The sequence below is a fragment of the Pseudomonas sp. T1.Ur genome, assembly GCF_023516725.1.
GTDB classification, from domain to species: domain Bacteria; phylum Pseudomonadota; class Gammaproteobacteria; order Pseudomonadales; family Pseudomonadaceae; genus Aquipseudomonas; species Aquipseudomonas alvandae.
The window spans coordinates 4,277,957-4,335,627 of sequence record NZ_JAMGSN010000001.1 but is presented as its reverse complement, the minus strand read 5'-3'; the positions used below and the strand labels follow the sequence as shown (position 1 = coordinate 4,335,627).

The 57,671-nt window shown below is 61.1% G+C and carries 35 protein-coding genes (2 of these 35 running past the window's edge); 13 read left to right on the top strand and 22 right to left on the bottom strand.

Features of this window, described 5'->3' with window-relative positions; translation table 11 throughout:
- The 7 genes from nagE to M8Q45_RS19245 form a co-directional block, all read right to left on the bottom strand.
- Positions 1-1,187 carry the 5' portion of an N-acetylglucosamine-specific PTS transporter subunit IIBC gene (gene nagE / locus M8Q45_RS19275; RefSeq protein WP_249876004.1) on the bottom strand. It extends 529 nt beyond the left edge of the window, so only the first 1,187 of its 1,716 coding nucleotides appear in the window; it begins with the start codon at positions 1,185-1,187; its stop codon lies off the left edge, out of view.
- A gap of 33 nt (positions 1,188-1,220) precedes the next feature.
- Positions 1,221-3,734 carry a phosphoenolpyruvate--protein phosphotransferase gene (ptsP, locus tag M8Q45_RS19270; protein WP_249876003.1) on the bottom strand — a complete coding sequence of 838 codons (2,514 nt, stop codon included), beginning with the start codon at positions 3,732-3,734 and terminating at the stop codon, positions 1,221-1,223.
- A 52-nt stretch (positions 3,735-3,786) separates the two neighbouring features.
- The gene (locus tag M8Q45_RS19265) at positions 3,787-4,809 is read right to left on the bottom strand and encodes an SIS domain-containing protein (protein ID WP_249876002.1); all 1,023 of its coding nucleotides are present in this window, start codon (positions 4,807-4,809) and stop codon (positions 3,787-3,789) included.
- Positions 4,790-5,896, bottom strand: coding sequence for an N-acetylglucosamine-6-phosphate deacetylase (nagA, locus tag M8Q45_RS19260; RefSeq protein WP_249876001.1), 1,107 nt, complete (start codon positions 5,894-5,896; stop codon positions 4,790-4,792). Before nagA ends, M8Q45_RS19265 begins: the two co-directional genes overlap by 20 nt.
- Positions 5,897-5,913: 17 nt before the next feature.
- A complete protein-coding gene (locus M8Q45_RS19255; RefSeq protein WP_030139601.1) occupies positions 5,914-6,645 on the bottom strand; it encodes a GntR family transcriptional regulator in 732 nt (243 codons plus the stop codon).
- A gap of 514 nt (positions 6,646-7,159) precedes the next feature.
- Positions 7,160-7,666, bottom strand: coding sequence for a L,D-transpeptidase family protein (locus M8Q45_RS19250; protein ID WP_039591469.1), 507 nt, complete (start codon positions 7,664-7,666; stop codon positions 7,160-7,162).
- A 40-nt stretch (positions 7,667-7,706) separates the two neighbouring features.
- Positions 7,707-8,258, bottom strand: coding sequence for an NUDIX hydrolase (locus tag M8Q45_RS19245; RefSeq protein ID WP_249876000.1), 552 nt, complete (start codon positions 8,256-8,258; stop codon positions 7,707-7,709).
- Between the two features lie 147 nt (positions 8,259-8,405).
- On the opposite strand from M8Q45_RS19245, the gene M8Q45_RS19240 reads away from it, so the two are divergent.
- From M8Q45_RS19240 to M8Q45_RS19230, 3 genes are read left to right on the top strand one after another with little or no spacing between them, the layout of a single operon-like run.
- Positions 8,406-9,005: a CoA pyrophosphatase gene (locus M8Q45_RS19240; protein ID WP_249875999.1), complete on the top strand. Its 600-nt coding sequence runs from the start codon at positions 8,406-8,408 to the stop codon at positions 9,003-9,005.
- Positions 9,006-9,021: 16 nt separating this feature from the next.
- Positions 9,022-9,546 carry a gamma carbonic anhydrase family protein gene (locus M8Q45_RS19235; RefSeq protein ID WP_249875998.1) on the top strand — a complete coding sequence of 175 codons (525 nt, stop codon included), beginning with the start codon at positions 9,022-9,024 and terminating at the stop codon, positions 9,544-9,546.
- Positions 9,543-9,752: a DUF1289 domain-containing protein gene (locus M8Q45_RS19230; RefSeq protein WP_207966780.1), complete on the top strand. Its 210-nt coding sequence runs from the start codon at positions 9,543-9,545 to the stop codon at positions 9,750-9,752. The genes M8Q45_RS19235 and M8Q45_RS19230 overlap by 4 nt, the downstream gene beginning before the upstream one ends.
- Positions 9,753-10,034: 282 nt before the next feature.
- Here M8Q45_RS19230 and M8Q45_RS19225 read toward each other — a convergent pair whose 3' ends face one another.
- Together M8Q45_RS19225 and M8Q45_RS19220 are read right to left on the bottom strand one after the other, a co-directional pair.
- Positions 10,035-10,673 (bottom strand): Pr6Pr family membrane protein, encoded by a 639-nt coding sequence (locus tag M8Q45_RS19225; protein ID WP_249875997.1) that lies wholly within the window; start codon positions 10,671-10,673, stop codon positions 10,035-10,037.
- Between the two features lie 9 nt (positions 10,674-10,682).
- The gene (locus M8Q45_RS19220; RefSeq protein WP_030138550.1) at positions 10,683-10,913 is read right to left on the bottom strand and encodes a VF530 family protein; all 231 of its coding nucleotides are present in this window, start codon (positions 10,911-10,913) and stop codon (positions 10,683-10,685) included.
- Positions 10,914-11,410: 497 nt separating this feature from the next.
- Here M8Q45_RS19220 and M8Q45_RS19215 point away from each other — a divergent pair, with 497 nt between their 5' ends.
- Positions 11,411-13,825: a glucose/quinate/shikimate family membrane-bound PQQ-dependent dehydrogenase gene (locus M8Q45_RS19215; protein ID WP_249875996.1), complete on the top strand. Its 2,415-nt coding sequence runs from the start codon at positions 11,411-11,413 to the stop codon at positions 13,823-13,825.
- Between the two features lie 231 nt (positions 13,826-14,056).
- On the opposite strand, the gene purT is transcribed toward M8Q45_RS19215, so the two are convergent.
- From purT to M8Q45_RS19200, 3 genes are all read right to left on the bottom strand, one after another.
- Entirely contained in the window at positions 14,057-15,238 is a 1,182-nt protein-coding gene (gene purT / locus M8Q45_RS19210; RefSeq protein WP_249875995.1) for a formate-dependent phosphoribosylglycinamide formyltransferase, read from the bottom strand.
- A gap of 91 nt (positions 15,239-15,329) precedes the next feature.
- The gene (locus M8Q45_RS19205) at positions 15,330-15,797 is read right to left on the bottom strand and encodes a VUT family protein (protein WP_249875994.1); all 468 of its coding nucleotides are present in this window, start codon (positions 15,795-15,797) and stop codon (positions 15,330-15,332) included.
- A 202-nt stretch (positions 15,798-15,999) separates the two neighbouring features.
- Positions 16,000-16,785 (bottom strand): siderophore-interacting protein, encoded by a 786-nt coding sequence (locus M8Q45_RS19200; RefSeq protein WP_249875993.1) that lies wholly within the window; start codon positions 16,783-16,785, stop codon positions 16,000-16,002.
- Positions 16,786-16,969: 184 nt separating this feature from the next.
- Here M8Q45_RS19200 and M8Q45_RS19195 point away from each other — a divergent pair, with 184 nt between their 5' ends.
- A complete protein-coding gene (locus tag M8Q45_RS19195; protein WP_249875992.1) occupies positions 16,970-19,936 on the top strand; it encodes an RHS repeat-associated core domain-containing protein in 2,967 nt (988 codons plus the stop codon).
- Between the two features lie 61 nt (positions 19,937-19,997).
- Here M8Q45_RS19195 and M8Q45_RS19190 read toward each other — a convergent pair whose 3' ends face one another.
- The 4 genes from M8Q45_RS19190 to M8Q45_RS19175 form a co-directional block, all read right to left on the bottom strand.
- Entirely contained in the window at positions 19,998-24,578 is a 4,581-nt protein-coding gene (locus tag M8Q45_RS19190) for a SpvB/TcaC N-terminal domain-containing protein (protein ID WP_249875991.1), read from the bottom strand.
- Complete coding sequence (locus M8Q45_RS19185) at positions 24,575-29,239, bottom strand: Tc toxin subunit A-related protein (protein ID WP_249875990.1); 4,665 nt, start codon at positions 29,237-29,239, stop codon at positions 24,575-24,577. Before M8Q45_RS19185 ends, M8Q45_RS19190 begins: the two co-directional genes overlap by 4 nt.
- Positions 29,240-29,287: 48 nt before the next feature.
- Positions 29,288-31,831 carry a Tc toxin subunit A gene (locus M8Q45_RS19180; protein ID WP_249875989.1) on the bottom strand — a complete coding sequence of 848 codons (2,544 nt, stop codon included), beginning with the start codon at positions 31,829-31,831 and terminating at the stop codon, positions 29,288-29,290.
- Between the two features lie 141 nt (positions 31,832-31,972).
- A complete protein-coding gene (locus M8Q45_RS19175; RefSeq protein WP_249875988.1) occupies positions 31,973-32,521 on the bottom strand; it encodes a PadR family transcriptional regulator in 549 nt (182 codons plus the stop codon).
- Between the two features lie 390 nt (positions 32,522-32,911).
- Between M8Q45_RS19175 and M8Q45_RS19170 the strand changes: the two genes are divergently transcribed.
- On the top strand, positions 32,912-33,403 hold the full coding sequence (locus M8Q45_RS19170) for a CS1 type fimbrial major subunit (RefSeq protein WP_249875987.1): 492 nt from the start codon (positions 32,912-32,914) through the stop codon (positions 33,401-33,403).
- Between the two features lie 121 nt (positions 33,404-33,524).
- On the top strand, positions 33,525-36,059 hold the full coding sequence (locus M8Q45_RS19165) for a TcfC E-set like domain-containing protein (RefSeq protein WP_249875986.1): 2,535 nt from the start codon (positions 33,525-33,527) through the stop codon (positions 36,057-36,059).
- A 3-nt stretch (positions 36,060-36,062) separates the two neighbouring features.
- Here the strand turns inward: M8Q45_RS19165 and M8Q45_RS19160 are convergent, their stop codons facing one another.
- Positions 36,063-36,206: a hypothetical protein gene (locus tag M8Q45_RS19160; RefSeq protein ID WP_249875985.1), complete on the bottom strand. Its 144-nt coding sequence runs from the start codon at positions 36,204-36,206 to the stop codon at positions 36,063-36,065.
- Between the two features lie 171 nt (positions 36,207-36,377).
- On the opposite strand from M8Q45_RS19160, the gene M8Q45_RS19155 reads away from it, so the two are divergent.
- Genes M8Q45_RS19155 through M8Q45_RS19145 form a run of 3 tightly spaced genes read left to right on the top strand, consistent with a single transcriptional unit; the run spans position 36,378 to position 38,991 of the window.
- Entirely contained in the window at positions 36,378-37,661 is a 1,284-nt protein-coding gene (locus M8Q45_RS19155) for a hypothetical protein (protein ID WP_349654630.1), read from the top strand.
- 59 nt (positions 37,662-37,720) lie between these two features.
- Positions 37,721-38,464, top strand: a complete 744-nt coding sequence (locus M8Q45_RS19150) for a molecular chaperone (RefSeq protein ID WP_249875984.1) — start codon at positions 37,721-37,723, stop codon at positions 38,462-38,464.
- Between the two features lie 44 nt (positions 38,465-38,508).
- Positions 38,509-38,991 (top strand): CS1 type fimbrial major subunit, encoded by a 483-nt coding sequence (locus tag M8Q45_RS19145; protein ID WP_249875983.1) that lies wholly within the window; start codon positions 38,509-38,511, stop codon positions 38,989-38,991.
- 140 nt (positions 38,992-39,131) lie between these two features.
- Here M8Q45_RS19145 and M8Q45_RS19140 read toward each other — a convergent pair whose 3' ends face one another.
- The 5 genes from M8Q45_RS19140 to M8Q45_RS19120 form a co-directional block, all read right to left on the bottom strand.
- Positions 39,132-44,171: an OTU domain-containing protein gene (locus tag M8Q45_RS19140; RefSeq protein ID WP_249875982.1), complete on the bottom strand. Its 5,040-nt coding sequence runs from the start codon at positions 44,169-44,171 to the stop codon at positions 39,132-39,134.
- 167 nt (positions 44,172-44,338) lie between these two features.
- Positions 44,339-49,216, bottom strand: coding sequence for a dermonecrotic toxin domain-containing protein (locus M8Q45_RS19135; protein WP_249875981.1), 4,878 nt, complete (start codon positions 49,214-49,216; stop codon positions 44,339-44,341).
- Between the two features lie 114 nt (positions 49,217-49,330).
- A complete protein-coding gene (locus tag M8Q45_RS19130) occupies positions 49,331-52,438 on the bottom strand; it encodes a transglycosylase domain-containing protein (protein WP_249875980.1) in 3,108 nt (1,035 codons plus the stop codon).
- Between the two features lie 229 nt (positions 52,439-52,667).
- Complete coding sequence (locus M8Q45_RS19125) at positions 52,668-53,129, bottom strand: REP-associated tyrosine transposase (protein WP_249875979.1); 462 nt, start codon at positions 53,127-53,129, stop codon at positions 52,668-52,670.
- A gap of 232 nt (positions 53,130-53,361) precedes the next feature.
- The gene (locus M8Q45_RS19120; RefSeq protein WP_249875978.1) at positions 53,362-53,823 is read right to left on the bottom strand and encodes an REP-associated tyrosine transposase; all 462 of its coding nucleotides are present in this window, start codon (positions 53,821-53,823) and stop codon (positions 53,362-53,364) included.
- 575 nt (positions 53,824-54,398) lie between these two features.
- On the opposite strand from M8Q45_RS19120, the gene M8Q45_RS19115 reads away from it, so the two are divergent.
- The 3 genes from M8Q45_RS19115 to M8Q45_RS19105 form a co-directional block, all read left to right on the top strand.
- Entirely contained in the window at positions 54,399-55,820 is a 1,422-nt protein-coding gene (locus M8Q45_RS19115; RefSeq protein ID WP_249875977.1) for an amino acid permease, read from the top strand.
- A gap of 173 nt (positions 55,821-55,993) precedes the next feature.
- On the top strand, positions 55,994-56,359 hold the full coding sequence (locus M8Q45_RS19110) for a GtrA family protein (RefSeq protein WP_249875976.1): 366 nt from the start codon (positions 55,994-55,996) through the stop codon (positions 56,357-56,359).
- Positions 56,356-57,671: the 5' portion of a UbiA family prenyltransferase gene (locus M8Q45_RS19105; RefSeq protein WP_249875975.1), read on the top strand. Its footprint extends 154 nt past the window's final position; only the first 1,316 of its 1,470 coding nucleotides appear in the window; the start codon lies at positions 56,356-56,358; its stop codon lies beyond the right edge, outside the window. Before M8Q45_RS19110 ends, M8Q45_RS19105 begins: the two co-directional genes overlap by 4 nt.

The window sequence follows — 57,671 nt, the reverse complement described above, 5'->3', positions numbered from 1 at the left end:
GCGCCGCCCAAGGCCTGGATATAAGCCGCGGCCCGTTGGTTTTCGGCGATGACCGGCTTGTCGCCCGCCGGCACGTCTTCACGTCCTGGCGTCTTCAGGTCGAAGCGGCGGATGCAGAAGTCGAACACCAGGTAATAAATCGCTGCGTAGACCAGGCCCACCGGAACGACCCGCCAGCCGTTGGTGGATTCACCCCAGCCCAGGACCATGTCGATGAAACCGCCGGAGAAGGTAAAGCCCAGGTGGATATCCAGCAGGTTGGTCACCGCCATCGACAGGCCGGTGAGCAGCGCGTGGACCAGGTACAGCAGCGGCGCGAGGAACATGAAGGCAAATTCGATCGGCTCGGTGACACCGGTCAGGAACGAAGTCAGCGCCATCGACAACAGGATCCCGCCCATGACTTTGCGCCGCTGGGGCAGGGCGTTGCGGTACATCGCCAGGCACGCGGCGGGCAGGCCGAAGAGCATCACCGGGAACATGCCGGTCATGAACTGGCCACCCTTGGGGTCGCCGGCGAAATAACGGGTCAGGTCGCCGGTGACCACCGCACCGGTGGCGGGATCGGTGAAGCTGCCGAAGATGAACCAGGCCATGTTGTTGAGGATGTGGTGCAGGCCGGTGACGATCAGCAATCGATTGAATACACCGAAGACGAACGCACCGAAGCTGCCGCTGGCCATCAGCAATTCGCCGAAACTGTTGATGCCGTGCTGGATCGGCGGCCAGACCAGGCCGAACACCAGGCCCAGGCCGACGGCGCTGAAGCCGGTGACGATCGGCACGAAGCGTCGGCCGCCGAAGAACGCCAGGTACTCCGGCAGCTTGATGTCCTTGAAGCGGTTGTACAGCGCGCCGGCCAGCAAGCCGCTGATGATCCCGGCGAGCATGCCCATGTTGATGGTCGCGTCGAGCACCTTCAGCGTCGCTATCATGACCAGGTAACCAATGGCCCCGGCCAGTCCGGCGGTGCCGTTGTTGTCCCGGGCGAACCCCACCGCGATGCCGATGGCGAAGATCATCGGCAGGTTGGCGAAAATCGCTTCGCCAGCGTCGTGGATGATCGCGATATTCAACAGGTCCGTGTCACCCAGGCGCAGGAGCAGGCCGGCGATCGGCAGGATCGCGATCGGCAGCATCAGCGCCCGGCCGAGGCGTTGCAGCCCTTCGATGAAATGCTGGTACATGGCGTCTCTCCTTTTATTGTTCTTCGACGGGCTTCAGCCCAGGGGCCAATGTTGATGACAGGCCTGGCGCACGGCGGCGGCGCTGGGCAGGTTCAGCAAGTCGGTACTGATGCGATGGCACTGGGCGGCATCGAGGTGCCGCACGCGGTCCTTGATCTCGCCGATCTGCGTCGGGCTGACCGACAGCTCTCGTACACCCAGCCCGATCAGCACGGGCGTTGCCAGCGGATCGGAGGCCAGTGCCCCGCACACCCCGACCCAACGCCCATGCTTGGCCGCGCCGGCGCAGGTCTGGGCGATCAGCCGCAACAGCGCCGGGTGCAAGGCATCGACCCGGGCGGCGAGGCCGGCGTGGTCGCGGTCCATGGCGAGGGTGTACTGGGACAGGTCGTTGGTGCCGATGGACAGGAAGTCGGCGTGCTCGGCCAGTTGTTCGGCGAGCAGGGCGGCCGCTGGCACTTCGATCATCACCCCAAGCTGCGGGCGTTTCTCCAGGCCGAGTTCGGCACCCAAGGCATCGAGGCGCTGGCGGATGTGCAGCAGTTCGTCAACCTCGGTGACCATCGGCAACAGAATGCGGCAGCGGTGCAGTGGACGGGTTTGCAGCAGCGCCCGCAATTGCTGATCCAACAGTTCCGGTCGCACCTGGGCCAGGCGAATGCCTCGCAGGCCGAGCACCGGGTTGGCTTCGGCCGGCAGCGGCAGGTAGTCCAATTGCTTGTCGCCGCCGACATCGATGGTGCGAATGATCACCGGCCTGTCGCCCATGGCATCGAGCACCGCTTGATAGGCCTGGCGTTGTTCCTCTTCGTCGGGGGCGGTGTGGCGGTCGACGAAGAGAAATTCGGTGCGCAGCAAACCAACGCCATCGGCACCGTTGGCGTTGGCCTCGCCCGCTTCGACGCTGGAGGCGACGTTGGCGGCGACTTCAATTCCTATCCCGTCAACCGATCGCGCGGGCGTATGGGCGAGGGTCTGTTGCTGGGCGCGCAAGGCGACGCGTTGGCTGTGTACTTGCTGGACTTGTGTCAGGCGCTCGGCGCTTGGCGTGAGTTCGAGGCGGCCACCGTCTGCGTCCAGCACCACCGATTGGCCCGGCGCCTGTGCGAGCAAGGCCTCGCCCAACGCCACCAGGCAGGGCAAGCCTTTGCCCCGGGCCAGGATCGCCACATGGGAGGTCGCGCCGCCCTCGGCCATGCACACGCCGGCCACGCCTTGGGCGCTGAGTTGCAACAGCTCCGATGGGGTCAGCTCTCGCGCGGCGACAATCGCGCCTGCCGGTACGTCGAACTTCCAGGCTTCACCCAGCAACACCCGCAGGACCCGCTGGCGCAGGTCGTGCAGATCATTGGCCCGCTCGGCCAGCAGCGCGCTGCCCAATTGCCGCAGCACCTGGCACTGCATGTCGATGGACTGGCTCCAGGCATGGGGCGCGGCATGGCCCTGATCAATGGCGAGGTTGGCGGCGTCCAGCAGGACCGGGTCTTCCAGCAACGCCAGGTGGGCGCTGAAAATGGCCTGCTCATCGACGTGGCGCCGGGCCTTGGCGTTTTCCAGTGTCTGTTGGATATCGTGGCTGACGTGCGCCAGGGCATGGCGCAGTCGTTGACGTTGTTCTTCGACGTCGTGTCCTCCGACATCCTCGGGCAATTGAATGCCGTCCAGCCGGATCAGCGGCCCGCTGACCAGTCCGGGCGCGGCACAGACGCCGTGCAGTACGCCGTCTTCAACGGTACGGTCCGGCGTCTTGGCCTGTGGCGCCTGGGCATGGGCTTCTTCGGCCAGGGCCGTGGACAAGGTGGTCAACAGCGCTCGCAACGCCGCTTCGGCATCGCTGCCGCGACAACTGACATGCACTTCGGCCTGTTCGCTGATCGCCAGGCCCATCATGCCCATGACGCTGTCGCAGGACGCCGACCGACCACCAAAGTGCAACTGCGAGCGACTCTTGAACCCTTGCGCGGTCTGGCGGACCAAGGCTGCCGGCCGGGCGTGCAAGCCGCCGCGATGGGCGACGCGTATCTGGCCGAACACTTCGATGCCGATGTCCAGCTCATCGCCACGTGTTTGACTGGGTGTCTTGCTGATGATGTGCAGCAACGGTTCGCCGACCTTGACGCCTTTAAGGGTGATCGGCCGTGCCTGGAAGTGTTCACCATTGGTGATGACCAACAGGCTGATCAGGCTTTTGCAGCGCTGGGCCACGTTGTCCAGGTCATAGCGCAGCAGCGCCTGCCCGTTGCTGACCCGCGCGCCTTCCTTGACCAGCATGGAAAAGCCGTCGCCCTGCAACTCGACAGTGTCGAGCCCGAGGTGCAGCAGCAATTCGGCGCCGTTATCGGCCCGCAGGGTCACGGCGTGGCCGGTGCGGGCAACGTGGATTACCTCGCCGTCGCAGGGGGCGTAGAGGGTATCGTTCAGTGGATCGATGGCGATCCCATCGCCCATCGCACCGCTGGCGAACACCGCGTCCGGCACGTTGGCGAGGGTGAGCACCGGACCGCTGAGCGGGGCGCTGAGGATCAGCTCTTTATTGTTGTTGGGCATGGGCTCGCTCTCTTTGGGATCATTGGCCTTGCATGAAAACAACGCTGTCGGTTCAGTGGGTCCGGGTGACCTTGCTCAAGTGCCGTGGCTGATCCGGGTCCAGGCCTCGGGCCACGGCCAGTCGGGCGGCCATCCCATAGAAGCTCTGGATCGCCAGGATCGGGTCCAGGGTCGGATGCCCGGCACGGCCCAGCGTCAAGTCGCGCCCGGTGATGTCATCGGGGGCGGCCAGCAATACCCGGGCGCCGCGCTGGCGCATGTCGGCGGCCAGACTCAACACGCCTGCCTGCTCGGCACCGCGGGGGGCGAACACCAGCAACGGATAATTTTCATCGATCAGCGCCATCGGCCCATGACGGACTTCGGCGCTGCTAAAGGCTTCGGCCTGGATCGCCGAGGTTTCCTTGAATTTGAGAGCCGCTTCCTGGGCGATGGCAAAACCGGCGCCACGGCCAATCACCATGAGCCGCTGGCAATCACGCAGCGCTTCGACGGCGGCGCTCCAATCCTGGCTCGCCGCGTCGCGCAGGCCTTCGGGCAGCGCATGGCCGGCTTCGAGCAACTCGGTGTCGTCCTTCCAGTGGGCCACCAATCGTGCGCTGGCGCTGAGGGTGGCAATGAAACTCTTGGTCGCGGCAACACTGCTCTCGATGCCGGCGCACAACGGCACACTGAATTCACAGGCCGCCTCCAGCGGAGAATCCTCTGCGTTGACCATCGCCACGCTCAACGCACCGCGCTTGCGCAACAGGCGCAGGCTGTTGACCAGATCCGGGCTCTGCCCCGACTGTGAAAACGCGAATGCCACCTGGCCGCTGACCTTCAGCGGCGCTTGTTGCAGGGTCACCACCGACATCGGCAACGACGCCACCGGCAAGCCCAATTGCTGCATGGCCAGGTAGGCGAAATAACTGGCGGCGTGGTCGGAGCTGCCCCGGGCGACGGTCATCGCCACTTGCGGCGGTTGACGACGCAGGCGTCCGGCGATTTCCGCCAGCGTCGGATCCAGTCGCTGCAATTGACGCTCGACGGCTTCGGCTGAGGCGAGGGCCTCTTCAAGCATTTTGGAAGTCAATGGCTTCTCCTTCGACCATCACGTCGATCAGGTTCAGGGCACGGTCGAGGCGCACGCAGTCGGCCCAGGCGCCGGCTTGCAGGCGCCCGCGTTCGGGCAGGCCGAGGTAGTCGGCGGGGAATTGCGACAGGCGCCGGGAGGCGTCGTCGAGGGGCAGGCCGATTTTCACCAGGTTGCGCAGGGCCTGGTCCATGGTCAGGGTGCTGCCGGCCAAGGTGCCGTCGGCCAGGCGCACGCCGCCCAGGCATTTGGTCACGGTGTGGCTGCCCAGCTTGTATTCGCCGTCGGGCATGCCGGCGGCGGCGGTGGAGTCGGTGACGCAATACAGGCACGGGATCGAACGCAACGCCACGCGCATGGCGCCGGGATGCACGTGCAGCAGGTCCGGGATCAGCTCGGCATATTGCGCGTGGGCCAGCGCTGCACCGACGATGCCCGGTTCGCGGTGATGCAACGGGCTCATGGCATTGTACAAATGGGTAAAGCTGCTGGCCCCGGCGGCCAGTGCCGCGACGCCTTCTTCATAGCTGCCGAGCGTATGGCCGATCTGCATGCGTACGCCCCGAGCGCTGAGGGCGCGGATCAAGGCATCGTGACCGGCGATCTCCGGTGCGACGGTAATCACCCGGATTGGCGCCAGGGCCAGGTACGTTTCCACTTCGGCCATCAACGCGGTGTGGGCGAAATTCGGTTGGGCGCCGAGTTTGCCGGGGTTGATATAAGGGCCTTCCAAGTGCACCCCCAGGACCCGCGCGCTGCCGCAGGGCCGCTGTTCGCAGAACTCACCGAGGGCCTTGAGTACGCTGGCGATTTCCTCGCTTGGCGCCGTCATGGTGGTGGCGAGCAACGACGTGGTGCCAAAGCGCACGTGGGTACGGGCAATGGTTTCGAAGGCTGGGGCGCCTTCCATGATGTCCTTGCCGCCACCGCCGTGCACATGCAGGTCGATGAAACCGGGCAGCAGGTAGGGCAGGTCGTTGCTCGTCGGGTCGCAGGGCTGGCCTTCGACGGACACGACCTTGCCGTGTTCATGGATCAGGCGGCCGCGTATCCAGCCGTTGGCGGTCAGAATGTTGTCGTCGGACATTGGAATTCTGTGGTCGTCTAGCGCCGCAGCTCTGCGACAAAGTCGTAGTAGTCGTTGCGGCAATAGGTGTCGGTGACTTCGATGGGCGTGTTGTCTTCCAGGTAGCCGACCCGCGTCATCAGCAACATCGCGGTGCCGGGGGCGATGCCCACCAGGGCGGCGAATTCGTCCGAGGCGTTGATGGCCTGGATGTGTTGCAAGGCACGGACAACCGGTTTGCCGATGCCATCGAGGAATTCATACAGCGAATCGCCCACGGCCTGTGGCTTGGGAATGATCGACGCGGGCAGGGTGCTCATCTCGATCGCCATGACCGTGTCGTCGGCCTTGCGCAGCCGTTTGAGCCGGGCGACTTTGTCAGTGGGCGACAGGCCCAGGCGGATCAGTTCTTCGTGAGTTGGCGGAGTGATTTCACGTTCCAGCCATTGGGAGCCGGGCACAAAGCCTTTGAGCCGAAGCATTTCGCTGAAGCCGCTGAGGCGTGAGAGCGGTTGTTCCAGGCGCGGCGTGATGAATGTTCCCGAGCCCTGGTTGCGGCGGATCAGGCCTTGTTCAAAAAGCACTTCCAGCGCCTTGCGGGCGGTGACCCGGGAAATGCCCAGTTGCTCGCTCAGGCTGCGCTCGGACGGCATCGCTTGCTCGGCTTTCCATTGGCCGGCGTGGATGGCGGCTTCCAGATTGCGGGCCAGTTGCAGGTAGAGCGGGGTGGGTTGGGTGTCGTCGGGGCGCAGGGCCAGGATGTCGTTCATGTGCGGTTTGTCCGATGCGGTTGTAGGAGTTTTCGCTCGGTGAGTGGGATGGAAGCTAATACCACTTGAATACCATGTCAACGCTGCTGCTGGCGCTTTTTAGGCGTTTCATGGGGTGTTTTGGGGGGGGGCTTTAAGTGGTATTAGTGTGGCGGGGTTGGATCGCGGCGTTACGGTGTCGGGCAGAGGTTTTAGGGGGCAGTGGTATGCACCGGGCGCAGGTTGCGCAATTTGATATTTATTTGCTGGCGATCGGTGATTCGTTTTATTTGGCCGGCCTGGTTCTGGGGCACCGCGCTCCCACAGGGGCAAGTGTCGATCACTGGTGAACGACACAAATCCATTGTGGGAGAGCTTGCTCCCGCTGGGCCGGTCCGACGCCACGGGCGAAACGGCCCTCAAGCCAGGTAATTCGGTGTGTCAGGCAGATTGAGTTGTTTGCCAAGGGGGTTGCTGTGCAACCCAGCGGGAGCAAGCTCCCTCGCCACAAGAGCTCCTCGCCGCGAAAATGGGGCTACGGCCGGATTTCGATCATCGTCCCATCCGGCACCAAGTTCCACACTTCGCGCATGTCGACATTGCGCATGGCGATGCAGCCATCGGTCCAGTCCAGGGTATGGAACAACTGTTCAGGGTTGTCTTCCGAATCTGGGGTGCCGTGGATCATGATCATGCCCCCCGGTTCCACGCCTTCGCGGCGGGCGCGGGCGGCGTCACTGATGTTGGGGTAGGAGATGTGCATCGACAGGTAGAACTTGTCGCTGACCTTGCGCCAGTCGATCCAGTAAAAACCTTCGGGGGTGCGCTTGTCGCCCTCGATCAGCTTGGGGCCTTTCTTGGCGCCCTTGCCCAGGGAGATGCGATAGGTCTTGAGCGGCTTGCCGTCGTTGATCAATTGCAATTGATGGGCGGACTTGAGCACCAGGACTTTTTCGATGACCTTGCCGTTGTAGGTTCCCACGGCAGCGGCTTGGGACACAGCGGTAAACGACAAGCAGAACAGCACAAGCAACCAGCGCATTGAAACGATATCCCTAGAGGTGTCGCGGCTATATTGGATTTTAAGTATTGGCAGGCTGGGCCAGCGGCGGTATCGACTCGGATCGCACCGGATAATCCTCGGCTCGCCGGTCAGCGTAGAAGTATTCTAGGGTACGGCCCACCGTGCGGAAAGCCAGCTCGTCCCATGGGATGTCGGCTTCTTCGAACAGCTTCACTTCCAGGCTCTCGGGCCCGGCGGCAAAGTCGATATCCACCAGCTCGGCGCGGAAGAATACATGCACCTGGCTGATGTGCGGTACGTCGATCAGCGTATAGATGTTCAGGTTTCGCACCCGGGCACAGGCTTCTTCGGCGGTTTCACGCACGGCGGCTTGCTCGACGGTTTCGCCGTTTTCCATGAAGCCGGCCGGCAATGTCCAATAGCCACGGCGTGGTTCGATGGCGCGTCGGCACAACAGGACCTTGCTACCCCAAGTCGGTACACATCCGGCAACGATATTGGGGTTCTGGTAGTGGATGGTATGGCAGGTGTCGCAGACGAAACGCAGGCGCGAGTCGCCCTCGGGTATGCGTTGGGTCACCGGGTTACCGCACTGGCTGCAGAATTTCATGCTTGGATTCCTGAAGGCTGCGCCTATCTTGGCGTGTGCGGGCGGGTATCGGCAAGTTGTCGTTTCGCGACATGGCGCGGTTCGGGGGCTTGGGCCGCTTGCATGATTGGTGCATGATGCAAGGCAGCGAATAAATCGAGAAGTCTCATGCTGGACGAGCTACTGCATCGAGTAAGCAACCATACCCCGCACGATCTGCAGGCTGACCAACGTTTTCCCGAAGCCGCGGTGCTGGTGCCGATCACTCGCAGTGACGAACCGGAGCTGGTACTGACCTTGCGCGCCAGTGGGCTCTCGACCCACGGTGGCGAAGTGGCGTTTCCCGGTGGGCGCCGGGACCCGGAAGACCCCGACCTGATCTTCACTGCGCTGCGCGAAGCCGAGGAAGAAATTGGCCTGCCTCCAGGGTTGGTGGAAGTGATCGGTCCGCTCAGTCCGCTGATTTCGCTGCACGGCATCAAGGTCACGCCTTATGTCGGCGTGATTCCGGATTTCGTCGAATACCAGGCCAACGACGCCGAGATCGCCGCGGTGTTCAGCGTGCCGCTGGAGTTTTTCCGCAAGGATCCTCGCGAGCACACTCACCGCATCGATTATCAGGGCCGCAGCTGGTACGTGCCCAGCTACCGTTTCGACGGGTACAAGATCTGGGGCCTGACGGCGATCATGATCGTGGAGCTGGTCAACCTGCTGTATGACGCTGATATCGACCTGCACACGCCGCCCAAGACGTTCATCAACACCTGATGCCACGAGGATCCTCATGAAATACCGCCTGGGCGATGCCCGTGTCGAAACCCACCCGAAAAGCTGGGTCGCGCCCAACGCCACGCTGGTGGGCAAGGTCCGGCTCGAAGAGGGCGCCAACGTCTGGTTCAACGCGGTGTTGCGGGGCGACAACGAACTGATCCTGATCGGCAAGGACAGCAACGTGCAGGACGGCACCGTGATGCACACCGACATGGGCTATCCGCTGACCATCGGCACCGGCGTGACCATCGGCCACAACGCCATGCTCCACGGCTGCACGGTGGGGGACTACAGCCTGATCGGCATCAACGCGGTGATTCTCAACGGCGCGAAGATCGGCAAGAACTGCATCATTGGCGCCAACTCGTTGATCGGCGAAGGCAAGGAGATCCCCGACGGTTCGCTGGTGATGGGCTCGCCGGGCAAGGTCGTGCGGGAACTGACCGAGGCCCAGAAGAACATGCTCGAGGCGAGCGCGGCGCATTATGTGCACAACGCCCAGCGCTACGCCCGCGACCTGGTCGAGCAGGAACAATGAACGCGCCTGAACGTCCGGTTCCTTCGCCCTGCGTGAACATCTGCGCGTTGGACGATGACGACATCTGCACGGGCTGCCAGCGCACCGTGGCGGAAATCACCCGTTGGAGCCGGATGGACAACGATGAGCGCCGCGGCGTGTTGGCGTTGTGTCACGAGCGGGCCAAGGCGAGTGGGTTGGTGTGGATGTTGCCGGCCAGGCGCTGATGCCTGCTGTGCGGGCACGCCCCTGTGGCGAGGGGATTTATCCCCGCTGGGCCCTGTAGGAGCTGGCGAAGCCTGCGATCTTTTGATCTTGATCTTGATCTTGATCTTGATCTTGATCTTGATCTTGATCTTGATCTTGATCTTTCGCTTGCGATTCGGGGGGCTTTGAAAAGATCGCAGCCTCGTTGCACTCGGCAGCTCCTACGCAGCTTCTACGCAGCTCCTACGCAGCTCCTACAGGCGCAGCCCAGCGGGAGCAAGTTCCCTCGCCACAAGGGCTTCTCACAAGGCTTTAATCGATCGTCGTCCAATCCACCGATCCAACCCCACCACCCCCAGCGCAATCCCGACAAAACCCAGCAATATCCCCCCGGCATTGATGAACACCTGCGCATAACCCAGGCTCGCCACGTCGATGAACGGGTAGGGGTAGGCCGCCAGCAAATCCCCGCGCAGCAGGATGTAGGCGAAGTACACCAGCGGGTAAATCATCCACAGCCCGATATGACCCAGGCGCAACGTGCCTTTGGGCACCCACAGCCCCCAATAGATGATGAACAGCACGGGCATGACGTCATGCAGCAATTCATCGGCGACAAACTGCCAGCCTTCCGGTTGCCAGAGGTGGCGCAGCAGCAGGTTATAGGCCAGGCCGACGAGGGCGATGCTCACCGCGATGCCGCTGCGTACCGCAGGCAGCAGGAACCAGCGCCGGACGGCGGATTCACGATGGGTCAGTTCCCATGTCAGCACCACGGCGGCCAGGGTATTGGTCAGCACCGTGAAAAAACTGAAGAAGTTGACCAGGCCACCCAACAGGCTCGCGCCCAACTCCCAGCGACCCAGCAGGATCAGGTAAAGCTGGACGCCCAACCCCACCCAGCCGAGCAATGCCAGCGTCGACACGAAACCGGTTCGCACGTCCACGGTTCAGAGGGGACGCTTGGTGCGCATCAGCTTGATGTACAGGCGCTCGACTTTTTCCCGTGCCCACGGCGTCTTGCGCAGGAACGTCAGGCTCGACTTGATGCTCGGATCGCTTTTGAAGCAACGGATGTCAATGCGTTCGGCCAGGCCCGACCACTCGTAGTGCTGCACCAGGGCGTTGAGGATCTGCTCCAGCGTCACGCCGTGCAGCGGGTTGTTGTTCGGTTCGGTCATGGCGGGCCTTTGCAGGAAGAAGTCTAAAGCCGCGCACCTTAGCCGAGGTGCCCGTTGGGTGGAAGCATGGCGTTCATCACGGCTTCGTGAAGCCGGCAAACTGTTACCGAATCCGAGATGATCCATGTCAGCAAAAGCACTTTCTCTATTTGTAGCGGGACATTATCCTTGCGCCGTTTGCTGAAACGCTTCTCCTGGCGTGCCAGAGCGGTTAACCACGCTCAATTGCCACCCAGATCCCGTTGCACTGACGCCGCGAAGACAGCGCTATCTCAGTGTGCATTAAAAGAATTCATGTGGGAGCGAGCGTACTCGCGATAGCGATCGCACATCCAGCATTCAAGCCGACTGACACACCGCATCGCGAGCAAGCCCGCTCCCACAGCGGACCGCGCCAATCGAATTTGCCTTTTTTCAACTGAACCATGCCCCCTCAGGATCGTCATCTAAAGTGACTACTTGCGCGGGACTCCTTAAAACGTCACGGAGATACAACTATGAGCACTGAGGGTGCTTTGAGTCGAAGCCGTCTGCTACCGAGCCTGCTCGGCGTTCTGCTTCTATTGATGGGCCTGGCCCTGCTGGCCGGGGGAATCAAGCTGAGCACGCTTGGCGGCTCGCTGTACTACGTGCTGGCCGGTATCGGCTTGGCGATTACCGGCGTTCTGCTGATCATGGCCCGCCGTGCGGCCTTGGGGCTGTATGCGCTGGTGCTGTTCGCGAGTACGGTCTGGGCACTGTGGGAAGTGGGCCTGGACTGGTGGCAACTGGTGCCGCGCCTGGCGATGCTGTTTGCCTTGGGCATTGTCCTGCTGTTGCCATGGTTTCGCCGTCCGTTGCTGACCGCCGATGCATCGCCCATGGGCACCCGAGCGCTGGGCGCCGCCGTCGTCATAGCCGGTATCGCCGCCCTCGCCAGCCAGTTCACCAACCCCGGTGAAATCAAGGGTCAACTGGACCGCGACAGCGTGCCGGGCATGGCCAATACCGCACCGTCCATGCCGGACGGGGACTGGAACTCCTACGGCCGCAGCGCTCACGGCGACCGTTACTCGCCGCTGGCACAAATCACCCCCCAGAACGTTAGCAAGCTGAAGGAAGCCTGGACGTTCCGCACCGGCGACCTGCCAGGCCCGAATGACCCAGGCGAGACCACGGCGGAAAACACCCCGCTGAAGGTCAACGGCATGCTCTATGTGTGCACGCCTCACAGCCAGGTGATTGCCCTGGAGCCTGAAACCGGCAAGGAAATCTGGCGTTTCGATCCGAAGCTTTCCACGCAAAAAGCGGAAAACTTCAAGGGTTGGGCCCACATGACCTGCCGCGGCGTGAGTTATCACGATGATGCGGTCTACGCATCGGCCGAGCAGAGCCCGACCGGCACCGCCAGTACCACGCCGGCCAGCACCGTGTGCCCACGGCGAATCTTCCTGCCGACCGCCGACACCCGCCTGATCGCCCTCAACGCCGACACTGGCAAGATGTGCGAAGACTTCGGCGACAAGGGCCAGGTTGACCTGAGCGCCAACATCGGCGGCTTCACTGCCGGCGGTTACTACTCCACGTCGCCACCGGCGGTCACCCAGAACCTGGTGGTGATCGGCGGCCACGTTACCGACAACGTCTCCACCGACGAGCCAAGCGGTGTGATCCGCGCCTACGACGTACACACCGGCAAGCTGGTATGGAACTGGGACAGCGGCAACCCGGACGACACCACGCCGATTGCCGAAGGCCAGACCTACACCCGCAACTCGCCGAACATGTGGTCCATGTTCAGCGTCGATGAAAAACTCGGCATGCTCTACCTGCCGATGGGCAACCAGACCCCCGACCAGTTCGGTGGCTTCCGCACGCCTGAATCGGAAAAATACGCCGCCGGCCTGACGGCTCTGGACATCGCCACCGGCAAGGTGCGCTGGTACTTCCAGTTCACCCACCATGACCTGTGGGACATGGACGTTGGCGGCCAACCGACCCTGATGGACATGAAGACCGCCAATGGCGTGAAACCGGCCGTACTGGCGTCGACCAAGCAGGGCAGCATCTACGTGCTGGACCGCAGCAACGGCCAGCCGATCATTCCGATCAAGGAAATTCCAGTGCCGCAAGGCGCGGTGGAGGGCGACCATACCTCGCCGACCCAACCGATGTCCGACCTGAACTTCGTGCCGCCGGTCCTCAAGGAGCGCGATATGTGGGGCGTGACGCCGTTTGACCAGATGTTGTGCCGGATCGACTTCAAGTCGCTGCGTTACGACGGCATGTTCACCCCGCCGTCGCTGCAAGGCTCGATCGTCTACCCAGGCAACTTTGGCGTGTTTGACTGGGGCGGCATCTCGGTCGATCCGGTGCGCCAGATCGCCTTCGTCAACCCAAGCTACATGGCGTTCAAGTCGAAACTGGTTCCAGCAGCGGAAGTGGCGGGTGGCCCGGGTCGCAAGAGCGAAACCGAGGGGGTGCAGCCAAACAAAGGCGCGCCGTATGGCGTGATCCTCGAAGCGCTGCTCTCGCCCATGGGCCTGCCTTGCCAGGCGCCTGCGTGGGGTTATGTCGCGGCCGTGGACCTGACCAACAACAAGACGCTGTGGAAGCACAAGAACGGCACCGTGCGCGACAGCTCGCCGGTACCGATCCCGCTGAGCATGGGCGTTCCAAGCCTGGGTGGCACCTTCACCACCGCCAGTGGCCTGGCGTTCCTGAGCGGTACGCTTGACCAGTACTTGCGCGCCTACGACGTGAAAAACGGCAAGCAGTTGTGGGAAGGCCGCCTGCCCGCAGGCGCCCAGACCACGCCGATGACCTACACCGGCAAGGACGGCAAACAGTACGTGCTGGTCGTGGCGGGTGGTCACGGTTCCCTGGGCACCAAGCAGGGTGACTATGTGATTGCTTACAAGCTGGCGGATTAAACCCAACCGGCGCCCATGAAAAAGGCGACACCCTTGCGGGTGTCGCCTTTTTCTTTAGCCCTGCTGGACTTTGTAGGAGCTGCCGAGCGAAGCGAGGCTGCGATCTGTTGATCTTTCACTTGAGATTCAAGTGTCTGGGGAAGATCGCAGCCTCGTTGCACTCGGCAGCTCCTACGCAGCTCCTACGCAGCTCCTACAGGCGCAACCCTGCGGGAGCGAACTACTAAGGGTTTACAGTTCGATTTTCACCGCCTGCGAAGCCCGGGTCGCCTTGGCGCGGGCGGCTTCGATGGATTCGTCGCGGGCCAGGGCCACGCCCAGGCGGCGCTGGCCGTTGACTTCCGGCTTGCCGAACAGGCGCAGCGCCGTGTCCGGTTCGCTCAGGGCGGCGCCAAGGTTGGCGAACGCGGTCTGGGTCGATTGGCCTTCCACCAGGATCACCGCCGACGCCGAAGGACCGAACTGGCGGATCAACGGGATCGGCAAACCAAGAATGGCGCGGGCATGCAGGGCGAATTGCGAGAGGTCCTGGGAAATCAGCGTCACCAGGCCGGTGTCGTGCGGACGCGGCGAGACTTCGCTGAACCACACCTGGTCACCCTTGATGAACAGCTCGACGCCAAACAGGCCACGACCACCCAGGGCCTCGGTCACCGCCTTGGCGACGCGCTCGGATTCGGCCAGGGCCGCCGGACTCATGGCCTGCGGCTGCCAGGACTCCTGGTAGTCGCCCTTTTCCTGACGGTGGCCGACCGGCGCGCAGAACGTGGTGCCGCCAACATGACGCACGGTCAGCAGGGTGATCTCGTAGTCGAAATCGATGAAACCTTCGATGATGACCCGGCCCTTGCCGGCGCGGCCGCCTTCCTGGGCGTAATCCCAGGCTTTCTGCACGTCATCGACGCTGCGCAGCAAGCTCTGGCCTTTGCCCGAGGAACTCATTACCGGCTTGACCACGCAGGGGAAACCCAGGGTTTCGACGGCCTTGCGGTAGTCTTCCACGGTGTCGGCGAAGAAGTACGGCGAGGTCGGCAGGCCCAGCTCTTCGGCGGCCAGGCGACGGATGCCCTCACGGTTCATGGTCAGTTGCGCGGCGCGGGCGGTGGGGATCACGGTGAAGCCTTCGGCTTCCAGTTCCACCAGGGTCGCGGTGGCGATGGCTTCGATTTCCGGCACGATGTAGTGGGGCTTCTCAGCCTCGATCACGGCGCGCAGGGCGGCGCCGTCGAGCATGTTGATCACATGGCTGCGGTGGGCCACTTGCATGGCCGGTGCGTTGGCGTAGCGATCCACGGCAATCACCTCGACGCCCAGGCGCTGCAGTTCGATCACCACTTCCTTGCCCAGTTCACCGCTGCCACACAACAAAACGCGGGTCGCGGTGGGCGACAATGGAGTTCCGATACGGGTCATCTGAAGGTCCTCAAACAGGAGCGGATCATCGGGGGCGCGCGCCGGGCGAGCTTCCCATGGGGAGAAAGCGCGGCATTTTACATGAACCGCGTCAGCCGGCGACGGCCTGTTTGCGCAGACGCCAAGCCATGATCAGCCAGACGGCGGTGACGCCGGCGAATTTCGACAGCAGCGCAGTGATCACTACGGCTGGGGTCAGGGCGTCGATCAGGCCAAAAAAGATGAAGGTATCCAGGGGGATGCTCAAGGCTGAGCTTATCCACAGGCGATCATGCAGGGGGCGCTTGGTGATCGTGAACACCAGCCAGTCGATGCACTCGGACACCGCGAACGCCGTGGCGCTGGCCAGGGCGATGGTCGGGTCGGAAGTGAGGTAGGACAATACCAGAGCCACCAGCATTGCCACCAAGGCGCCATGGCCGAAGCGGGTCTGCACCATGTCGCGCAAGATAAACACCAGCCCGCCCCAGGCCGACCAGATGATGTCCAGGTGCGGCGCCGCGGAAAACGCGAAGTTGATCAGCACGACGCTGCTTATGTAGGCGATCAGGTAAAGCATGGGGGGTACCTGGTGGAAGGTTGATCAAGACATTAAAGGAAAGCGATGGCTCTGTGGTGAGGGAGCAAGCTTGCGCTGGGCTCTGTAGGAGCTGGCGAAGCCTGCGATCTTTTGATCCTGAGCTTTCGCTTGCGATTCAACTGTCTGGGACAAGATCGCAGCCTCGTTGCACTCGACAGCTCCCACAGCCACCGCCATTCACTCAATCTTCCTCATTGTCATCGAGCTTCCAATACCCCACCGCCTTCACGAAATCCTGGTCCAAGCCTTTCTCCTCCAGCAACACCTTGCGGATCTGCCGCGACACCTTGCTTTCGGTCGCCACCCAGGCGTACAGCTTGCCGGTGGGTATCTCCAGTTGCTGCACGGTTCGCAGCAGGCTGTCGTGGCGGCCCTCACGCAAGACCCAGATCACGTGCACCTGGGCCGGGCTTTGGAGCACTTGCTGTTCCGCGCCATTTTCCACTTCCACCACCACCAACGCCCGTCGGTTGGGTGCCAGGCCTTCGAGGCGGCGGGCGATGGCGGGCAGGGCGGTTTCGTCACCGATCAGCAGGTAGCTGTCGAAGATGTCCGGCACGATCATCGAGCCCCGCGGCCCGGCGATATGGAGAAATTGCCCGGGCGCCGCCTGGGCTGCCCAGGTGGAAGCAGGGCCGTCGCCGTGGAGGACGAAATCGAGGTCCAGCTCCAGGGTCTCCAGGTCGAAGCGGCGGGGGGTGTAGTCGCGCATCTCGGGCATCGGGCCCTGGGTCTTGCCGGCGCTGGGGTTGAAGTTTTCCACGGCGGCATGCTCCTCGGCGTTCTGCGGGAACAGCAACTTCACGTGATCGTCCGTGCCCAGGCTGACGAACCCGGCCAGTTCCGGCCCGCCGACGGTGATGCGGCGCATGCGTGGGGTCAGGTCGACCACCCGCAGCACTTGCAGGCGACGGCGCTTGATCTCGTGGGTGACACGGTGAATGGTGTTTGGATCGACTTCAGTCATGCTTTCACTCCGAAACGCTTGGACGGGCTGGGCCGCTAGCTTATACACCCCTAGGTATAGACGGGGGACAGGCTCATGGCTTTACACGATGCATTATCTCGACACAACAAACCTGCGCGGAACTGGCCGGTTTCCTGGCGGGCATCGCTAAGCTGGTTGAACCACTGGAGTTCAAGGATGAACCATGTCAGCACATTTGCATCAATTCACGCCATCCCTGGCGGCCATCGACCCTCGGGGCCTGGGCGTACGTCAGGTCGCCTATCACCGATTGAATCCCGCGCAGGCCCCCGAGGCCCGCATCAGCCGGCAGGTGTTCGGCGCCACCGGCCTGCTGCTGGAACAATGGGACCCGCGCCTGGGTGAGTTGCGCCAGGCTGGCGCCCAGCCCAACCAGGCCCGGCGTCATTCGCTTTCGGGGCAAGCGCTGCTCACCCGCAGCACCGACGCCGGTTGGCGGGTGATGTGGCGCGGCGCGGCCGGTCAGTTGCTGGACGTGTGGGACGGGCGAGGCTCGCACCAGCGGCATCAGTACGATCCGTTGATGCGACCGGTGACGGTGTTCGAACGCACGGCCGAGGAACCGCGACTGCGCTGTGTCGAACGCCTGGCTCATGCCCCCAGTACGCTTGATGCCGCGCGGCGCAATGCGTGCGGTCGGGTGATTCGCCATGACGACCCGGCGGGCACATTGTCCTACGAACATTTTGGCCTGCGAGGGGAGCCCCTGAGCGTGGCGCGGCGTTTCTGGAACAGCGAAACGGTGGACTGGCCGCTGTCCGAGGGCGACCGTCACCGGCATCTGGAGACGCACAGCTACCTGACCACTTGGCGCTACAGCGCTGCGGGCGAGCCCGTCATGCAAACCGACGCCAAGGGCAATTGCCTGGAAAACACCTACTGCCTTGACGGGCAACTCGCCGGGATGTGGTTGACGCCCCGGGACAGGCGTCGCCAGCGGCTGGTCGGCCAGCGGCGGTACAACGCCAGGGGGCAGATCGAGTCCGAGCGCGCCGGCAATGGCATCATCCGTCGGACCCGCTACAGTGAGGCCGACGGGCGGATCCTGGCAATCACCAGCCACGTCGGGAACACGCTGCTGCAACACCTGGCCTACCGATACGACCGCGTGGGCAACGTGATGAGCGTCAGCGATTCGGCCCAGCCGGTGCGCTGGGCCAGCAACACGCGGATCGCCGCGGTCCAGGCCTACCGTTACGACACGCTGTACCAATTGGTGGAGGCCAGCGGACGGGAAAACAGTGGCAATGCCCCTGGAGGTGCGCCGACGGCCATGGTCGCCTTCGGTACCGACGACAGTCAGATACGCCAATATGTGCGCCATTACACCTATGACCGCGGCGGCAACCTGACGCAATGGCGCCATGTGCCGAGCAGCGGCTCGGGTTTTACCCAGGGCATGATCGTTGCCGAGCGCAGCAATCATGCGCTGTTCAGCGGCACCTCTGCCGGCTTGGGCGATGCCTTCGATGCCAATGGCAATCCGAAGGCGCTGGGACGTGGCCAGCCGCTGCGGTGGAACGCCCGTAATCAGTTGGTCAGCGTGGTGCAGGTGCTGCGCAGCGATGCCGCCAACGACGATGAACGCTACCTCTATGACAGCGCTGGTTCCCGGGCCATCAAGCGTCGGCGCTACCAGGCCCATGCGTTGGAGCACACCGAGGAGGTGCGTTATCTGCCGGGCCTGGAAATCCGCCGCGACAGTGCGACGGACGAGTGGCTGGACGTGGTCAATGTCGAAACCGGCAGCCAGGGCGTGCGGGTGTTGCTGTGGGAACGCCATCCGAAAAGGCAGACGCGCGCGGCCCAGTCGCGTTTCAGCCTGCGCGACCACCTGGGCAGCAGCACCTTGGAGCTGGACGAAAACGGGCAACTGCTCACCCAGGAAAGCTACTACCCCTATGGCGCCACGGCGTGGTGGGCGGCCAGCAGCACCACCGAGGCGGGCTACAAGACGTTGCGCTATTCGGGAAAGGAACGGGATGCCAGCGGCCTTTATTACTATGGCTTGCGCTATTACGCGCCGTGGCTGATGCGTTGGATCAACCCCGACCCGGCCGGCGCCGAGGGCGGCTGGAATCTGTATGCGATGGTAGGCGGTAACCCAATCAGCGAAGTGGACGAATGGGGCACCGCGCCCGCCCGCAGAAGAGGATCGCTCGACGCCGGGACAAGCTCGCCCCCCGTGGCAAATCCAACGACAGTCGGCCCGTCAAGACTGATGCCGGACCGACGCTTTCAGGCCGCCGCTTCGGCGGGCTTGCGTGACTACCTGGCAGCGGATATCAGCTTTTACATCGGGGTCGCGCTGGATCAAGTGTTCGAGGCGACGGCTCCTACACAGGGAATGAACCAGGCATTGATCGGTTTGGTGGCTGCCCTGGACGCGCTGGCGATCGGGCACATGACGACGGGGCTTGCTCGCCGCGGGACGGACGCGGCGATTTTGCTGGGAGGGGTCACTGCAATGTTCGCCTTTGGAGGATTCATGGTCTATGCGGAGCCCTCGACGTCGCAAGATACCTGGGACCCCATCGCTCGGGCGCGGCTTATCGGCCATGTCCGGGCGTTGTCGCGTGAGCTGTTCCAGCAGATCACAAGAGGGCTGGGCACCGATGTACCGTGGGGCGACGTGTCGATTGCGCAGCGCATCCCCAGGGTCGGATTGGCCGCGGCGGGCTATTCGGCGGCAACGGTTGCCAACGCGCTGTACGGCACTCACGTTCCTGGTCCTTTGCAGTCGAACATCAGTCCCGTGATCGAGGCCTATGACGGCTTCTTGGGCACGGCCATCCGCAGCGGCCACGGCGCTGTGGCAGAACATCCGCCGTCAGCGTCGGCCATCCAATCGCCCGATCGCTGGGGGTTGTTCCATGGTGGCGCCACCCGAATGCTTGTTCAGGTCTGGGCCTTTTGGGGCGGAGTGGCCATCGAGGCGGCTGCCGCCGCGATTACCGGTTTGTTGCCGGAGCGACAAGGCACCCGGGTGCGCAATCTGGTGGCCGTGGCACGTGGGGTTGCCTCGGGCTTGACCGAGTTTCGAGGGGTGTTGATGGCGGCCGCCCGAAGCGGTTATGCCAGGCGAACTTCGTGGCTGCCATCGGTCAGGCCTCAAGGCAACATTCATTGAGGGAATGGTCGCCGTCAGTGCCTGTGGGAGCCCTCAGGAGCTGACGGCGGCCAAGGGCGATCTACGTGGTTTCGGTGGTTTCGGTGGTGTCGCCCTGCATTTCTTCCCAGGTATCGTTTTCGTCTTCGTTCACCGTGTACCAGGCCCAATACGTGACTCGCCGCATGCAGCCGTTGGCGGTCAGTGTCCGGGTTGGCCGGCCCAATGGGTCATGGAACTGCCGGTCGCTGTAGCCCAGTTCGCGCAGGGACTGATCGTTGATGTAGCGGTGGGTGTCGGCGAAGTACGGGCGGTAGACCCGGATCGTCAACCCTTTGTTGTTGTATTCGACCCGTTCGCTGACACGCCAGCGCGGGTCGGCTGGCACGCTCAGTATCTGCCCCGGGCCGGGCTGGCCGCCTTGCGCAGCTGATGGGTCGGCTTTCAAGTTGCCATCCTTATCCACGGCAAAGGCTGGCCCGGGTTCGGTTTTCTGCTTGCTTTGCAGGACACGGCCGAAACCGTCCCAGCAGGTCAGGTTGATACGAATCTGCTGCTCCGGGTCGTGCGGATAACGATCAGCCTGCAACTGGACCGCATGCATGGGTTCGCGTGGGGTTTCATCGATAATGGCCTTGAGGGTCAGTTCGCTGCTGCTCAGGTCCGGCAACCTCCTTGCCAGCCGTTGCCTGCCCGTGGCGCGGATATGTCCGCTGGGCAATAGGTAGCCTTGGGTGACCCAGTCCTGGCGCATGGCAGGATGCCAAGCCACCGAACCCATCCAGCTGAAGCGGTCATAGGCGTGGGCGGTTGCCGCATCTTGCAAGAGCGTGCGAGGCGCTGCGATCGCGTTTGCGGGGGTGTCGTCCATGGGGCGAACATACCGATCGTGTATATAAAAACCTATCGGCTGGTCCTGCTCCCGACCGTTGAACGCGCTGGCAAGCACCTGGCCGAAACCGTCGTAGACGGCTTCCTGCATCGTGCCGTTGGGATCGGTAATGGTGATAGGCAGCAAGGTCCGATAGTCGGATTTAACCTGGGTGACGCATCCATCCGGCAACTTGATGTCGGTCAGGAGGCACGCGTAGCGGTCATGTATCAGGACGGTTTCATCATGGTCCGGGGTCGGCTTCGACGCCCTGACCCGGCAGAACTGCCTGACAGGTGCGTAGCGGGAGAAACTGCGCTGGATCGACCACAAGCCATGGTCCGTCTGGGTTGCCTCCTCTTCGTTGGCGAAGAAAAACAAGTCCATGGGCCGATAGCCGATGTCTTGCAGTTTCTGTTCGAACGCCTTGGACGGATAAGGCGGCAGGTCCGGTATGTCGCGGTAGACCTCAAGCGCCTTGGGGTCCAGTTCAGCGCTTTGCACATGATCGATCAAGCCCTGGAAGCTGGCCATGCCGGCTGCCAGTGTTGACGCAGCAGTGCCGGGTTCCCGGTAATGCTGTACCGACAAAGCGCTCAACTCCCGTTTGGCCTGGGAGGACAATGGGCCCGTCGTTTCATCCAGCAACTGTTCGTAGGAAAAATTGGCAGGCGTCAGATGGGGATGCGTCTGTTTGTCCAGCACCAGGACATTGCCACGCAGGCGCCAGGGTAGGCCCAGTCGCCAGCGTTGAGGTGCGGCCTGATGAATGAACTGAGCCAGGGTTTCGCTCAGGTAATAGGCTTGCTGCGCCTCGTCGTGCGTGTCACGCCACCATTGTTGCTGATGGCTGTTGGTGAGCAATGCCGGCGGATCGTCATTGGCGGTTTTACGCCGCGCATGATGCACGGTGACGTGATGCACGGGGCTGCCATAGTTGTCCCAGCGCAGGTTGACCTGATGTTGGCAAACCGGGTCGTCAGCCACGCGCTCATATCGATAACCGACCGACTCCAGGTTCAGGACCAGCGTGCGGGCATAGCGTTGCGTCCCTTTTTCGTAAGGCAACTGACGCACCAGATAGCGGTGATGTTGCACGCAATAGGGGCCGTCCTGCGGCGTTGCGCCATTGGCCCAGACTTCGACTCGCAGCGTGGCACCGCTGAGGGCGTGCCTGGCTTCATCGAGCTGTGAGGTATCCGGGGCGTCGATCAGGTCATCGTGCTGCTCGGCAGGCAGTGAGCCGGACGCCCGGTGTCGGCTCAGCAATGTCTTGCCCAGGACCAACGCCTGCGGATCGTGGTCGCTGTGTCCGTCGCCAGGCATGTCGACGGATTGACCGTTGTGGAACCAGGTCTTGGTCAATACCGGCGCACTGTAGCCCTCCTCGGGCGGGTCGCTGGGGTTGTGCTCGGCATCGCGGTGCAACAGCAGTCCATACCCACGGAAAACATGTTCGCGCCGGTCGTAGTAACCCTGCCGATAGCTGAACGTCTGGGTGTGCCGGCTGCCGGTGATTTCATCCAGCACGGTTTGCCGACTGACCAGCGGCACCGCAAAGGGGACCCGGCACACGGCGGGCACGTCGCCCCGGTTCAGTTCCTGTTTCTCGTCCAGCCATTCCTGGGCGCTGCTGCGATAGTCGATCAGGGTCCGCGTGCCCATATTGTTTTCGGTCTGGCGCAGCAGATACGGTTTGCTGACGAAAAAATCGTAGCGCCAATGACGGGGCGATGGGTGCGGTACGCTCAGCACCAGGCTTGGAAAGCCCAGGCCTTGCAGGTCGGCGATGCTGACCTGGCAATGGTCATCGTAACGGACGCCGTCGGGCCACTTCACCCTGACGGCATGGAGGGCGAGCCCGTTTCCGCCCTGGTTGCGCAGGATCGTGAAACCGTCTGTCTCCACATAGACCAAGTCCGTTGCCCCTGAGCCATCGAGGTCGGCCAGCAACACGCGCGAAGCCTGGAAGGACTCGTAGGCAAAAGGCAGCGTGGCAAATACCCAGCCCTTGCCGAAACGACCGGCCCCCAGGTTCGGCCAGCATTTCACTTCGTTGTGGCGGATACGCACCAGATGCTGCTGGCCGCTGCCCAACACGTCACTGAACACCACCAGTTCGGTTGCCGAGTGGGTAATCAAGGGCAAGGCGTCATCGTCGTCAGCGCGCGGGACTTCGGTTTCGCCGGCGAATCCGTCCTGTCGACGACTGGCGTACAGGCGAACGCTGCGGGGGCCGATCATGACGAAGTCCAGGAAGCCGGCGCCCATCACATTGGCCAGGCGGCCTTGTGGATGAAGAAATTCGACCGGGAACGCATTGAACGGCATGAAGCCCGACCAGGTGCCGCCGCTGTCCAGGCTGAAGAAACCGCTCATGCCGGGACGGGTCACCAGCCATTCGAGCTGGCCGTCGCCGGTGATGTCCAGCAACATCTGGCGCACGGGGCGCGAGGTGTCGGCCACTGGAACGTTGGGAAGCGCCCGGGGCGGCCCGTAGGTCAGGTCATCGCCCTGGGTCCTCAGCGGTTCGCGATAAAACCAGCATTTGTCGTCGCGGTACAACAGGCCTGGCAGCCCCTCGCCGAACAGGTCTGCCAAGAAATAGCGTTGCCCGTCGTTGAGCCCGGGAGCCGTGAGCTGCTCATGGCGATGCAGGTCCCGTTTCAGCCTGCCCGTTCGATAAAGCAGCTCCAGTGGGGGATGGCTCCACAGCCTTCCCGTCGGGTCAATGCCTTGCTCATGCGCGCCGGTCAACAGGCTGAACGAACCCTCGGTGACGTCGTGTTCCAGCAGCAGGCGCCTGACCAGGACGGGGGCCGGCCCCATGCTGGTTTCGCTTGGGAAGTAATGGAACATCAGGACCTGACGACACAGGCGCAAGGTTCTCAACTCGAAACCGTAGGCAAAGCTCGAGAAAGGGTCCTGGCGTAACATCCCGTTGCCCTCGGCGTGATGTGACGGCGTCTGATCGATGGCCGTGGTGCGTTCGCCGTAGTCCAGCACCAGCTCGAAGTGCCATTTCACTTGGACCGGAATGTTGCCGAGCCAGAGGTAGAGATGTTCGTCGTTCGTCGCGCTGAAGTTACCGTAGTGAACGCTGGCCAGATAACGCTGGGCGCGAGTGTCACGGGGATATTGCGTGCGTTGGCTTTCTTCCCGGTAGTGGTAGTAAATATGCTCGCCTACGGGGTTGAGGCTTTCTTGCAACAGCCACTGCGCGACCTTTTCCGGGTTGTCCGGGTCGGCAATGCGCGCCAGCATCGTCTTGCCATAGAGATGCAAGTCGCCGTTGGCGCCTTGTACCAGCCAGAAACCGGCGGGGTCGTCGTCCGATCGCCAATGTTCGATACGAGAAAAATCGCTCTCGACCCTGGGGAAATGACGGGTGACCGTATAGGTCGTGTCCAACTCGAGACCGTTGAAGCGGGCGTGGAACGTCTCGACGACGGCGCCTTTGACATCTTGCTCGGGCAGCAGGGGCTGGGCATCGGGGCCGAGGATCACGTCCCGCTGCGTGTAGGTGGGAACGCCTTCGCGGGTACGGCGCGAGATGGCGCCCAGCGGCACGTTCCAACCCAGCCCGAACGGGCTGTTGCCGGCGGTGCTTTGATAGATCAGTGCCAGGGCGGGGGCGTAGCCGCGCCCGGCGGAAATCGGCAAGCCCAACTCGAACGTCGCCGTGCCGCTGGCGCCGATCTCGCCCCAGCCTTTGCCAAGGCCGGTCAATGCGCCGCCGGCCTTGGGCAGCGTGGGTATCTCGATGCCGGAGGGTTCGGAGGCTGTATTCATTGCGCACCTCCTATGCCGGGCCGGGCGGTGTAGCGCAGGTGGACAATGATGTCGGTGATGGATTCGAGCAGTGCTCGCTGGTTCCTGGGGTTGGGGAATGCCAGTGTCCACTTCGAGATCGCGCCGGTGAACTCGAACGGCAGGTATCGCTCGTCTCCGAAGTTGAGGGTGAACTGGCCGCTGTCGTCGAACCCGGTCGACAGGGCGATCTGCTGGTTGGAGCGCTTGTCCGTGAAGGCGGTTTTTCCATCCGGCCCGATAATCTCGTGGCTGGTTTGGGTCAGTATGGCCTTGATGTCCTCGTAAGGACCCAACGTGGCGGGCAGCGAGACACTGATGCTTTTTATGCGGCGAAGCGTCTGGCCGGGGTAGTCCGCTTCGAACAGGCTTTGAGGCAGATCGAAGGTCAGCGTACCGCCGCTGGTCACTGATTTTATGAACGCGGGCCATGGTTCAGGCGAAGATCTATTTTCGGACTGGGAAGTCAGGACACCGACACTGCACTCCGTCATTTTTTGGCGTAGCGAGAGGGTCTTGACGATCTCCAGGTCTCGTCGATGATCCTCCAGGTAGGCTTTGTTCATTTTCATGAGGTCGAGCTTCAACGACTCCCCCGCCAGCAACCCTCGATGACTGTTGTTCCAGGAGTCTCTCTGGAAAAACGTTCGGTCCTGGGCCAGTTCGAATTGCCAACAGGCTTCAGCGTCCTTGCACAACGAAAGGGCTACGCCATAGGCCTCGTGATAGAGGGTGGCGAGTTGGCCGTTCAGCCACTGATAAAGCTGTGCCTTGGAGAAGCGTTTGCTGAGCAAATCATGGATGGACCGGGTTTGTTCAAGGGACGTCCGGGCTACCTTGAGTTGCAGGTGCGTGGCCTTTTCCTGTTCCTGATAGGCCTTGAACTGGGCTTCCAGTTGGGCAAGCTCAAGGTCTGCCTGCTCCTTGGCATAGACCCATTCCTCCGCCCGGCGAGTGAATTGTGCGGAACGGTCCAGCATGTTGGCGGCGTTGCGAGACGCGCCGGCTTCCCCTTCAGCCGCTGCCTGGAGGGCGAACCCCAGGCCCTCCCAACGCATACCGCCGTTGGCAAGACCGAAAATGTTGGGCGCGAGCATGGCGACGCCGGCCAAGCCGCCTGCCACTGCTGCAGCCGCTTCATGCCTGGCTGCGGAATCGTAGTGTTGGTTCGCTACGGTTTCTCCCTGATTGATACCTTCGTCGAGCAGCCCGGCGAAGTACTGGATTCGCGCCTCGATCAATGCGCGGCTGGCCTGTAGCGCCTCCAGGTTTTTCTGATCGATGACCAGGGCCTGGGTGTGTTGGTCGACGACGATTTTGGCAAGATCCCAGGCATGCTGTTGTTGCAGTTGAAGGTGTTCGGCCTGTTCCTGCCGTTCAATCAGGGACAGCAGGGTGTTGCCGAATTGAATGATGTGTTCGACGGCGCTCATGGCGTGCGCCGCCAGGGCCTGGAAGCGGTAATGGGCTATGGACCGCGAAGTCTCCCCGACCCGCGCTGCACCCGGACCGTATAAGGCGTTTGGGCTACGGAACGCAAAAGGCCCCGCTGATTGGGCAAACAACTTCAGGCGCAAAGGGTTGCCATTGATATCCAGATTGTGTCGAAGGTTGTACAACCGGCTCTCAAGCTTGTCCCATAGGGCCGTCAGCGCGGGGTTGAAGGGCTGGAGCAAGTGGTCGGTGTCCTTGAGCCAAGGCGTAGCGTCCTGTTTTTCAACACTGATTGGATTAACCGCAAGGGGCACATCTTGTTCGAGCTGACGCAACGCTTCGGATTTATTGTCGGTCAGTTGCGTGAGGGGAATGCTCTTCCAAGGCTCCGTCAGCGTAACGGTAGGACGCGGCCCCAGTAGCTCGCTGGCCCGCACATACCAGAGCTTGGCCTGCCCCAGGCTGTCCGGCGTAAGTTGTCGATAGGCCGCGTCGCCGCGGTTGACCAGAATGTCCAGGTACAGCATGTAAAGCGATTTGCGCAAATGAATCGGGTTGCTCAGGGCCAGATGGTTAGGGTCATATGGCGACTGGAGCGCGTAGTGGGGGAGGTTGTCTTCGCGCGTCAACTCGTTCAGGTTCCAATAGGGAGGGCGCTTCGGGTCGAAAATGTAGCCCAGCCAGGTTTCGGCTTCCGGGTAACGTCCTTCCTGGTTCAAGCGATACGCCACGGACCAGGGCAAATATAAAAACACCTCCCAAAAGCTCTTGCCATGGGCACCGTGGAAGTCCAGGGACTCGAGCTCTTTTCCTTCGGCTATCGCGGGCTCTTTCCATTGTTCTGGTCGCAATGAAAAAAAATGATCCAGGCTGAGGCTGGCGGCCTTGACCAGTTCCTTGGCGAAACGGGTATTGGTGCGCTGGGGGGAAAACATAAGGCCGGTGTCACTGAAGTCGATGAATTCTGCTTCGCCCATGCGCTTGGATCGTGGCGCAATGGCATTTGCCGCCATCGGCTTCCCGCCCTTCAGCGCCACAGACACGTACTGCAGATAGTGCCTTGTAAGGCTGAATTTCTTGTCTTTTAGTTCATACACCAATACCCCGTGGAGGAAGTCTTTCGTTGCGGTTGAAGGATCTACTGATAGTGATGTACTTAGGGAGGTTCTATTTCTTAGTAATGGAACTGCGTGCTCGTAGTCTTCCAGTGATTTGCTACCTGTCAACGCAACCATCGTGTCGTTGCTGATAGCACCGGGAACCAAGGCGTTCGGCGTTATCGGCTGCATAATGACGTGTCGATAGAGGCGCGTGATCGGGGGGGTTCGGATCAGCTTTATTTTTGCCTCGAATAGGCGTTGTTGGATAATTTGCGTTGTATGGAATGTCAGGGTGGCAATGTAAGTTTCGCTTGCCGCCGTCAGGATGTCGTGGCTGTTATTTGAAATGGGGGCGTCGTGCTCGATGATGTAGCGTTCTTCTTCTATGGAAAATCTAGTGGTTTCCTTTGTTAAGGATATGGGGACTTCTTTGTTCGTTGTTGGGTTCGCCAAAACCAATAGGATTGAGCTCTGCTGGATGTCAATAAAACGGGTTGGAATCGTACCGGTAAAGATAATTTCTACCTTGAGTTTAGGCGAGACATTATTGAGCTCCACGTCTAGGAAGAATGGATGATGGGGGCCTGTTGATATGCCACTGAACAAGAACTCCAGGGGAGGGAGGAAGTCCCGATTCAACGTCGAGGTCAGGTGAAGATGGTCTGGCAGCTTTTTTGGATTGGCAGGATCCGGGATGGGCGATGTCAGTATTGCCTTCAGGGCACTGGCATGAGGCACGTTTTCAACAGAGTACCCGCTCTCTTCGGGCACGACAGTACTGGTGAGTAGACGGGCGGCATTGTGGATGTACTGGAAGCGGCCTTTGTCACTTGACAAATACTGGGTAAGTGCGCGCTTGGGTTCTGTAGGAAAGTAGTCGAACTCATCTGTTAGAGAGACCGCTTCTATAGGTACTGCAGCGCTGACGGAGCCGAGAACCTGTTGGGTGTGGGAATGATTCAGACTCACGGCAATACGAAAAATCCTATTGAAATCTATACCGATGAACAACTTGTCTAAATGAACTGCATAGGTCGCGATGGTCTGGAGGTTAGCTTTGAACGTTGAAAAATTGTCGTTTGCCTGGGCTGGAGTGCTGGGGGCAGGCAACCTATCCTTGTCACTGTTTTTGTCATCGTCTACCGGCGATTTTTTTTGGTAATAGCGATCTATGACGATGTGGGGGGCGCTCCAACTGTCGTCATATTTTTTATGGGAGTACTTTATCTGGACTTTTGGGAAGTGCGACTTTCTGTAACTCTCAGAACCTTCCGAGTACGTCGCTCCATCCGCCCCTTCCGCTGTTTTTATGTGAGATCCAAGGGGCCCCATGGGTGGGGTCACCTCGGCCCAGATGACGTACAACCGGTTGTTGAATATGACGGGTCGTAACGTTTGATCCGCCATTTCATCTGGGAAGGCAATATCTATCTTTTTCCAGTCCGACCAGTTGGAAAAGAATCTTGAAGCCGGTTGTTGGGTCGTGGCCGAAGGTCGTTGTAAGCCGAGTGAGCGCCAATAGTAGGTTTTTTCCGAGCTGGATTTACCCACCAAGTAATAAGTGCTGGAGTCCAGTGCGGTATGGTCCCCGTCTATATAGCCGTTGAGTGTTTCGATATTGGCAATTTCTTCGAAACGGGAAAGATAGGCTTGCAGGGACGCATGAACGCTTTTCAAGTCGATCCGGTATTGGCTGAGGTCATTCTCCAACAACTCGAAGCTTTCGCTCTTGTCCTTTCGCAGCAAGGGGCTCAGGTAGATTTCCGGATACGTCCGTAGCTTTTCGTGGTCACTCCAAAGCGCGTAGGTGTGTAGGCGGTCCCGCCAGGCCTCCTCTTCCGAGGCGGTCATTCGATGCGTCTCGTAGCCGGGTTCGAGGCCTAGCTGAATTCGATTGATGTAGTGCTGGAGGCTGGCGATGGCGGCTGCCACTTCGCTGGTGTTGACATCCTGGCTGACGAGGACATCGATCAGCCAATGTTGATAAAGGTCATCGGCAGTCTTCAGGTCGGGGAGCGTCTTGTCGGTCGATACGACGTGGGTCAGGTAATAAGCCAGCATTGCATCGCGCAGGGTTTCGTTGAGTTGTTGTTTGAGCTGGGGGGACATGATCATTCCTTGAGCAAGTCGGGAGAAGGGTATCGTTAGTGGCTGTGATCAAAGGACTTCAGCGAGGGCTTTCCAGTCTTCTGGCGTGCTGTCTCGATCGAGCTTGCGAGCCTTGAGCAACGTTTCGGCCGAAAACCCTGTCGCCAGGCAGGCGTGTTGGCAACGAATCAACCAGTCGATCTGGTTCATGGCGGTCAGCACCCTCCAACCGAGGGTGTTGGTCAGGGCCGCCACATCTTCCTGGTTCCATCCCAGCAGGGTGGCGAGACGCGTATCCGCTTGTTTTTTATCGGCAGCAGGAGAGTGTGCCCACTCGAAGTATTCGAGCAACGCTGCTTCCGGACGACCGTAGGTATTGACGTAGTGCCTGACGCGATGCAGCAGATAGAGATCGTGCAGGCTCAGTTCCAGCTTCTTTTCGTTCTTGTAGGCGTCGTCCAGCCATTTTGGGTGTTGCATGAAGTACAGCAACGTGTCGCCGCTGACGGGTAATTGCAGGTCGCGTTCTGCGTTGGGCATCAGCAGGAGCAAATACTTGAGAAGGTCGGTATCGGAGGGCTTTGTCTCTGTCCCAAGATACGTCTTGATCAAGTCGGGTATCAGTGTTCGGGTGTTTGCCTGGAGCAGGTCATCGTAAGTGTCGTCCTTCGCTGTTTGACCGTCGGGGGTCTTGTTTCCGGGTGGGTTGTCGGAGGTCTTTTTTTGGGGGGGGTTGAAGGAGGGAAATATTTCGGCAGGCGCTTTGATCATCTGCCGTCGCAAATCGGAAACGCTCACATGGCTCTCACGCATCCATCGGGTGATCCAATCGAGGCGCATCAACACGTCTAGGTAATCGATGTCCTTGGCGTCTTTGCGACCGAGGGAGGGTGCCGCCCACTGCTCTTGATAGGTTTCTGGCAGCAGCTCCAGCAACTGGTGGCATTCCTGGACTGTAAGGCCCAGCCATTTGGCGACGCGTGTCCGGCGATAAATGGCGGAGATAGCGGCGGGGAGGCTTTCCTTCTCCTGGGAAGGGGTATTGGCAATCAGCAGTTCCAGTGAATCAGCCGTGTCACTGAGCCCCAATGCTGCACAGAGCCGTTGCCGGGTGGGGGCGTCAAGTGTTTGGTCGCTATACAGCCATGCCTGCGGCGCCGTACCCGGTGAGCGGAACAGACGGTCGAAAAGCGACACGCGCCGTCCAGTGGCATGGGTCGGGATCCGGAACAACAGGGCGGCAAACTCTTCCGCTTGCGCCCCATGGACGCGGTTCCAATAGCGAAAGACGCCCAGGACCCGTAGCGTGTTGTCGCTCAACGTCCACGCAGTGTTTTTTTCCCATTCCATTGCGCTGGTCAGCAGCGTGTCGAGTTCGGCGAAGGGAATGGCGAGCCAGCGTTGCAGGCGGATCATCCGGTGCAGCCTGTCGAAGCGGTCATGCGTGGTATTCGTCAGGGTGTCGGTGCTGAGGCCCATGGGGTTGTGCCCTTTGCCCGTCCCATTGACGTAGCGGGCGCCGAGTTGGGTCGACGTTTTCCCTGTGACCGCAGGGGACTGATGGGGGGCGTGGGTTTTCTGTGCGAGCAGCGCCTGGAGTTGATCAGCGTTCAGTTGGGTTCTGTCGAGAAACTCATTGACCTGGCTCAACTTCATGCGCAGGTTTTCTTGGCGCGTTTCTTCCCCTTCCTCTTTCCCACTTGGGAGGGCCAGATTGAAATTATCTTTATACAGGGGCTCGCCGACATTCGGCGGGGCGCTCAGCAACTTCATTTGTGCGGGAGAAAGCCCGGATAATAATTGCTGTGCCCGTCGGACTTCTTGCTTTGGATCCTGGGCGGGGCTAAAGGCGAGCAGGCGCTGGCTGGTTTGATGATTGAGTTCGCCCAGCTGGGTCTGTTTTTCTTTCAGTCCTAGGACGCAGGCATGGTAATCGGGGTCATAAGGAAGCGAGTAGGGGTATTGCTTTGTATTTAAATGCCCACGGATCCCCGTCGTTTGTTCTTCCAGGATTTTGTTGACGATCGACAGCATTGGCACTTGATTGAAGGTCGTTCTCGAGTCAATGAGAAACGTTTTCAGGTCAGGACGTCGCCGATCCAGGCGATAGATACCTACGCCGCGATTCTCCAGTTGCATGGCAAACAGGTAGAGCGCCCTCAGGTAGGCCACGGGCGAGTCGTTCGCCGCGATGGAGTCGCTTGAGCAAAACCGGCTCCAAGGCTCCTTGAACAGCTTTTGATAGGTCGGCAGGCCAGCTTTCCTGGTGTTTTCACCCTCGGAGGCGGCGCGTTGGGGGCGAGCCGGCATAAGGACCGGGGATACCTGCTGTTGCCGATAGAGGCGATCCAGCTGGGCCACGTATCCCTGGGCAATGTCGTAGGTCCGCCCGGCATCTTCGTCATTGATATTGAATTTTCCCAGTTGTTGGATAAATGCACGGCGGGTCATCCGGGCAATGTCCAGGACCGAACCGATGCCATGCGTGCGCAGCGCCGCGACGATTCCGGCGCTGCCTTTCGAGGGCGCTATCGCGCTTTCAATCAAAGTATCCAGTAGCGGGCTGCCCTCGATTGGCGCCGACACCTTCGATGCGTTGTCTGTGACATCCATGCCTGTGCATTCCTTCAAGGCCCACCGGTGGTTCCGGTGGGCGGGAAGGCAACGCTAGCATGGGGTGGCAGTGGGCCGAGGTCGGCTCCTATCGCCGGAAGCTGCGGGAAATTTCGCTGCGTCCTGCCGTCCGTTTTTGTATCAACGACCGTCGATAATGGCCTTGGCGGCATCGTCGAGCAGCTCGCGCACCCGCAGGGTTTCCTGCGGGTTCCAGCGTCCCTGGTGCTTGTGCAACACCTGGCGCAGGTTGTGCAGCGCTTCGCGGATTTCGGCGGGGCCTTCCTCGCTGCGACGTGACCCCTTGTTCGCCTCGATGCGCCCGCGAACCTCGTTCAGTGCCAGGGCCTGGTCCTCAAGGAACCGACGCCCGACGTCGGTTGCGCTGTAGCCTTTCTTTTTCCCCCTGGTGGCTTCGCTGTTAATCATCTTTTTCTCCTCCAGGTAGGTCAGGGTCGGGTAGATCACGCCAGGGCTGGGGCTGTAGGCGCCATCAAAGAGTTTTTCGACTTGACGGATCAGGTCGTAACCATGGCAAGGCTGTTCGGCAATCAGCGCTAACAGCAGCAATTTCATCTCTCCAGGGGCAAAGATTCGGGGGCCCCGACCGATACGCTCCCGGCTCGCCGGGCGTCGTTCGATGGCCTGGTCAGCGCATTGGCGGTTGGAAGTGGAATGAAAAGTGCTCATCTAAGCGTTCTCCCGTCGTGAATAGTAAGACTTCAATACCCAATGAGTTGCGTTATATTTTTTAATAAGATATATCTTGCAACTTAAGATATATCTAAGTTGTATTAGACCAGTTGGGTGGCGAAAGGACCTTACCTGAACTTTCCGAATTCACGCAGGTAAATGGATGCAAGTAAGAAACTTCTTACATATAAAACGCCGACTTCAAGAAAAGTGTCGAATTTTCTCCGTTGTATATGCCGCTTTTACTACGAGCCTGTGGGAATTTGCCTGCTTTTTTTTGAGAAAAAAGAGCTGATGATGTGGCCGCGTTGAAGAGCAAGCCCGTTCATGGATGACTTGCCCTTCAAGCAAATTCTCTCTTCTATTGCAACGAACAGGTGTAATAACATGCTCAAACCATTCGTATCCGGTACCGTCCTGGCCGCCGCTGCCTTGAGTTCTTCACTGGCATTCGCTGCTGACGATGCGCGTTCGTCGATTCATATCACCGCGAACATTCCAACCCAGCAATTCCACGTGCAACCGCGCAACCCGGACTTCGGTAAAGACGAGGCCATGAACTACAACCTGGTCACCGGCAACCTGTCCACTCTGCGCGCGACCTATGACGTGAAGAACACCGAAGGTTCGGTCCATGCCTACATCGAAGGCGGTCCGGGTGCGCTTTACAACGGCAGCACCCAGATCCCGCTGACCACCACGTTCAATGGCATCACCCTCACCGCCTCGCCTCAGGAAGTGGTCGACGATGCCAGCTCCACCCCAGGCACCCAGGCCGACATGGTGATCGCCGCGGCCAAGCCCGCTGCCACGCAGACGGGCCTGTTCACCGCCGACATGACTGTCATCTTCGACGCGGTACCGCGGGCAGGCCTGTAATTCCTTCCGTTGTCTGGTGATTCCGTTCGCGGGCATTACCGCGGGTCGGCCGGTCCTCCCCAGCCGGTCGGCCCGCGCCTGAAAGACACGCCGATACCTTGCTGATGATGAGACTCCGTTGATGTTTCCGATGATTCCCATCGCGGGTGCGCTCGCGCTTTTTGTGTGCGCGACTGCATTGGCCGCGCCTGCTGCCCCCGGTACGACACCCAGTAGCCTGCTGTCTCAGGCCAAGGGCCTGCCGACCGAGTTCGAGTCCCACTTCTTCGATGTGCCACTGGCCGTCCGGGTGGAACTCAACCAACAGTATCTCGGCGAAGCCATGGTGGTCTTGACGCGGGATGATCGCATCACCCTGCTGGAATTCACCGAGACCCAGGACAGTCAGGTCAAGGTCGCCGAGCGGGACCAGTGGGAGCAGCACCTCAAGCAAGGGCAAGTGCTGGGCGCCTGTGAAACCAATTGCCCGTCAGGGTTGCTGGCTGTGCATTACAGCCTCGAGAATTCCTTGGTGTCGATCCTCACGCGGGACATCGAGCGATCCACCGAAACCAAGCGTTATTACGATCTGCCGCAAGACGGCAGCCTGGGCCTGATCTTCAATAACCAGTTGAACCTCAACGGTGGCCAGGAGCAGGACACGGGCGGACGCTACGGCCTGAACGCCAGTTCCAGCATCGGCAACTGGAGCCAGACCCTGGACCTGCAGCTTTCACGCCTGGGCGGGCCGGACGACAAGACGTATCACGCCATCCATGAGCTGCACACGCAGCGGGAAATGGAAGGCACCTTTTTCCGCCTGGGTTATTTCACCCCGGGTTCCGACGGCTTGAACCGGCAGATTCGCGCGTTCGGCGCCAACCCGGACACGGCGCTGGGGGTGATGTATGGCAGTTCCGACAGCCTGGCGATCGACAATCCCAAGCCCAGCGTCTATCCCATTTATGTCACCGCCAGCCGCCAGGCGTCGGTGGAGATCTATCGCAACGGCCTGTTGATCAACACCCAGGCGGTCAGCGCCGGCTTGCAGAGCCTGGACACCCGCCCGTTGCCTGGCGGCATCTACGAGGTGGAAGTGCGGTTGGTCGAGGACGGCCAGACCACCGCCACCAGCCAGGAACTGGTCTACAAGCCCAATAACTGGAACAACGCCGACGACCGCTGGCGCTACAACCTGTTCGCCGGACGCGAGACCCGGCTCTGGAGCAACTGGGACGACCAGCCGGAGGGGTTCATGACCGCCGGGGCGGGTTTCAATTATCTGGCGCACCCTCGGGTGATCCTCGGCGGTTCCGTGCGACAGGTGCAGGAAAAACAGCAAGTGGGCGCGTCTGTTGACTGGACGCTCGCCACCAGCACCAGCCTGTACGCCAACGTCTACAAGACCGAGCAGTACGGCACCGGCCTGGACCTGCAAGGGCTATACAGCTACACCCAGGGCAGTGTCGTCGCCAGCCACACCCGCAGTTGGCTGGATACCCGCAACACCTATGAAACCCTGCCGGACGGCACCCGCATTCGCCAGCGCAACGTGTACGTCGGCCAGACCAGCAACTCATCGCTGGCGGTCAATCATCGCTTGAACAACAAGTCGTCCATCAATGGCCGGCTGGCCTACAGCGAAGGCAACGTCCAGGGCACGGGCGTGGACCTGGGTTGGACCCAGCGCGGCAAGCTGCGCGGCAGCGATGCCAACTGGCGGTTGTCGGTGTTCGACCGGCCGGGCACGTCCAGTACCGGCGACAAACGCAATCGCGGCGTCGACCTGAGTGTTACCGTGGCCCTGGGCGGGCCGGGCGAGTACTGGTCGGGCAGCATCGGCACCCGCACCTCCCGCGACGGCACGCGTGACAACAATGCCTCGCTGAGCTATCGCCGGGATATACAGGATCACGTATTGCAAAGCGTATCCGCCACGGCCCTGACCGACACCTATGGCGTGGGTCTGTCGGGCATCGCCAGTTTCTATACCGACTCGATGTATGGCGATGGTTTCCTCCAGCGGTCCTCCTACAACGACAACATCACCGGTGGCCTGAACCTGAGCAGCACCGTGGCCGTGGGTGGGCGCAAGGTCGCGTTCACCGGCGTACCCGAGGGGCGCGGCGCGGGGATGATCGTCGACGTGGAAACCGATCTGGACGACGTGGCCCTGCGCGCGGACGACTTGACCGGTGGCAGTACCGCGTTGCGTCCGGGCCGTAACTTCGTGCCGATCACCGCCTACAAGAACAGCATGGTCACCTTCGACTTCGACGGGGTTCACCCACCGGCGGCGAGCATCGAGCCGGCTCGCACCCGCTACCACTTGAACAAGGGCGGCGTGGACTACCGCAAGATCAGCGTGATGAGAAGCGTGACCGTGCTCGGTCGCCTGCTGGACGAACAGGGCCAGCCGCTGCGGGGCTACCACGTGATCAACCACGCCAGCCGCGGCATCAGTGAGGCCGACGGATTCTTCTCCATGGAAATGAACGCCGGTGCGCCGACGCTGGAAGTGCGCTACGGCAACCAGCTGCATTGCCAGTTCCGCCTCGACCCGGACAACGCGGTCATTGAAGGCGACGTGTTGTTGATCGGCGATCTGCGCTGCACGCCGGACACCTTGGCCGATACCACCATCGCCGAAGCCCATGCGGCCAGGCAGCGTTCATGACGCTCAAGGGTAAAGGGAATCCATGAAGTATTTAGGCATGGCGGCGGTGTGGATGGCCGCCGCGTTTTTCATCGCGTGGGCAGCCGAAGTCGAAGCCGGCGTCTGGATGCAGGACATCACCGCGGTTCGCGCAGTTTCGATGGTCACGGGGACATCGTCAAAGCGTGTTGTTTCATGACGTGTTCGCAGTGAATGCCTGGAAGGATGAGGTTGAATACATGAACGGGCTACCGGTGACATTGGGCAGCGTTGCCTTGGCGTTTTCGTTGGCCGAGGTCAATCCGGGGATTCGGACGTTTAGGGGGGGGTAGGGCACGCATGACCAATTATCTAGATAAGGCTTTCGTAATGAAAATCGTAATGAAAAACTCGGTGCCGATGATAGGTTTTATTGCTTCGGCGTTTTTAATTGCCCCTCTCTCCACCGCCAATGCCGCCAATATGGTCATCACGGCGATGTTCAGGGCAGACAGTTCAAAGCCTCACGAGAACAAGTTTGTCAACACGACCCCTAACAGCGGTTATTGCAGTTGGTACCCGGCGTCATGTCAGTCACAAAACGTGTTCAGTCTCAGTGTGCCCGGCTTCAATACCCGCGGGGGATCGATTGCCGCGAACCACACGAATCCCAGAGAAGGCGCAATGCTTAAAGCGCCCGCCAATTGGCGCACGGTGCAAATAACCCATGGGACCACGGGGGAAACGAAAAACGTTGAAATTCGCGTGGTAGGCATAGCCGCCACCTATGTTCTTCATCCCTTTGCAACCGAAATAGTCGGTGGCGGAGCCAGCGCCTTAGAGGCGCATAGCCTGCTGTGGAACGGCGCCTGGATGTATGCTCCCTCGCCTTGCACAGGCGCGTTCCTTGCAGCCTTCACCCCACAGAGCTACAGATTTTACTGGAGAACACCGGTGGAAGCCGTGTGTTCCAAGCAGGCGCGTTACCCGATTCAGCATTTCAGGTTCTGGGAGATGAGCTTTACCTACGAAATGCGGACGCCGAACCCGTTGCAGATGTCGTCGGGCCAGTACGCCGGGGCCCTGACCTATCGCCTCGGACCGGGTCAGGATTTTGATTTCGGCGATGTGGTGATTCCCGTGGACCCGAATATGACCATCAACTTCAGGCTCAATGTCGAGCATGCCCTCAAGGTCGACATCCCCCCCGGTGGCAACCGCGTCGAGCTGGCCCCGCAGGACGGCTGGCAAGCCTGGCTGAGCCGGGGCCGCGCGCCCTCGCGGTTGTTTCGCGACCAGACCTTCCGCATCTCCTCGTCCGCGCGTTTCAAGATGCACCTCGAATGCCAGTACACCATCGGCAACACCTGCGCGATCTGGGACGGCGACGGCCATTCCGCGCCGGTGGACGTCAGCGTCAGCTTGCCACACGGCTTGACCGACGCCTCGGGGCAAGCGGTCAAGCGTCGCCCGTTGTTGCGTGACGGCAGCGGCACCCAGTTGTTCCAGCCGGGGTTTTATGTGGATCACAAGCCCGGAACCCTGCACTTCGAGATTTCCCGCGCCAATGCCGAACAGATGGTGGCGGAGGGCGACGGGACCTACAGCGGCAATGTCACGGTGGTCTGGGATTCGGATATTTGAATGACCGAGTCTTTCATCTGTTCAGTCGAGTTATGTTTTTTGCACGAGGTTAATCAGTGATGAAGCAGTTAGTGGCATTGATAGGGGTCTACCTGTTCTGCGCCATGGCCCAGGCCGGGCCGCAGATCAACGTCGGGGTGGTGTACGACTACCTCGATGGCGACAAGAGTACCTATATGAAGCGGGTGTACAACGGCGGGACGTCCACGGCGTTCGTCAAGGTCCATGTGTTGGAAATCCTCTACAACGAGGATGGCACCTACGAGGAGGTGCCGGTGCAGACCCCGGTCGGCGCCGTCGCCCGGGATGGCCTGATGGCCAGCCCGGCGCGGTTGATCATCCCGGCCAACGGTGTGCAAGGCACGCGGTTGTTGTTCATGGGCAACCGTGACAAGGAGCGCTACTTCCGGGTGCGTTTCGTGCCGGTGGTGCCGGAGGCCGAGGATGAATTCGCGGTCAGTGCCCAGGAGCGTGAGGGCTACAAGAAGGAACGCCTCGCGGCCGGGCTCAAGGTGCTGGCGGGCTTTGGCACGGTGTTTTTCGTGCGGCCCAAGGACAGCCGTTTCGAGACGGTGATCGATGACAGCGCCAGCCGCTACCTGTTGCGCAACAATGGCAACACCGTGGTCGTGATCGATGAGTTCAAGGACTGTGACGCCAAGAAGGACAACGACTGCCAGCCGACCACCAAGCACCACGTCATGGCCGGTCGCACGTTCTCGTTCGACAAGCAGGCGGGGCGTGAATATCGCTTCACGTTGATCGAAGGGGCCCAGGAGAAAGCCGTCGAGATCAAGGGCTGATGGTTCGCCGTGGCACAAGCGCCACTGACGCAAAGGTAAAGATGATGGTCAAGACACTGGTATACGCCTTGCTGTTCAACATTCTGGCGCTGTCGAGCATGGCGGTCTGGGGCGCGGTGGAGCGTGAGACTTTCGAGGTCTACGTCAACATCCCGACGGCCGAGTTCTATGTGTTGCCGGTCGACCCGCAGTTGGTCCAGCGCGAACAACGCCTGCCGTACAACACGGTGACTTCGGAGCTGAGCTCATTGCGGGCCTTCTATGATGTGAAGAACATCAACGGCTCTATCGGCGCCCGCCTGGGGGAGGAGGCCTATCTGTTCAATGGCTACGATCGCATCGACCTGCGGGTGAAGTTCAACGACGTGCCCCTGACCTTGGATTCGACCCAAGTGGTGTCGGCCGCCCAGGCCCGCCCCGGCCAACGGGTGGGCCTGGAAATCGCCGCGATCAAGCCCGGTACCGGCTATCGCCCCGGTCATTACTTCGGCACCGTGCACATGGTCTTCGACGCCCTCGCGCCGTAGCCCTGAAGCGGTTGTGGCGAGAGCAAGCGCTCGCCACAGGTGCAATCCAGCAGCGCATCCATGGCTTTGCCCCTACTCCCGCGGGGCTGCGCGGCAGCCCCTCTGGCAAGCGCCTGCATTACCCTCCTGCGTCGGTCGGGTCACTCCTCGGTAGGCGAAGGAGGACGCATGCCGGCTCGCTCGATTTCCAAGCGCAACCGACCTTCTGGGCCGAGCAGTCGGCGTATTTCGTCATGGCTCAAGCGGGGGCTGATGATCTCGCTCCAGATCTCATTGGCGAGGCTGGACTCCAGATGCCAGAGAGCATGCCATAACGTCGGCCTGAAGCCCCGGATCTCGAACAGAAGCGCGACCCGGCTGTTTGACGGAATCAGTCCCGGCGGGCTGAACAGGGCGGTGAACGGAGGCCGGTACGTGGCCCCCGTTGATGTTGTTTCGTTCAACCGTTCGAACAAGGTCGTCAGAAGCCCACGAGCAGCTATGATATTTTCCACCGTCCGGTCATCGAAGAAACGCATCCAGTCGATGTCGACGTTTTGATGCACGGCAGCCTCGTCATAACGAAGGCTGACGTAGTCGGAAATGATGGCGAGCCGTCTGTTCGATAGCGTGGTGTCACGTATCCAGGTTGCAACCTGGCCCAGGTACAGCGTGCCCGCCAGGTAGGAAACGAGCGGCGAGTGCAGCAGGATATTCGCCCGTTCCAGTAATGCCGGGAACCGTTCAAGGGTGCTCATGAGTAACTTGAGCGTCTCTTCGACTTGCAAGTATTGAACGGCCAACAGAAAGAGCCTTGCCTCATCGGTCACCCGTTCCCCTTTCAGTTGCAGAAGTATGTGTGCGGCCCAGGCCCACTCATGCTTGCCGACGAGCTTCCTGTTCCCGACCAGCTCGATCAATTGCTCGGCGTTGAGGTGGCCGTGGGTGGCCTCGTCCCATTTGATGTAGGCCTGCTGTGGTTTGGGATGGTGATGTTTCAACTGCCGGGCCGTGACGCCGTATTCAAGCATGATATGAACGACGGCCTTGCTCAGCAGCAGATCTGCAGTGTCGAGCAGGTCGGTGATCTCGCTGTCTTGCACCGGTTGCAGCAAGAATTCACGCAGGAAGCGCTGAACCATTTGACGGTCCTGCCTCGCCGGGTTGATCAGCGAAGCGGCCAGCCGTTCGCTGATGCGCGACAGCACATCGACGCCCAGTGGCTGGATCAATGCCGAACCACTCGGCCAACGGTTCAAATACGTCCGGATGGGTTGAAACAGGCCGGGCGGGTAAGGCGCGCCGTTGATGGCCTGGGTGAGATCGCGCAGCGTATCGGTCTGCAACAGCACTTGCAGTGAAGGCGCATGTTCAAACAGCCCCTGTAGCGCCCGGGGAGGCGGCGTCACTACGTATTGAGTCAACTGCGGATGCTGATCGATGTAATCGGCGGCCGCGTTGCGTAACCCCTGTGCCGTAAACACCGCCTCGTTCCCCTCGTTCAAGCCACGAGCAATGGCATTGAAAAAACAATCACCGTCGGGAGCGATCGCCACGACACGGTCACCGAGTATCAGGTCGTAGTGATTGCGAGTGGTTCTTCTCAGGACGATATCGGTGGCCAGTCGGTCCGGGTGCGTACCGAGTGGGTAGCCGCGTTCGGCTTGCCCGGGGGTGAAGCGCACCGACCAGTGATGCGACGGCCTTATTTCATCGATGATCAACAGGCTGCGCAGGCTGGGCCAATGGGGAATGCGGGTGATGATCGCCGGGACCATGTCCATGATGTCGTTGTCCCAGTTGCCGGGGGTACGGATCGAATTGGAAACACTGGAAGGCGTCACGGCCGGTACCTTGGCGGGTGGCGTATCCGGTTTTGGCGGGTGACTGGGCGGGCGCTTCCTGCCACCTCCGCCATGACCGAAGCCGACGGCGCGCCATTCCCCCGTGGACATGCGCGCCACTGTGCTTCTCATCACGCCGCTGGAACGCAGGCCAAGCCCCGTGGTGGGGTCGACGAGGTTGGCTTCGGTGGCGCCCAAGCGGGTGTGATCGTGCACCCGCAACACCGTCCCGTCGGGCTGGCGGATATACACGGCGGTGGCGGTGCGATAAAACCCCTGTGCATCGGCGCTCAGCCCTCGTATCACCGAGGTGTCCGTCACGGCATAACGGCCATAGACCGATGTTTCCAAGGGCAGCCCGGCCAATACGCTGCCCCGATCGTGCTGGCGGGGCCCCACTGCCTTGAAGGATGACTGACCCCGCGACGCGACGACCCTCTCGACGGCTTGGCCCCGGCCTTTGTAATAGGCCGCTATGAATTTCAGCTGGTCCGGCCGGACCCCGCCGCTCTTGACCATCCACGCGCCGATTCGCAGGGCGTTGCCGACTGTCTGGAAACCGGGTGCCAGCAGCATCGAGAGCACGTCGACGACGCCCTCGAACGCCGTCATGGCGATCCTGGCCTGGGTTTGCCGGACAAGCTCCAGGTTGCTGATGGAGCGCTCGTTCGCATAGGCGCCCTGGAACTCGACGTGTGTTCGATGGAGGGCATCGAGCCAATCGCCGGAATAGGCCACGGCACGAATCAAGGGGCGCGCGCCACGCTGGCCCAGCAGTCTTTCCAGGTATTCGGGGGTCCTGATGGACATGCGTGAACGCAAATAGGCCCGCCAGGGCTCTTGTCGCAACAGCCCGGCGATACCCTCGGCCAGGTCGGAAAACTCATGGAAGTCCTCGCCGCCGGGGCTGTCGGGGAAATAGATGCCCACCGTGCCCTTGATGTCCGGCCCTGGCTGATCGGTAAAGATCAGCGAACCATCGACGGAGGCCGAACCGGCCATGTTCCCGTGCTGCCCGCCAACACCCATGGAGCCGCCCAGCACCAGGCCATGGATAAGTACCTGTTTTCCCCGGACCAGGCGGGTATAGGCGGCGGGCGATCCTTGCTGAAAAATCGCCTCCAGCCAGAGGGGCAGCAGCTTGGACGATGCCGTGGACCGATTGGACGGGTCCGTGACGTGCTCGCCGAACACTTCATTGCCGCGCAGGGTGGCTTCATAGGCCTTGAATTTCATCGTTGCCAGATAGGCTGCCTGCCAGGCGGTCTTGTAGGCCGGTGTGTTCATCTGCTCCCTGAGCATGGCGTCATAACGCGCACCGGCATCGATGCTGCTTACCAACCGGCCGAGTTCCTGGGGGGGCAGCTGGATGAAATAGCCATTGGCCGGGTTGCGCAGGCGTTGGTCTTGCCGGTCGATCAGATGGGTGGGCAGCAGCTCCACCGGGGTTGGGTATTTGTCTGGGCGCAGGTTGTCGAGCACCAGTTGGGTCAGGCTGGTGGTTGCCGATTGCCTGGGATTGTCCGTGCTGCCAAAGAACAGCGTGACCTGGGTCTTGTCGGGATCGGGATCCAGGCCTGGGTGCATCGTCTGGCTCAGGTATTGCTTGATCTGCAGGCGGGTGAATTGCTCCAGCGTCGGGATGCCGCTGCCCAGTCCATAGGCGGTCTGGAACACCCGTTCTTCCAGGCGCCGATAGTGTTGCTGCTGCGATAACGTCGCGGTCTTGTAGGCGTCGGGGCGATTGTGTTCGATCAGGGTCTGCTGGCGAGTGGCCAAGGGCCCGGCGAGCGACAACTGGGGCAGGCTCAACGCCTCCTCGGCGTTTTGTGCAAAATCCGCCAGGGCGAGCGTGGCGTTTTGCGCAGCGCTGAGTACCTTTTCCAGCGTCGCGGCTTGAAGGTTCAGCAGGTCATCGGCCGCGATCTCGAACGCGTGCCCGGTCAACTCGGTATCGATGTCGCGGATGGTTGCTGGTTGCGCCTCGAGGGTCGGACGTACCTGGTCGACCAGCGCCTGAAAGGACGCAAAGCGCAGCAGGCCGGTTTCCAGGGAATACAGGTACAGGGCGGTGAGATCGGTCTGTTTGATCACCATCGCACCCGGCCATTTTTGCGCGGGCGCGTTACCCCTGTCGAGCATGACCGCGAACACCTGTGGAACAGGGGGGCGCAGCAAGCGGCTACGGTCCGCCCGAGAAGGATGGGTGGTGATCCGGTCAAGCATCAGGTCTTCGTCGTACTGCACCCGTCGCGCACCTTGGCTCAATTGGCTGATGGCCGGTCGATCGGCTTTGGACAGCTCCAGCAGATGCAGGAATCGCTGGGCCAACAGGCGAGCGAACTGCGCTTGCGTCGTGTACGGCCGTGTCGTGGCGGCGGCGTCCGCCGGGAAGGTGCTGTTGCGAAAACGCCTGAATGCTTCGCGCAATCCGTCTTTGATACGGCCGCTGGTGGTGGGCTGGGCGATGTGGAACACCGACGCCATGGCCTGGAGCGTGTCTGGATCAACGGGGGTTGCAAACACGCTGTCGGCTTCTTCCACCGTGTCCGGACGCGTGAAGAACCCGACGTGACCGACCGTGTAGCTGGGCGGTGCATTTTTCAACAAGGCGCCACGCAGGACCTCGATGAAACGCTGTGAAGTGGTCAATGTGCGCACACCGGCCGCGTCGGTGGAAAAATGGTTCACGGACCAGCGCTGCGGATCGATCGCCTGGAACAGTGAAGGTCGGAATTTGCGCTCGGGAATCCTGGCCTCGATGGCGCTGGCCAATTGGTCCTGGAGCATGCTGTCGAACGTCGGCAGGCGGGCGAACAAACGGGCCAGTTCCATCTCGTTATCGTCCAGCCGTGCCAGTTGCTTGATCTGTTCCTGTTGCCGGGCCGTGAGGGGATGGCCTGGGGGATCGACAGTTGTAGGGGAAAAGGGCTCTACCGTCGATCGGTAGTCTGAGGCGATACCCCGGCGCAACGGCTGGATCTGATCCTCGGATAACACCTTGCCGTCGAACCGAAGCGAGGAAAAGTCCACGGACAGATGGCTGATGTGGGGGTAGGACCAGCCTTCGCGTGGGGAAGCTGCGGCAGGGGGGTGGATTTCCTGGCTTTGATGGGCGATCAAGAAACCCTGCGTAACGACGGCGCGCAACGGCATCGACGCGCGTTTCGATCGGGCGGCCGAGTCGACGGTCTCCACTTCCTGATAGGTCACCAGCACCGGCTCGTCCCCGCGCAAGCCGCGCTCGCTCAACCATTGATCGGAAAACGGGTGCGGCGCGAAGGGCTGGCCGTTGGGCAGCGGGGTGATGGGCCTGAGGGCGGTGGTGAGAGAGGACGGTTCGGTGATGGCATTCATTCTGATGTTCCGGTTATGTGCGAGGCACAGACCGTAGCGTGCTGTCGGGGCGCGAATGACATACATATGTATGGCGTGGCAAAGGAAGGGCGAGAATTCGTAACAAGGAGGCAAGCCCGCTACATGTTCAACTCGCCGCCGGGATGAACATGTAGAGGGGCTAAGGATCAACTGGACCAGTTGAACGACTCCATCGATTCGCGACTGACCCCTGGCCTTAAATAGGCCCAGGCCCATGCCGGCACTTGCAGATGGCTTTGCAGGTACAGGGCAAAATCCAGGCGGGTATGGCCGGGGCGGTCAACGGGAAAGTTGAACTGATAGAGATAACGCTGAGCCTGGCTGGGGAATACGTTATAGAGACGGCGAACAATTTCATTGGCGTGGGCTTCCTCGCGCCCCAGGCTGGCGGACATGGCCCTTGACAGATTTTCGAGGGAGTCGAGGGCCCCGGGTCGTTGGAATACCCGTTGCAGGGTGTCGTCGCTGTAATAGGGCCCGACCAGATCCTCCCAGATTCGCCTGACGTAAGAACGCGGCAGGCGCTGGATGGCGTCCAGCAGCCCCGGCGTATCGAGCAGCAGGGCAACCCGGCTGTTGGACGGCACGTGTCCGAGCGCGCTGAAGTATCCAACGACCGCGGGCAGGTCGATGTCCGCCTCGCTCTTGAACACTGTTTTCAAGAACGTCATGAAGTCCAGCAAGGGTTGGCGCTGGTTGAGGATCGCTTGCAAGTTCCGGTCATCGAAAAAGTGCATCCATTCGATGTCGATGGTTTCCATTGCCATCACTTCATTGATGCGGGTCCGGGTGTATTCGACGATAAGCCGCAATCGCTCGATGGAAATCGCCGGGTTGCGGAGCCACTGCGCGATCAAGCTCACATTCAACAGGCCCCCCAGGTGCGCGCTGATGACCGGGCACGTCAGCAGAATCTCCAGGCGTTGTTGCAGGACGGGAAAGCGCACCAGGGCGGCCCTGAGCAGGTCAACCGTATCGTCGACGTTCTCGCCGTAGATGAACTGCTGGAACAGTTCCGCTTCGTCAGTGACGGTCCGGCCGGACTCGTCTTCGAGCCGCTGGGCGATGTCGTCCAGATTTTCCCGGTCCACCAGGTAGGCATCGCCGAGCAGGTCATCGAGTTGATCTTCATCGAGATGACCATGGGTATCGACGTCGAACAGGACGAACGCTTCGTCGACATTGGGATGGTTGTCGGTGAGTTCCCGGGCGGTGACGCCGTATTCAAGCATGATGTGACTGACGTCCTGGGTGATGAGCAAGTATTTGTTGTTCAGCAACTGGTCGATGTGCTGCTCGTTGACAGGCTTCAATAGCACCTGTTCGAAGAACTTGCTGATTGCCTGTTTGTCCAGCGAACGGTAAGGCACACGCTCCGGCATCAAGTTGGCCGGGGAGGCGGGTGCCAGGTAGTGTCCTATCTCCTGCAGTATTTCGGGGGGCAACGCCGCCTCTTGTGCCTGATCCAGCACTCGGCGTTGCATCCGGTGCCCATACAGGTCCAGGTAATCGAGTGCCGGTTGAAACAAGCGGTGCGGGTTGTCGGCGCCATACATGATATTCGTCAGGTCGAGCATCGCCGACTCGTCGAGGATCTGCGCCAGCGACGGGGCGTTCTCGAAAAGCGCTTGCTGCTGGAGCGAGGCTTCGGGTGTCAGGTACTGGCCGGTCTCGGGATGCTGCTGGATGTAATCGGCCACTTCGTTGCGCAGGCGCTGGACGGAGAAGTTATTGGGCGTCGACGCTGCGTTCAGACCCTGGGCCACGGCGTTGAAAAAACAATCGCCATCGGCGGGAATTTGTACCGCCTGCTCGCCCAGCAGCAGGCTGTAATGGTTGTGGGAGGTGCGTCTGAGGACAAGATCGGAATAGGACCTCTGCGGGTGCTGGACGATCGGATAGATTCGCTCCGGTTGACCCGGGGTAAAACGAACGGACCAACCGCGTGCGGGGGCTGTTTCATCGATAATCAGCAAGCTGCGGTTTTGGGGCCAACTGGGCAGCCGGGTCACGAGGGTTGGAACCAGGTCCATGACGTCTGTATCCCAACTGCCTGGGGTGCGTATGGAATCGGCAACGCTGGACGACGATAGGGCGGGGACCTTGGGCTTGGGAGCGTCCGCAGGAGCAGGCGCGCCCGCCGGGCGCTTGCCACCGCCCAGGCCGAATCCTACGGCGCGCCACTCGCCGTCGGGCATCCGTGCCACGGTGCTTCTCATGACGCCGCTGGAGCGGATGTTCAAGCCCGTGGCCGGGTCGACGAGGGGGGCTTCGGTGGCATTCAGTTTCGTGTTGTCGTGTACCCGATACACCGTTCCTTCGGGCTGGCGGATGTACACCGGGCGCGTCACGCTCCCCGTGGTCGGGTGAATGACGGTGGTGCGATAGAAACCCTGGCCGTCCGGCGTCACCCCTCTGATCACCGAGGCATCGGTCACCGCATAGCGGCGGTAGACCGCTTCCTCCAGGGGCAGGCCGGTCAGCGTTTCTCCCAGGCCCCGACGTCGCGCCTCCAGCGCCAGGAACGAGGCGTGGCCGCGTGTCGCCGCTGCGCCGGCCAGCTCTCGTCCGGGATAGTTGGCGACCTTGTGCACGAACATCAGGCTCTTGAGGTTCAGGGGCAGCGCCCCGGTCTTGAGCACCAGCAGCCCTGTCCTGGCGACACTTTTCAGGAATGTGACCAGGCCGGGCGTCATGAGCATGCCGCTGACTTCCAGAGCGATATCCACCGCCAGCATCGACAAGCGCAGGGCGGTCTGGCGCTGGACATCCCGGTTGCTGTTGGAGCGATGGTCCGCGTGGGCGCTGTGAAAGGCGACGTACTCGCGATAAAGGACCTCGATGAAGTCGTCGGTGATGGGCGTACCGCGGATCAGAGGCCGCGCAGCTTGCTCGAATATCCGTCTGATGTCCTCCGGGTGGGCGGTGGAGAGTCGTGCGAGAAAATAGGCTTTCCATTGCGCGTCCCGCAGCAGCCCGGCCACGCCATCGCTCAAGTTGGAAAACTCGTGGTAATCCTGGCCAGCGGGACTGTCAGGGAAGTAGACGCCGACCGTGCCCTGTATGGCCGGCCCGTCCTGATCGGTAAAGACCAGCGCGCCATTGACGGTGTGTGCCCAGCGTTGTGCCCCGCCTATTCCCTCCGTGCCGCCCAGTGCAAGACCATACAGGCGCACGCTTCGCCCCAGGACCCGACCTTGTCGGTTGGCGGGTGGCGACTGCTTGAGGATCACGTCCAGCCAGAGCGCAAGCAGCTTTTGGGATCTCGATGGGTCGATGTTCGGGTCGATGACGCTCGTCTTGAACACTTCGGCGTCCCTGAGCGTAGCTTCGTAGCCCTTGAGCCGCATATTGGCCAGGTATGCAGTCTGCCAGGCAGTCTTGTAGCCAGGCGTGTTCATCTCTTCGCGCAGCATCGTTTCGTAGCGGCCGCCGGCATCGATCGTGATCACCATCGTGGCCAGTTCGGCGCCCGTCAACGTGATGAGGTAGCCGTTGGACGGGTTGCGTATCCGTTGGTCTGTCGAGTCGATCAGGTAGACCGCTGATACCTGCCTCATTGCATTGGGATACTGCTCCGCACGCAGGTTATCCAGCACCAGCTGGGTCAGGTTGGTGGTGCGCGATTGCCGGGGATTACCGCCGTTGCCGAACGTCAGCGTGACCCGCGTTTTGTCCGGATCGGGTGCTATGGCCGGATGCACGGTCTGCTGGAGGTATTGTTTGATCTTCTCGCGGGCGAACGCCATCAAGGTCGGGATACCGTTGCCCAGTTTTTCAACGGCCCGGACCACCCGTTCCTCCAGGCGCCGATAGTGCGCTTGCTGCGCCACCGTCGCGCGCTGGTAGAAGTCGGGGCGGTTGTTTTCGATCAGGGTCTGTCGGCGCACGGCCAGGGGGCCGGTGAGGGATAGCTGGGGCAGGCTCAAGGCCGCTTCGGTGTCCTGCGCAAAGGCCTGCAACGTGAGGGGGGCGCTTTCGGCGACCTCCAGAGCCTTCTCGAGGGCGTCGTCTTGCGCTTGCAACAGTGCTTGCGCGGCGAGCTCGAATACATGCCCGGACAGTTCGCTGGAGATCGACTGGATCGCGCGTTGCTGTCCTTGGTGGATGGGCCGCACGCTGTCGATCAGCGCCAGGGCGGAACCGAACCGCTGCAGGCCACCTTCCATGGAGTAGAGGTACACGGCGGGATGATCCGCTCGTTTGATCACCATTGCCGCCGGCCAGTTCTGCGCGGGCGCGCTGCCCATCTCCAACGTCAGCGCGAACACCTGGGGGATGGGCGCCCGCAGCAAACGGCTTCGGTCCGCCAGGGAAGGGTGGGTGACGATCCGGTCCAGCATCAGGTCTTCGTCGTACCGGAGCAGTCGCGCGCGCGGGGTCAGCTGGGTGACGGGGGCGCGGTCGACTTTATACAGATGCCAAAGGCACAGGAATCGCCGCGCAAGCAAGCCGGCGAACACCGCCTGCGTGTTGAGCACCGTGGCATCATCGGCGAGGGGCACGAGCCGTTCGCCATGGTTCGTATCGTTTCGAAACCCAAGCAGATCGTTGCGAAACTGACGCTTGAGGCTGGCGTCATGGGTGGGCCGGGAAATATAGAATACCGACGCCATGGCTCGCAGGATGCCCGCATCCACCGGGCTTGCAAATAGGCTGTCGGCCTCTTCCACGGTCTGGGCCTTGGTGAAAAAGCCCACGCCACCCACGGGGAACGAGGGTGCGGCGTCCCGCGACAGGCTCTCCCATGACACGTCGATAAAGCGCTGCGAGGCGGTCAGGGAGCGGACCCCTTTTTCGTCGGTGGTGAAATGATTCACATACCAACCCTCGGGGTTGATCGCCTGAAACAACGAACCCCGGAATTTGCGGGCCGGAATCCTAGCTTTGAGGGTGCTGACCAGCAGGTTCTGGATCACGCTGTCGAACGTTGGCAGGCCGGCGAACAAACGGGCCAGTTTCGCTTCGTTGGCGTCCAGCAACCCCAGTTGGCGGATCTGTTCCTTTTCTTGAATGGTAGACATGTGTATGTCCCGGTTGTGTGTGAGGGACACAGACCGTATCGCGCCGTCCAGGCGGATCTGACGTACATATGTATAGTCTGGCGACAGGAGGCGGCAGGCTTGTAACTCAGGGTGTCATCGACTCGTCACCAGGGGCCGGCACAGGGTATGACTGCCGGGTTGCAGGTACGGCGAGAGAAACGGCGCCATGCCCTTGAGCACCTGCACCGGCAAGGCCGAGGTGAACTTGAAGTTCTGCGCCGACGCGCCGGGCACGAAGGCGGTGAGGGTGCCGAAATGGTTGTCGCCGATATAGAACACGAACGTGGCGGTGCGGTTGATCGATTTGGAACTGATCACCCGCCCACCGGAACCGACGGCTTCGATGCGATTGTCGCCCGTGCCGGTCTTGCCACCCATGGCCAGCGGCGTGCCGTCGGCCAGTTTGAAGCTGCCCGCCACCCGTTTCGCGGTGCCGGCATCCACCACCTGGGACAACGCGCCGCGCAACGCCCGGGCCACTTCCACCGGCATCACCCGCTTGCCGTTATCCGGGTTGCTGACCAGTCGCGTTTCATAGGGCGTACCGACCGCAAACTGCAGGCTGTCGACACGCAGCGCGGGTCGGCGGACACCGTCATTGAGGATCGTGCCCACCAACTCTGCGAGCGCCGCCGGGCGATCACCGGAGCTGCCGATGGCGGTCGCCAGCGATGGCACGAGGTGATCGAACGGGTAGCCGACTTGCTGCCAGCGTTGGTGGATATCCAGGAACGCTTCAATCTCCAGCATCGTGCGGATGCGGCTGTCGCGGGCGCTCTTGTGCCGGCTCTTGAACAGCCAACTGTAGACCTCCTGGCGCTCGAACTGGCTGGCCTTGACGATTTGGCTGAACTTGGCGTCGGGGTTGTTGAGCAGGTAACCCATCAACCACAAGTCCAAGGGGTGGACCTTGGCGATGAAGCCCTGGTCCGGCAGGTCGTACGCGCCGGGGCCATAGCTTTGGTAGAGCCGCTCCAGGCGTTCGTCGGTGAGTTTTTCCGCGCTTTTGGCCGTCTTCAAGTGCGCACGCACGAAGCGGTTGAAGCTTTCCTGGCTGTCGTTGGGAAAGAAATAGCGGTGCACGGCGGCCAGGCGAATCGCGGTAGGGCGCATGCCATCGAGGAAGGTTTCCAGGCGCTGGCCGGTGTCCTTTTTCTGGTACTTCTTCCAGAACTTGAGCAGGAACGAGGTGCCCTCGCGATCGGCGAATTGGGCCAGGTATTCCTGGCGGCGCGGGTCCTTGTCGTCCTTGAGCAGTTCGGAACTGTTATTGGGACCTGCGTAGGTCGCGTAGCGCACCAGGTCGCGCATCAGGCGAATGAACGGCAGGTTGATGGATTCGCGCAGGGCGTCGCGCAGCGTCGGCAGGCGACCGTCGTCTTCCTTGCGGAAGTTATGGAAGGTATGCAGCCCGCCGCCGGTAAAAAATGCCTCGCCGGGGCTGGCCGAATAGGTGCGGTCCAGCGCGGCTTCGAGCATCTTCGGCAGGCTGCGGTCGGTGTTTTCAACCAAGTAGTCCACCGCCCAGCGCGACAGGCGATCCTGCTCGGCGATCTCGGTTTTCTTCAGCGCCGCCGGGGCCTGCTGGGCATAACGCTCGTGCAGTTCGGCGATGATCTGCAAGTAGGTGGTGAGCACACGCAACTTGGCAGTGGAGCCCAGTTCCAGTTTGCTGCCTTCGTTGATGTCGAAAGGCTGGTCGGTGCTGTCGGTCTGTACCCGCACGCGCGAGCCGTCCGGGGTCAGTTCCAGCAGCGTGAAGCTGTAGCGCACCTGCGTGGTGCTGGTGGGGGTCAGCAGGCGTTCTCCCATCAGGCCGATCTCGGCGGCGAATGCCGGATCGGCCAAGCGCTTGAGGTACTCGGTGGCCTGGGCCTGCAGGTCGCTTTGCAAGGTGCTGGTGGCGGAGAGGTCGAGGCGATCGAGGTCGTACAGCGGACGGTTGAGCAGCGCGGCGAGGCGACTGCGGGCAGCACTGATGCCCTTGTTCGTTTCGTTGGGCTGGACGGTCGGGTCCTGGACCCAGTCGCGATAGGAAACCTTGCTCGCCAGCGCAGCCTCGGACAGTGCGGCGTCGATCACACCGTTCTGCGCCAACAAGCGGATGTGGCTGTCGGTCAGGCGCGCGAGTTCGTCATGGCCCTTGGAAAGGTAATGGGACGGCCGCCGCTGGGCGATCATCAGCGACAGCATTTCCCGCAAGGCCAGGCCTTTTTCCGCCAGGCTCCTGGGGTCGGTGGCGGTGCTGAACAACCGTTCATTGGCCCGTTTGAAGTCCGCGCCATACCAGACCCTCAAACCTTCCGCCATGCCGTGGACTTCGCCATGCCCCGGCACGGCTGAGAGGGGGACGCTGTTGAGGTAGTCGCGGACGATCCGCTGGCGCGCCTCAAGGGTTTGCGGGCCGCCCTGGTAGGCGCGCACGCTGGCGGAAATCATCTGGCGGATCTTCTCCGCGCCCGACACGGTCAGGCCGTCGGGGGAGTGCCGGTATTTTTCAAGCTGTGTAGCCAGCGTGCTACCGCCTGCCGATTGCCCCGGCAAGCTCAGCAATTTGGCGACCTGCGACCATGCCGCCATGCCGAAGCGCGGCCAGTCTACCGCCGGGTTGGCCTGTGGTTGCTTGGGGTCGAGCAAGAAGCGGTTCTCGATGAACAACAGGCTTTGCACCACCACCGGTGGTATGGCGTCAAAGCTTGCATACAACTGCTGCGGGTACTTGAACTGATACACCGGCGCGGCGCGGCAATCGGTGAGGGTAAGCCCTGCCTGGATCTTTTCCGCGTAGGGCACGAACAAGCCCTTGTGGACGTAGTCCATCAAGGCCGGCGAAAACCGGGCCTGGGCCTCGACCACATAATCACGCTTGAGCAGCCGCGGCAGGAATTCTCCCAGCGAGCTGTAGCCCAACCGTTGATCGAACGGGCCGGCCCCCGGATAGACAATGGCATCGCTCGGACCCGGTTGCACCGAATAGGTCAAGGATGCGGCGTACTTGCTGACCTCCCGTGCCTGGAACCGGGACGTGCGCATCTCCTTGGCCACGGCCAGGCCGACCACCACCACGATGATCAGCAACAACAACCAGAACGCCCGCCAGCCATGCCGGGCGCGGCGAGTTTTTTTGGGTAAAGGCGCTTCTTCCATACGTTCAGTCGGGACCACAGGTTTATTCGAATCGGTTTGCCACAAAGCGCCCATAGTCGACTGATCCATTCACGCAGATTGATCGGACTTGCTTGAAGCTTAGACGGTGGTTGGCGTGGGGGGAGAGGAAATTGTGGACATTGAAAACATGAACGCTCAGGCCTCCGTGGCGAGGGAGCTTGCTCCCGCTCGGCTGCGTTAGCGGCCGCCTGCTTCTGAGAGCTGAAAAGCGAGGGAGGCTTTGCCCCCCAGCGGGAGCAAGCTCCCTCGCCACGAAAAGCGATCAGAGCCACAGGGTGTCCCAGAGCGGGTAATCGCCGATGCGATCTACCAGGCCTGCGCGAAGGGGATTGGCAATGATGTAGCGGGCGCAGGGCTGCAAATCCTGATTGTCGCGGATTGCCTTGTCGTGAAACCCGTTTTGCCAGAGGGCACCCTTCCTACCCATCGCCCGGTTGATGGAGAGGGTGCTGCGAGACTTGATCCTCTGCATCAAACCAGACAGTTGCGCCTTTTCCAACTGCACTAACCAATGCAGGTGATCCGGCATCACAACCCAGGCAAGTGAATTGACGTCACGCCGTTCATGAGCCAGCCGCAACTCCGCAACGAGCAAGCGACCCAACTGCCAATCCTTAAACAAGGGCTTGCGTTGGTGGACGACCGTGGTGACGAGGTAACCACGCCCCGGCTCCGAAGAGCGCCCGTGGCGAAGACGATGAGAGTTTGGACGTTGAGGATGCATTCCGTGCTTCCTTTGGCTGAGTTAACCATAACGGTAGCCGTGCTTGTTCCGACCCGTCGCGTTGATGGTTGAACGACTTTTCCGAAAACAACGTAGTCATCGTGGCGAGGGAGCTTGCTCCCGCTCGGTCGGTCCGACGCCTCGGGCGCAGCGGCCGCCTGCTTCTGAAAGCTGAAAAGCGAGGGAGGCTTCGCCCCCCAGCGGGAGCAAGCTCCCTCGCCACGAAAAGCGATCAGAGCCACAGGGTGTCCCAGAGCGGGTAATCGCCGATGCGATCTACCAGGCCTGCGCGAAGGGGATTGGCAATGATGTAGCGGGCGCAGGGCTGCAAATCCTGATTGTCGCGGATTGCCTTGTCGTGAAACCCGTTTTGCCAGAGGGCACCCTTCCTACCCATCGCCCGGTTGATGGAGAGGGTGCTGCGAGACTTGATCCTCTGCATCAAATCAGACAGTTGCGCCTTTTCCAACTGCACTAACCAATGCAAGTGATCCGGCATCACAACCCAGGCAAGTGAATTGACGTCACGCCGTTCATGGGCCAGCCGCAACTCCGCAACGAGCAAGCGACCCAACTGCCAATCCTTAAACAAGGGCTTGCGTTGGTGGACGACCGTGGTGACGAGGTAACCACGCCCTGGCTCCGAAGAGCGCCCGTGGCGAAGACGATGAGAGTTTGGACGTTGAGGATGCATTCCGTGCTTCCTTTGGCTGAGTTAACCATAACGGTAGCCGTGCTTGTTCCGACCCGTCGCGTTGATGGTTGAACGATTTTTCCGAAAACAACGTAGTCATCGTGGCGAGGGAGCTTGCTCCCGCTCGGTCGGTCCGACGCCTCGGGCGCAGCGGCCGCCTGCTTCTGAGAGCTGAAAAGCGAGGGAGGCTTCGCCCCCCAGCGGGAGCAAGCTCCCTCGCCACGGGCTGGTTGGGTCTGAAAGCCTTGAACCAGAGCCATCAACCCATGCCAGCGCATGACGCTGCACCATCACTGTGCAATACTCGTCGTCGCTCCAAAAAAGCCCTTGGTTCAGATAATCCCTCTTGTTAAAGCCATCATTGGCTGAGGCCTTCCCTGAATTAACCTGCTTTTATAGCGAAACTTTCTGTTCCCGGCTTTTTATACTGCACGACCCGCTGATCCTGAGGTTGTTGTCCCACAGGACGGCCTGCCCACAAGGCCGGCCCGGTTTCGGCAATGCTTGCAGGCCCACCCGCCCGCGGCTTTGGAGACTCGGTGGTCAATCCAATAACAAGACGAGGTTGTATCCCTATGCCAGTCGGCAATCCTCTGTCCCATGGCGAGACCGCGCAGGGTGGTCCGCTCAAACGTGAGCTCGGCGAGCGGCATATCCGCTTGATGGCGCTTGGCGCCTGCATCGGTGTCGGGCTGTTCCTTGGTTCGGCCAAGGCCATTGAAATGGCCGGGCCGGCGATCATGCTGTCCTACATCATCGGTGGCCTGGCGATCCTGGTGATCATGCGCGCCCTCGGCGAAATGGCCGTGCACAACCCGGTGGCCGGATCGTTCAGCCGTTACGCCCAGGACTACCTCGGCCCGCTGGCCGGCTTCCTGACGGGGTGGAACTATTGGTTCCTGTGGCTGGTGACCTGCGTCGCGGAAATCACCGCCGTGGCGGTGTACATGGGCATCTGGTTCCCCGATGTACCCCGCTGGATCTGGGCCCTGGCCGCGCTGGTCAGCATGGGCTCGATCAACCTGATCGCGGTCAAGGCCTTCGGTGAGTTCGAATTCTGGTTCGCCCTGATCAAGATCGTCACCATCATCGCCATGGTCATTGGCGGCGTCGGCATCATTGCCTTCGGTTTCGGCAACGACGGCGTGGCCCTGGGCATTTCCAACCTGTGGACCCATGGCGGCTTCATGCCCAACGGCGTGTCGGGCGTGTTGATGTCCCTGCAAATGGTCATGTTCGCCTACCTAGGCGTGGAGATGATCGGCCTGACCGCCGGTGAAGCGCGCAACCCGCAGAAAACCATCCCCAACGCCATCGGCTCTGTATTCTGGCGGATCCTGCTGTTCTACGTCGGCGCGTTGTTCGTGATCCTGTCGATCTATCCGTGGAACGAAATCGGCACCCAGGGCAGCCCGTTCGTGATGACCTTCGAGCGCCTGGGCATCAAGACCGCCGCCGGCATCATCAACTTCGTGGTGATCACCGCCGCGCTGTCGTCCTGCAACGGCGGGATCTTCAGCACCGGGCGCATGCTCTACAGCCTTGCGCAGAACGGCCAGGCCCCGGCCGGCTTCGCCAAGACCTCGGCCAACGGCGTACCACGCCGCGCGTTGCTGCTGTCCATCGCCGCGTTGCTGCTGGGCGTGCTGCTCAACTACCTGGTGCCGGAAAAAGTCTTTGTCTGGGTGACCTCCATCGCCACCTTCGGCGCGATCTGGACCTGGGTGATGATCCTGCTGGCCCAGCTCAGATTCCGCAAAAGCTTGAGCGCTTGCGAGCGTGCGGCGTTGAAATACCGCATGTGGCTGTACCCGGTCAGCTCTTACCTGGCGCTGGCATTCCTGGTGCTGGTGGTGGGCCTGATGGCGTACTTCCCCGACACCCGCGTGGCGCTGTATATCGGCCCGGCGTTCCTGGTGCTGCTGACGGTGTTGTTCTACACCTTCAAGTTGCAGCCGACGCAGGATGTGCGGGGCGCGGTGCGTTCGGTTTCCTAAGTCGATAGCGATGTAGACAGAGCCCCGGTCGGAAATGACCGGGGCTTTTTTGTAGAAGTTATCTTGACCGTCCGTCGGAATCGGTGCCCGACCTGTAGGATCTGACAGTAGACCGCCACAGTACCCTGGCCTAGCTTGGAAGCCCGCCAACTGGCAAATGGCAAGGTTGCACAATGAACGGTTTTCCTGCGTTGATGGTTATCGCACTGGTCAATGCGCTGATCCATGGCCAGGTTTTTTTTATGCTGTACGGCGCCGTTGGAGTGACTCAAGCGACCAGTAACCTCACGGCATTTTGTGTGGCAGCGGCGTTTTCATTTTATGTGAATGCGCTTTTCATCTTCGAGCCCGGTGAGTCGTGGCGCGGTTATCTCCTGTTCAATTGCGCGATAGGCGTCGCAAGCTATGGAATCGGTTCGATCGGCGATGGCCTGGATTTGCCTGGATGGGTGACAGTGGCTTCGTACTTCTTGTTGAGCTTGCTGATGGGGTGCAGCTTTTACCGGTTTAAGTTACTTCATGGTCGTCATCGAGTATGAGCGCTCCGCAGCAAGCGTTGCAGCCGACCACTAAAAGACCTGAGGCTTCAATTCCTTTCGTGGTCGATCTGGACGGAACGCTCCTAAAGTCCGATGCACTTTTTGAGTGCGCAATGGCTTTTGTCCGTAGCCAACCGTGGAGATGTTTGACGCTGCTTGGTTGGCTCATCCACGGCAAGGCCTATCTGAAGAAGCAACTGGCTCAGTCAACCTATATCGATGTCAGCCTGTTGCCTTACAACCCTGACGTTTTAGCCATGATCGAGGCGCTGCGTGGCCAGGGACGTCAGATCGTGCTGGCCACCGCCAGCTATCATTCTTTGGCGCGGCGGATCGGCGAGCATTTGCAACTGTTCGACGACATATTGGCGACCCGGTTGGAATGCAATCTGTCCGGTCATCACAAGCGTGATTTACTGATTGAGCTATTCGGTGAGCGAGGTTTCGATTACGTCGGCAACTCCCTGGAAGACCTGAAGATCTGGCGTGCTGCCCGACACGCATATGTTGTCAGCCCTTCAGCGTCCGTCCTGCTCGCGATCAAAAATCTGGATAATGTTGTGCAGCCGATCCTCTCGGGTGCTACTGGGCTTGGCGAGTGGCGCAAGGCGTTGCGCCTACATCAATGGGTCAAGAATGCGCTGATTTTCGTGCCTTTGCTGGCGGCCCATCAAATCGCCAATCCGCTGTTGTTCTGGCATGGCCTGTTGGCATTCTTGTTTTTCGGGTTATGCGCATCCGGCGTCTATGTGCTGAATGACTTGCTGGATCTGGAAGACGATCGCAGGCATCCGACCAAACGCGCGAGACCTTTTGCCAGCGGACACTTGTCGATCAAGTCTGGCCTGATGATCTGCCCTTTACTGTTGGTTGCATCCTTGGGAGGCGCCTGGCTGTGGCTTCCCTCGCAATTCGTCCTGGTGTTGGCGTTCTACTACGTCTTGACCTTGGCCTATTCGCTTAAGTTGAAGCGGGTCATGACATTGGATGTGATTGCGTTGGCACTGCTCTACACGTTACGAATCATTGCGGGTGGCGCGGCATTCGGTTTGGAACTGACGGCCTGGATGCTCGCGTTTTCGATGTTTATTTTCCTGAGCCTTGCGCTGGTCAAACGTTACACGGAACTGCTTGTGGTATCGCGCAGCGGGGGGGCTGATAAAGCCAGCGGCCGTGATTACTACCCCGCCGACATGGCCATGCTGTCATCGCTAGGCGCGGCCTCAGGCTATCTGGCGGTAATGGTACTGGCGCTGTACATCCGCGACAGCGCGACTGTCGTCCTGTACGACCATCCTCAAATCATCTGGCT

Coding starts and splice junctions, on each gene's coding strand:
- M8Q45_RS19255 (WP_030139601.1), bottom strand. CDS start 6,645: ATGAACGACATCCTGGCCCTGCGCCCCGACGACACCCAACCCACCCCG.
- M8Q45_RS19120 (WP_249875978.1), bottom strand. CDS start 53,823: ATGCATCCTCAACGTCCAAACTCTCATCGTCTTCGCCACGGGCGCTCT.
- M8Q45_RS19150 (WP_249875984.1), top strand. CDS start 37,721: ATGAAGCAGTTAGTGGCATTGATAGGGGTCTACCTGTTCTGCGCCATG.
- M8Q45_RS19235 (WP_249875998.1), top strand. CDS start 9,022: ATGAAATACCGCCTGGGCGATGCCCGTGTCGAAACCCACCCGAAAAGC.
- nagA (WP_249876001.1), bottom strand. CDS start 5,896: ATGTCCGACGACAACATTCTGACCGCCAACGGCTGGATACGCGGCCGC.
- M8Q45_RS19185 (WP_249875990.1), bottom strand. CDS start 29,239: ATGTCCCCCCAGCTCAAACAACAACTCAACGAAACCCTGCGCGATGCA.
- M8Q45_RS19175 (WP_249875988.1), bottom strand. CDS start 32,521: ATGAGCACTTTTCATTCCACTTCCAACCGCCAATGCGCTGACCAGGCC.
- M8Q45_RS19190 (WP_249875991.1), bottom strand. CDS start 24,578: ATGAATACAGCCTCCGAACCCTCCGGCATCGAGATACCCACGCTGCCC.
- M8Q45_RS19200 (WP_249875993.1), bottom strand. CDS start 16,785: ATGACTGAAGTCGATCCAAACACCATTCACCGTGTCACCCACGAGATC.
- M8Q45_RS19205 (WP_249875994.1), bottom strand. CDS start 15,797: ATGCTTTACCTGATCGCCTACATAAGCAGCGTCGTGCTGATCAACTTC.
- M8Q45_RS19145 (WP_249875983.1), top strand. CDS start 38,509: ATGGTCAAGACACTGGTATACGCCTTGCTGTTCAACATTCTGGCGCTG.
- M8Q45_RS19215 (WP_249875996.1), top strand. CDS start 11,411: ATGAGCACTGAGGGTGCTTTGAGTCGAAGCCGTCTGCTACCGAGCCTG.
- purT (WP_249875995.1), bottom strand. CDS start 15,238: ATGACCCGTATCGGAACTCCATTGTCGCCCACCGCGACCCGCGTTTTG.
- ptsP (WP_249876003.1), bottom strand. CDS start 3,734: ATGCCCAACAACAATAAAGAGCTGATCCTCAGCGCCCCGCTCAGCGGT.
- M8Q45_RS19220 (WP_030138550.1), bottom strand. CDS start 10,913: ATGACCGAACCGAACAACAACCCGCTGCACGGCGTGACGCTGGAGCAG.
- M8Q45_RS19170 (WP_249875987.1), top strand. CDS start 32,912: ATGCTCAAACCATTCGTATCCGGTACCGTCCTGGCCGCCGCTGCCTTG.
- M8Q45_RS19250 (WP_039591469.1), bottom strand. CDS start 7,666: ATGCGCTGGTTGCTTGTGCTGTTCTGCTTGTCGTTTACCGCTGTGTCC.
- M8Q45_RS19195 (WP_249875992.1), top strand. CDS start 16,970: ATGTCAGCACATTTGCATCAATTCACGCCATCCCTGGCGGCCATCGAC.
- M8Q45_RS19140 (WP_249875982.1), bottom strand. CDS start 44,171: ATGAATGCCATCACCGAACCGTCCTCTCTCACCACCGCCCTCAGGCCC.
- M8Q45_RS19115 (WP_249875977.1), top strand. CDS start 54,399: ATGCCAGTCGGCAATCCTCTGTCCCATGGCGAGACCGCGCAGGGTGGT.
- M8Q45_RS19245 (WP_249876000.1), bottom strand. CDS start 8,258: ATGAAATTCTGCAGCCAGTGCGGTAACCCGGTGACCCAACGCATACCC.
- M8Q45_RS19135 (WP_249875981.1), bottom strand. CDS start 49,216: ATGTCTACCATTCAAGAAAAGGAACAGATCCGCCAACTGGGGTTGCTG.
- M8Q45_RS19230 (WP_207966780.1), top strand. CDS start 9,543: ATGAACGCGCCTGAACGTCCGGTTCCTTCGCCCTGCGTGAACATCTGC.
- M8Q45_RS19155 (WP_349654630.1), top strand. CDS start 36,378: ATGACCAATTATCTAGATAAGGCTTTCGTAATGAAAATCGTAATGAAA.
- M8Q45_RS19240 (WP_249875999.1), top strand. CDS start 8,406: ATGCTGGACGAGCTACTGCATCGAGTAAGCAACCATACCCCGCACGAT.
- M8Q45_RS19165 (WP_249875986.1), top strand. CDS start 33,525: ATGTTTCCGATGATTCCCATCGCGGGTGCGCTCGCGCTTTTTGTGTGC.
- M8Q45_RS19125 (WP_249875979.1), bottom strand. CDS start 53,129: ATGCATCCTCAACGTCCAAACTCTCATCGTCTTCGCCACGGGCGCTCT.
- M8Q45_RS19180 (WP_249875989.1), bottom strand. CDS start 31,831: ATGGATGTCACAGACAACGCATCGAAGGTGTCGGCGCCAATCGAGGGC.
- M8Q45_RS19110 (WP_249875976.1), top strand. CDS start 55,994: ATGAACGGTTTTCCTGCGTTGATGGTTATCGCACTGGTCAATGCGCTG.
- M8Q45_RS19130 (WP_249875980.1), bottom strand. CDS start 52,438: ATGGGCGCTTTGTGGCAAACCGATTCGAATAAACCTGTGGTCCCGACT.